The organism is Phyllobacterium sp. YR531 (genome assembly GCF_000282595.1).
Taxonomy (GTDB): domain Bacteria; phylum Pseudomonadota; class Alphaproteobacteria; order Rhizobiales; family Rhizobiaceae; genus Phyllobacterium.
In genome coordinates this window covers 1-57,671 of sequence record NZ_AKIZ01000023.1, presented here as the reverse complement: position 1 = coordinate 57,671, position 57,671 = coordinate 1, and the positions used below count along the sequence as shown (strand labels likewise).

The following is a 57,671-nucleotide window of genomic DNA, read 5'->3' as shown; positions in this document are numbered from 1 at the left end:
ACGTAAGCGTTACCAAGGAAAGTGCAACTGCGAAGCTAATGGAACTGGTCAATGCCAACCATCCGATCTTTACACGTTGGATCACGGAAGAGGAGCTTGCCGCAAATCCCGGTCTAATCAAGTCGAAGAATGTCCGTCCGCCTACGGGAACGGGACGTATCAGGCTGGTTTGTATCGGCGAAAATGCCGCGATAGATTCCCAACCTTGCGGTGGCACACACGTCGCCACGACTGGTGAAATCGGACAAATCCACATTGGAAAAATAGAAAAGAAAGGCAAGGAAAACAGGCGATTCCGTATTCGCTTCGGTGCCTTGCCTGAAGGAGAGTAATATGGCCGATAAAAGCGCTTTTGTGGTGTCAGCGGATTGGCTGCAGGAAAGGCTGGGAAAGCCTGGCTTGAGCATAGTGGATGGGTCTTGGTATCTACCGCTCCAGAATCGCGATCCCAAGGCCGAATATGATGCCAGTCACATTCCGGGTGCTGTCTTTTTTGACCATGACAAGCTGTCGGACCCCAATTCCGATTTGCCCCATACCTTCCCGAAGCCGGAAGCCTTTGCTGCCGCCATCAGCAGTATGGGCATCACAAATGACGATACGATCGTTGTTTATGATGGTCCCGGGATGTTTACGTCACCTCGGGTCTGGTGGATGTTCCGCACGATGGGAGCGAAAAATGTACTGCTTCTTGATGGAGGTTTCGACAATTGGAAGCAGGGTGGCAGACCGGTTACCAACGACGTAACGAAAATTGCTCCATCTGCTTTTGTGGCTAATTTCAATGCCGCGAAGATCGCGAGTTTCGACGATATGCACAGAATCGTGCAAGACGGTACAAGACAGGTTGCCGATGCGCGCGCAGCCGGGCGCTTCAAGGGCATTGATCCAGAACCGCGTGCGGGCTTGCGATCGGGTCATATGCCCGGGGCAAAAAATGTTCCTTCGTCAACGTTGGCGGATAAGGGTTATCTGAAAGATATCAATGGATTGAAGCAGGTGCTTGACGATGCAGGTGTTGACCTGTCACGCCCGATTGTGACGAGCTGCGGCTCAGGGATCACCGCTGCAGTCATTACGCTTGCGCTGGAGTCGCTCGGACACAAAGACAATGTGCTGTATGATGGTTCATGGACCGAATGGGGCGGGGCAAAGGACACGCCTGTAGCCACGGGCGACGCTTAAGATGGCCACCCTCAAAACACGTGTGACGCATCTGGAAATGACGGATCGGCCCGTAACGGCGATTCCGACACCGGCGAGCTACAAGCTGGCCATAATGCGCGCGACGAAAATCTCCTTGCCATTCTATCGTTTTTTATATGAGCAGGTAGGCAAGCCGCACCATTGGTCCGTTCATCGCAAGCTCGATGATGAAGCGCTTTCAGCGATAATTCACCGGGACAATGTAGAAATTCATGTTCTTTATGTTGATGGGTCGCCGGCCGGGTTCTACGAGGTGGTGATTGATCAGAAACCTGGGGTCGCCGAAATTCTCTATTTTGGCCTTGTGCAAGAATTTCAGGGGCGTGGGTTGGCGAAATTTTTTCTGAATGAAGCAATTTTAACAGCTTGGATGAGCAGCCCTCAAAAGCTAATTATCGAGACAAACACGCTTGATAGTCCGCGGGCACTGCAAATGTACCAAAGAATGGGGTTCAAACCTGTCAGTTTTGCTGAGGCTGAAATCGAGACTTGGGACTAGCTGTTAGATAGAAAATAAATTTTGATGTTCTGGTAACATTTCAAATATCAGTATATCAGGGCATTCCGTCTTGCATCTCGGGGGAGATAAAAAATAGTGAAAACAATATTTTACGGTATTGCCTTGGTATCCGCATGCCTGTTCGTTTCAGGCTGTGAAACGTCTGACCTTTCCAAGACATATACCGGCTCAACAACGCTGGTTGTGCCTGCAAAGTCCGGGCAGAAAACACCTCTTTCCAATATGTTTACACCAAACGATGATTGTTCGAGTGGGCGTCCACCATCCATAAAGGTGGTTTCCGGACCTGCTCACGGTTCTGTAAATATCGTGCGATCTACGGTCTCACCTACATTTGAGCCGGGAAATGCCTTGCATAAGTGCAATTCGCGTAAACTATCGGCGGTTTCCGCAGTGTATGTATCGGCACCGGGTTACGTGGGTAAGGACAGCGTTCGGGTATCTAGCCAGGTGGCCGGAAATCCGACTGGATATTACGATTATTATGAATTCCGCATCGACGTAACAAAATAGCATAGCTGCCGCATGAATCGGGTGGTTTAGCCGTTGTTTAAGGTGTTTTCTTTGGTGAAACAAAGGAGATACCGATGGCAAAAGTTCGATTTATCGCAATGACAACAACCATGGCTCGGCATTACCAATCAGGCGGTGCCGATGCCAACGGGCAAGATCCGGAAATACAAGTATCTGATGGCGATGGCGTGCCGTGCAGGCACTGCCTTCAAAATGTTGGAGCGGGCGAAAAATACCTGATCCTGTCACACCGGCCATTTCCTGCACCGCAGCCTTACGCGGAAACTGGGCCTATATTTCTGCACGCTGACGAATGTGAGCGACATCCAGAAGTCGCAGAGTTACCGGAAATGTTCAATGAAAGCAAAGACTTCATTGTTCGCGGATACTCCTGCCAAGACCGCATCGTTTATGGCACGGGTGGTGTGGTTGAAACTGCTCAAGTAACCGACCGAGCAAGCGTGCTACTTGCCCGTGATGATGTGGCCTACGTCCACATGCGGTCGGCAAGGAACAACTGCTTTCAATGCCGCATTGAGGCCGCGTGAAAAAAGCCCGGACATGATCCGGGCTTTCTATTTTTCAGTTAAATCAAGCAGCTAGGACTGCTTTAGCCTCGTAAACTTCAAGACCAAGTGCTTCGGCGACGGCACTGTTAGTGATGCGTCCCTTGTGAACATTAAGTCCATTACGCAGATGCGGATTGTCGATCAGGGCTTTAACGCCGCGATCTGCCAATTGCAGACCATACTGCAAGGTAGCGTTGTTGAGTGCATGAGCCGAAGTTACAGGAACAGCACCGGGCATATTGGCAACGCAATAGTGAATAACGCCATCAACTTCGTAGGTTGGCTCGGAATGCGTCGTTGCATGAGACGTCTCGAAGCAGCCGCCCTGATCAATAGCGACGTCGACGATTACAGCGCCCTTTTTCATGCCGGATAGCATTTCACGTGTCACCAATTTGGGTGCAGCAGCGCCTGGAATGAGAACGGCACCGACGACGATATCGGCAGAAAACACTTCTTCATCAAGGGCTTCGATGGTTGAGTAACGCGTATGGATACGGCCACGGAACAAATCATCGAGCTGACGCAGGCGCGGGATCGAGCGATCAAGAATGGTAACATCTGCACCAAGTCCGGCAGCCATTTGAGCGGCATTGATGCCGACAACACCGCCGCCAATGATGGTAACTTTGCCCGGAAGAACACCCGGAACGCCACCCAGAAGAACGCCACGACCACCATTTGCTTTCTGCAAAGCAGTAGCGCCAGCTTGAATTGCGAGGCGGCCAGCTACTTCGGACATGGGAGCAAGCAATGGCAGGCCGCCACGCTCGTCGGTCACAGTCTCATAAGCAATAGCAGTCACACCGGAATTCAAAAGACCTTTGGTCTGCTCGGGGTCTGGAGCAAGGTGAAGATAAGTGTAGAGGAGTTGACCTTCGCGAAGCTGAGCCCACTCGGATGGCTGTGGCTCTTTAACCTTCACAATCATATCAGATTGCTGGAATACTTCTTCAGCAGTCTTTACTACTTTAGCGCCAGCGGCCTGATAGGCACCATCGTCTGCGCCAACTCCTGCACCAGCTCCGGACTGGATTATGACCTGATGGCCGTGGGCAACATATTCGCGTACGGCGCCCGGAGTGAGGCCGACGCGATATTCATGGTTTTTGATTTCCTTAGGGCAGCCAACGCGCATAACGCCTCCTCATATTGTTCTGCTTTGCCTATTGGGAGCGATATAACACCACATCTCCAGTCGCATGTCCTTGCCAAATACCCTCGACGCAGATGAGATATTCGCGTATTCTTGCGTAATGTGTGTTCTTTTTGATGGATTGTTCGAACAATGTCGCTGGACAGGATTGATATCGCCATATTGGACAATTTGCAGAAAGATGGCCGCATGTCGAATGCCACGCTTGCCGAGAAGGTGGGACTTTCGCAGTCCGCATGCTCCCGGCGTCTGGATATGCTGGAAAAATCGGGCGTTATTCGTGGATATCACGCACGTTTATCCAACAAGATGCTTGGCCATCCGGTAACTGTTATCGTCAATATCTCTCTGTCAGGGCAGGCAGACAAGCAATTGCGCGAGTTTGAAACAGCAGTTCGGCGCTGTCCGAACGTTCTGGTTTGCTATCTTATGTCTGGCGAATACGATTATCTGCTTCGAATTGCTGCAAAAGATCTTGAAGATTATGAGCGTATTCATAAGTTCTGGCTGTCGGCCATGCCGCATGTCACCAAGATCAATTCATCCTTTGCGCTTCGGGAAGTGGCCGACAGGACAGGATTGGGTGTCGAAACGGCTTTGATCGAGATCGCAGCAAACCCCTAACTCGCCTCGCTACAACTAGATTGCACCCTGTAGGTGCAAAAACGCTAGCAAATTTTGCCTTTTTGCTCCCTAACTTCTTTAATTTGAACGAAAGCTTGCTTCTTTTCTCCGAAGGGTCGAGTTGATCAACACTTTTTTCGAGCAAGGTCGCATTATGGAAATATCAGGCGGTAGAATTGGCCTTTTTTAGCTTGGCTGGAGCCTTGGCATGCCAGGCCAATTTGATCCGGTGACTAAGTTCCTCGTCCGAAACAGCTTCAAGATGAATCAGGATATAGGGCCAACCTTTGTAATGGTCTGTCTCGAAATAAACGTGAGGCGCGCTTTCCATAAGAAGAGGTTTCTCCTCCAGCGGACAATGGATCGCAAAACTTGTTTCATCTTTCAGACGACCGATGAATGACGTCTTGACCTTCAACGAGGGGGTACCGTGAGTTGTGCTTTTCACAAGCTCCGGCAAATGAAGCGCTTCTGCCAAATGCGTTCAAAGGCCCGATCAAGGTCAGCGGCACTCACGATTTATAGAACACCTGCCGCACATCGATATATTCGGAACGGAAGCCAGCTTCACAATAGAACAGATAGAACTCCCAGAGTTTTTTAAAGCGGACGTCAAAACCGAGATAACGCAGGCGGTCCCACGATCCCCAAAAACGTTCACGCCATTCTGCCAGTGTTCGGGCATAGTCCTGCGGGAAGATATTTTCTCGATACATATCGAGGCCGAAATCCTTGCCGAGGCTTTTCAGCTTGGTGGGGGTAGGCAGCATGCCGCCCGGGAAGACATAACGCTGGATAAAATCCGGGCGCTTGCGATAGCGTTCAAACGACTTATCGTTGATGGTGATAATCTGCATACCCGCGCTGCCGCCAGGTTTCAGGCACTCTCTCACCTTGGAAAAGAAGACCGGCCAATATTTTTCGCCGACCGCCTCAAACATTTCAATTGATGCGACGTGATCATACTTTCCGGTCTCGTCGCGATAGTCCTGAAATTTGATTTCGACCTTGTCAGAGAGATTCGCTTTCTGCATGCGTTGGGTTGCATAATCAAACTGCTCCCGACTGATCGTCAGGCCCGTAACCTTGGCTCCGATCTCGCGGGCTGCAAATTCTGCAAAGCCGCCCCAGCCGCACCCGATCTCCAGCACGCTTGATCCTGAAGTGATTCCGATATTCCGGGCGAGGGCGCGATATTTTGCTGTTTGAGCGCTCTCAAGATCGTTGGCACCTTCAGCATACAAGGCAGACGAATAGGTCATCGTCGGGTCCAGCCATTCGCGGTAGAAGGCGTTGCCGAGATCGTAGTGCGCGGAGATGTTTTTGCGCGAACGGGTGCGGGTGTTTTCGTTCAGCCAATGGCGCAGACGTTGCACGGTATTGATGAACCAGTTAGACCCGCCGGCAATATCTTCGCCAACTTGCTCATTGATGACAAAAAGCTCCAGAAAAGTTGTCACGTCCGGGCTGTCCCAATCGCCATCCATATAGGATTCGGCCACGCCGATGGTTCCGCCAGAAAATGCGCGGTGCGGCAGATTCCAGTTATGGAGAATCAGCGAAGCGTCCGGGCCGGTCTGTTTGCCGCCAACCTTGAAGATTTGTTTGTCAGGGGTCGTTATCGTCAACGTCCCACGTGGAAGATGGGTTGCCGCCCGCAGCGCGGCCTGAACTTTCAGTGGAAAGCCCTTCAATGCTGCACCGACATTCTCTGGTGTCAGCCACTTCAATTGGGTCAGGCTATCTGTCGAAATGGTCTTTTTCATATCGGTCATCTGTCCAGACTTTCAGTTAGAGGACTAATATTTCCCCCAAAGAAAAATTGTTCAAGAGATTTTTAACAAGCCGCAAATTCCGATTATTAGCGGAGATCAGTCCCATCATTCCTGAATACGGAATCGGCACGAGCTTGGATCGAATGACAACCAAACAATGTGACAAGCCCTGCCGGAGCCATGCAGTCGACAACGATTGTCGATTTGCAAAACTCTGCTGGCAAAAGACAAAAAACGTCAAAAGTATATGTTTGTTATACAAATTACGACAATGTATTAATCCAATTAATTACAGCAACGTGCATCTTTGATTGCATAATTATAAAGTTTGCTATTCATTTATCGTGATAATTATCAGTAGATACATCAATTTTATCGGCAATTTTCGGAAAAAATGAGAGAATTATAAAAAAGTCATTTACCAACAAACGTTTGAAAAACAACATAAATAATCAATATTATGATTTTTGGCTATTCGCTAAGTAAAATTAAAGGTATAAGAATTTAGACTGATACCAACGGTCCAGTGAAACATCTCGTTGAAACTACAGGTTGTATGTCTGTCTGATGCAATCTTGAGGAGGATGAATGAGTTCTGGCAATAGAGTAAGCCAAGCAGTTGCGGCATCGCTTTTTGCTGCCCTTGGATTAAGCGGTCCGGCCGTCGCTGCCGTGGCTACCGGCAATTTGGGTGTTCAAATTCAGATCACTGCGGAATGCCGAGTCGTAACCGCCGATCTTCTGAATTTTGGACCGCACGGTCTTCTGGTCGCCAATATTGATGCGAACAGTGCCATAACCATCCAGTGCACGAATGGAACGCCTTTTACTGTCGGTCTTGGACCCGGCGCGGGAGCGGGAGCTACGATTGCCGTTCGGAAAATGACCGGGCCTGGCGGCGCTACGGTGAATTACACGCTCTACAAGGAAGCAACCTATACCCAGATATGGGGCAATACCGTTCCCGCTGAATTATTGGCCGGAACCGGCACGGGTGCGAATCAGTCCATACCGGTCTATGGGCGTGTAACTGCTCAAACCACACCGGCTGTTGGCCAGTACAATGATACGGTTGCGATCGAAGTAACCTACTGACCCTTTTGAAAAAGGAGAAGAAAGTGCGATCCATGCTTAAATGCATCGGCGCCATGAGCTTCTGTTTGCTTTTTTCTGCGATGGCTCATGCCGCTTCGTTACGTGTTTCACCGACAAATCTTGATATGGTTGCGCCTGGAAGTGCAGGCGTCCTGACATTGACCAATGAGGCCAAGCGCCCGATCAATGTTCAGATACGCGTTTTCCGATGGACACAGACCAATGGCGTTGAGCGGCTTGAGCCAACAAATGATGTCGTGGTCAGTCCTCCCTCCACCAAACTTTCCGGCGGCAAAGACTATGCCATCCGGGTTGTCCGAGTTACGAAAAAGCCTGTAGCGACGGAAGAGAGCTATCGTGTGGTGGTTGATGAACTGCCTGATCCGACGCGCAAGCAAGCCGGAACCGTGACTTTGGTCGTACGCTACTCCATTCCGGTTTTCTTCCGTGGCGAGGATGCTTCGCCGCCCAATGTTGCTTGGGGCATAGCTCGCTCGAAAGGTGCATTGGTGCTGACAGCACGCAACACCGGCGACAGGCGACTCAGGCTGGCCGAAGTACAGTTGTCTCAAGGCGGGCAGGTACTGGGTACTCGCGAGGGACTGGTAGGCTATGTTCTTGGCGGCGCCAGCATGCAATGGCCGATTGGTACACGTAAATCAGTTTCATCCGGTCGAGTCGGACTTAAGGCTCTAAGTGATGCCGGACCACTCAATGCCGATGTTGCGATCAGCGGCCGCTAAACTCGGTGGAGCTATTTGCATAAGTCTATGCATGCTATCAACGGGATGGTCTCAACAACCTGACGTTGATGCTGGTGATAGTGTTGATCTGGCTGCACCTCAGGATGGTCAGGCGCAAGATCTTTACCTGGAAGTCTATATTAATGATGAACCGACCGGGCTGATCGGCGGGTTCAGGCAATTGCCGGATGGTGAACTTTCGGCAAAACCTGATGAACTGCGGGAGGTCGGCTTGAAGCCGATGGATAGTGCAAGGGACGGCGATGGCTCGATTCGGCTCAACCGTCTCGACAATGTCAGTTATCGTGTGGAGATTGAATCCCAACGCCTTTATATCACGACTGACAACGCTGCGCGGTCTGCCCGGATGATCGATGTCAATCCAAAACCGGACAAGGAGCGCCCCGAGGCAAAGTCCGGATACGGGGCCGTGTTGAATTACTCGCTCTTTGCCAGCACCGACAATCTGTTGTCAGGCAGTGCAAAGGCCTTTCAGGGTGTCTCTGGTGGATTTGATGCGCGCATCTTCAGTCCCTACGGAACGCTCAATCAGTCATTCACGGCCAATGTATCCGATGGAGAGTTGGAGGGGGTGAAGCGGCTCAACACGACATGGAGCCTGTCTGATCCCGAGCGCCTGATTACCTATCGTGCTGGAGACTTCATTTCGGGCGGACTGCCCTGGACTCGCCCTGTTTATCTCGGCGGCATGCAAATACAGCGGAATTTCACTTTGCGGCCTGATCTGGTCACACTGCCGGTTCCGGTTCTGTCCGGCACAGCGGCAGTGCCTTCGACACTCGAGGTCTATACCCAGAATGTTCGAACCTACAGCGGCGATGTTCCTTCAGGTCCGTTTGAAGTTACCAATTTCCCGGTCTTCTCCGGTCAGGGTGAAGCGCAGATTGTTTTGAGGGACACGCTCGGGCGCGAGACGCGCACCACAGTTCCTTTTTATTCGTCGAGCCGATTGTTGCGCAAGGGATTGTGGGACTTCTCTGCGGAGGTCGGTGTGGCACGCCGCAATTTCGGTACGGAATCAAATGATTACGATGATGATGTCATGGGAGCTGTTACCACGCGCTACGGCCTGTCCAACTGGTTGACCGTTGAAGGGCATTTTGAGGGTGGTGCCGAGCTGCTCAATGGTGGCCTTGGCCTTTCATTTCCCCTTGGCGCCTATGGTGTAACGTCGCTTGCCGCTGCAGGTAGCAGTCATGATGGCGATACCGGCATGCTTTTGAACGGTTCGGTCGAACTGACCTACAAAAACAACTACACATTCTATGGGCGGGTCCAGCAAACGTTCGGAGACTATCAGGATATTGCTTCCGTCACCGCCGATGATCAGCTCAGCTACGTTTATGGCGTCGCAGGCCTTCCTGCCGTCAGTACCCGTGTACCAAAGTCGCTGGTGCAGGCGACACTTTCAGTTCCGGGGCCGTTTGATCGCAGCAACATGAACTTTTCCTACACACAGCAAGAACTGGGCTCCGGAGAGAAAAGCACGATTATCAGCGCCTCCTATAGTCAGTCTGTATTCAAGAACAGCTCATTCTTCGCCACCGCCTTTACCGATCTGGAAGACAGTGACAGCTTTGGTATCTTCGCCGGGCTGACCATACCATTCGACAATAATATTTCGGTCTCTACCGGCTATGAACAGACGCAGGATGGACCCTCCGGGTTTGCAGAAATTGCAAAATCCGAGCAGCGTGAAGAGGGTAGCTACGGCTGGCGGCTGCGCACCAGAGAGGGTGAGACTCCTGATCGCTATGCCTCGGCGAGTTATCGCGGGCGGCATGCGCGGGTGGAAGGCAGTGTGCAGCAGTATGACGACAATGTTCGGGCCACTGCGCAAATGGAAGGAGCCATTGCAGTTGCCGGTGGCGGTGTCTTTGCGACAAACAGGATTGATGATGCCTTTGCAATCGTCGATGCCGGTGCGCCGGATGTTGATGTTTCCTATGAGAATCGCCCCATCGGGCGCACGAACAGGAGCGGGCGCATACTCGTCCCTGATCTGCGATCCTACGAACCAAACACGCTTGCCATTGACCCCGCCAATCTTCCCGTTGATGCCAGCATAGGTTCCACCCGCGATATTGTGGTGCCGGCAGACCGCAGCGGCGTTGTTGTGGACTTCAATGTTGCCCAGACAACCTCTTCAGCGCTGGTCAGCATTGTTGATGCAAGTGGCAAGCCACTGGATGCCGGGTTGAGTGGCACAGTGGATGGCGGCGGCGGGGAATTCATCGTTGGTTATGACGGTGAGGCCTATATTTCTTCTCTCGCAGCACAGAACAGCGTGACGATAGGGCTGGCTGATGGCACCGCATGCACGGCGCGCTTCGCATATCAGCCTGCTCGCGGAACACAGGTCAAAATAAAGAATGTGGTGTGCCAATGAAGTGCTTTCTGATCAGGGTGTTTGTCATTTTGAGTTTCGGTCTGGTGCCCGCCGCGGCATTGGCGCAATCATGCACATTCACCACAACCGGGATGACCTTCTCCGGCTCGCCTTTATCTGGCGCAGCGATCAACACTACAGCCACACTTACGTCCACTTGTACCGCGCTTCTTGGATTGTTCCGGCAGGTTCTCGTATGTCCTAACCTGAATGCCGGGACGGGCGGTACGGCGGCTTCCGGTGCCCGTACCATGGCAGGGCCTGCCCCATTGCAGTTCCAGCTTTATCAGGACTCGGCGCGGCAGGTCGTATGGGGGTCATATGACTGGACTTTTTCCGCGCGGCCTCCGGCAATTCTCGTCGACATTCCGGCATTGCTGGGAACAGGGACAACCGTTACTACCATCTATGGCCAGATCTTGCCCGGCCAGACAACTGCCCCTCTTGGCGCATATAATTCCGTTTTCTCCGGAGCGCAGACGACTTTCCGTTACCGCTATAATGACAGCAACGGGTGTGTCAGCACGGCGGGGACAAGTGCAGCGACGAGCTTTACTGCCAGTCTCAATGTGGCGAAGGACTGCCTGGTATCGGCGACAAATGTGAACTTCGGTTCCCATGGCATATTGAGTTCAAATGTCGATACGACGGGCGGAGTATCGGTCACATGCTCGCCGACGACCCCATATTCCGTATCGCTCGGCAATGGCCAGAACGGCACAGGGCCGGTAGCGCGACGTATGCGAAAGGGCGTGGGAACAGAATATATCACCTATGGACTTTATCAGGATGAGAACCGGCTTTTGCCATGGGGCGATACGGTGCCGACCAATACGGTTGCTGGAACCGGCAATGGCCTTGCACGTAATATTGCGGTTTATGCCAGAGTCCCCCCGCAAAATACGCCATCGCCCGGCCTCTACACCGATACAGTCGTCATCACCGTGACTTACTAAAAATTTGCTGTGGCTTTAAAAAGCAAAAGGCCGGGAGCTACCCGACCTTCCTAAACTTACCTCAACATCAGTGCCAGTACATCCGTGGTCAAAAATGGAAATAAGCTATTCGCTACGTGTGGTTATTACCCTCTCATTGCGACAGAATAATGACATCCACCAAGAAACTTGAGCGCGTACGCAGTACAATTCGCGCTTGAGACAAAGGTGGACGATCAAGGTAAAGACGGGGTTAATGGAAATCAGAAAGTGGGTTTATTTGCGAGCAGTTGGCCAATAATCTTGCCGGCAGCAGCAGGCAGGTCTTCTGCAATAAGCCCAAAGCCAAGCGCATGTGCCGCAGCACCGTGGACGAAGACGGCGGCACAGGCGGCCTCGAAGGTTGGCATGCCTTGCGCCAGCAGTCCTGCGGTCAAACCTGCAAGCACATCACCTGAGCCCGCTGTCGCCAATAGCGGAGTGCCGTTGCTGTTGATCGCAGCCCGGCCGTCCGGTGATGCAATGACGGTATCCGCGCCCTTGTAAATGATGATCGCGCCAGCAAGTTTTGCCGCGGCACGGGCGCGCTCAACCTTTGATGGCATGGCGGTCTGATTTATCTCGGGAAACAGACGTTTGAACTCACCCTCATGGGGTGTGAGTACGAGCCTGATATCATCTAACCGTGCGGTCGCATCGAAAAGCGCATCGCGCTCGTCCTTGAACGAGGTGATTACGTCCGCATCGAAAACCAGTCCGGCATCGGTTTCACTCAGGAGCGCCAAGGCGAATTCTCGGGCTTTGACACCAATGCCAAATGCAGGCCCGAGCACGAAGGCCGCCACTTTGCGGGTTTCAGTGAACAAAGCGAGGTCATGCCGGTTCTCGCATTTATGCAGCATGATTGAGGTGAGGTGCGCAGCGTTTGCGGCAAGCGCTTCTTCTGGCGAGAGCAATGTAACTGCACCCGCGCCGCTGCGGGCGGCTGTCAAGGCCGACATTCGTGCCGCGCCGGTGGATGTCGATCCACCAGAAAACACAGCCACATGCCCGCGGGCGTATTTGTGGGTGTTTTCTTCGGTCCGCGGCAGTTGGGATTGCCAAAGAGCAGGGGTGTTTTCAAAGCATCGGGGTTCAATGGCATTCAGTACGTCGTCGGCGATACCGATATCGGCAACAATAACTTCCCCGCATAGTGTGCGACCGGGATAAAGCAGATGGGCAGGTTTCTTGCGAAAGAATGTGATCGTCGCATCGGCGTTGAGAGCTGTGCCGAGCACGTGGCCAGTCAGGCCATCCAGTCCTGACGGCACATCAATCGCTACACGGTGGCAGCCGGGCTCATTAGCCGATTTGATCGCGGCAGCAGCTTTGCCGCTGAGTTCACGATTGAGCCCGGCACCGAACAGCGCATCGACAATGACGCTTCCGGGTGACGGCGTGAAATCAGAAATATCTTTTGCATCGACCGGACAAGCCTTTGCAGCCAAGGCTGCGTCTGTCCCTGGTTTTGGCTGGCATGTTGCCCAAAGCCGCACCGAAGCGCCGCTGCATTCAAGAATTTCGGCTACGACATAGCCGTCACCGCCATTATTGCCCGGGCCACAAAGGACGTGAAATTCGCTGGCATCGCCGTAATAACGAAGCAGATGACGCGCTATGGCGTTTCCCGCGTTCCGCATGAGCCGATAGCCATCGTGAATGCCTGCCTTGATCGTTGCCGCATCGGCCTCGCTCATTTCGGCGGGAGTCAAAATCTCGTGTGTCATGTGGCGGCTGTTTCCTGCAATTTCTGACAGAACCTATTCGTTAAACCGCGATGGCGAAAGCCTTTGCCGGGACAATGCATCCAAAGCCGGTTTCGCGCGTTTAACAAATGTCACCTCAGGAGATAAATTATGACAACCGGTATCAAAGAACATATGGAAGTTATCGGCGCCGATGGCGTTCACGTTGGCACTGTCGACCGTGTTGAAGGCGGTCGTATCAAGTTGACCAAAAAGGATAGCGGTGAGGGCGCTCATAAAGGGCATCACCATTATATTTCAACCGCACTAGTTGCAGAAGTCGAAGGCGACAAAGTGCGTCTTTCAGCTAATTCTGATGTTGCGGTGATGTTCGAAGAAGAAGCTTCGGACGAAAGATAGAAGCTAAAACGGCTGCAATTTCGAAAAGGAGATTTGCCTTGGGAGATCCACCACAAATTCCCGATCCGGGACCGGATACCAACAGGCCGGTCGATCCTGCGCCCGTTCCCCGGCCCGATGAAACGCCGCCGCTCCCCAACCCCATGCCGGGGGAAATCCCGGTAGAGGAGCCTCCATCGCCGGACGAACTGCCCGACGAAGTGCCTCTGCCCAACCCGGATGAAGTTCGTGAACCGCCGCAGCACGTATGACAGCAAAACGGCCGTCCAATCGAACGGCCGTTTTTTAATTGGCTAATGATCAGGTCTTTGATGGCATTTTGTCGCCGCGATCATGCTTTGGGCCATGATGTTTGTTGTGGCCATGATGACCTTTGCGGCCTTGGCGCATTTCGCTTTTGTCAATTTTCCCATCATCGTTGCGATCCATAAGAGCGAAGCGCTTTGCCTTCTGCTTTTCGACTTCTGCAATGGTAACGACACCATCGCCATCGACATCAAGGCGCTTGGTCATACGCTGCGCCTGACGCTCAACGACACGTTTCATCGCCATTGCTTCTATTTCCTGCTTGGAAAGCGTGCCATCCTTATCGGTATCAGCTTCCTTCAGGCGGTCAATATTGGTGAATTCCGCCTGATCCAGCACGCCATCATCATTGGTATCAATCCGGGCACCTCTTTTATGCTCATGGCCAGAAGCTTTCGTGGCCTCCTTGACTGCCGGAGCCTGTTCAGGCGTCTGCGTCTGGGCAAACGCACCGCCAAGAGCAAAAACCGTCAGGAAGGTCCCGGACAGAGCGAGAGCGAGAATTCGTTTCATGTTTTTTCTCCTGTAGCGTGAGCGGATCATCCGCCCCGTGACCAGAAGGTAGCGTTGCCAAAATGAACGGGAGATGATCGCCGCATTAATGTTTTGTAATGCTGGATCAAACAGTTGGGCGGGGAAGCTACAGGATACTAAAGGTGGCCACGTTGCTTCGCGGCGGCAGGAGAGACGTCAATCAGCCCGCCCGACCCTATCCTGAATTTGATAGCAGTCGCACCTCGCCCTTGCGGGCAAATGGCTTTTGGCAGATTTCGCGGGCAATTGATATCGCAATTTCATGCCGTTTCAGTGACCGCAACTGCTCAATTTGGAGATTGCAGGCGATATGGTGATCCGTGACACGCGCAGTTCCATGTCGGCGTAGTCACCAAATCCGCGGCCGCCCACCCCACGAGAAATGATAATTAATTTGCATCACAGTAATCGAGTGCCGCTCAGTCTCAGCCATGCTGTGGGACCTCTTGCAGAGACTGAATTTATTTACTTTTGCTATATGATCGCTTGCCAAAGGGATCTTCTTTGGCCGCATTTACAGCAGATGAAAATCCATTCATCGAGAGAACCATAGTGTTAATATTACCAATTCTCGTTTGGAAGCTTACAACAACTTTTTCAGCATTCACCAATTTGGAAAAGAAAGTATTATTTAACAAGACAATGGCGATGCATGATGTATTGCACACCCATTCATTATAATTTATTCGTGCTGTATAACTGCCTATATGAATAGATAGGCCTAAATTTTGATCAAAATCCAATGGGAGCGACATGACAACAACTGGAACATTGTCGGTAGAAGTTGCTATACGCCAATATAAAGCACTGTGATCGCTTTTAACCGTTTGTTCTACTTGGCATAATCGTTTGTTCTTGGATATACTAAGATCACATATGAGCGTCCAGTCGCCGAAAGGGCGAGATACGCGCATCAAATCCCCTAATGGAAGTTTCTCGCTGGGTTTGGCGATAGTAGCCAGGCGTAAAGGTTCTGCAGCATTTCCCGGAGAAGGCGCAGTGAAAGCAGCCACCTCTACGCAAATATGGATAAGAATAAAGAGCCACGATCTTTTGTAGAAATGGGCCATTTTAGTGGAAGGAGTAGCTCGCCCCGACACCCCATGAAATATCACCAGCATCAAGGGATACACCTAAAGACCCGTTGATCCTCAAATTCTGCTGTTCCGATGTCCAACCGAGTCCGGCAGCAAATGCTGTTGCGTCCTTAAAACCGCCCAATCCTCCCGCAATTGAAAATACACCGGGTCGGTCGTCATATCGCAATTGAGAAGAAGCCATGGCCGAAGCTATTCCGCCACGCGCTTCTTGGCGGACTTCACGGATATTGCCTGATAATGAAGCTAGCCGGTTATCCGTAGATTCGCGCAAGGTATTAATCCGGTTATCAGTATAGTTATTTGCATTTTTTTCGGCCTTGTTGAGTTGCCTAAGATTTACCGCTTCCATATCATGCATGCCATCGCTCATATTGCGAATGGTCACACTCGTTCCGCCTTTTCCAGAAAGCGATACGGTGTTGCTTCTGCTGCCGGCGCCATCAATATCGTAACCAAGTGTGTTGCGAATTTGTTTGAAGTTGACAGCATCTGTATCCTCTACGCCAACAGCCACATTTGATATAACTACTGTTGATCCTGTGGCATCTCCAGTTAACTGAACATGATTGGTTGGATTGCCATTTGAATCTTTCAGGTATTTAACAGAGAAAGCATCTGCCCCGGATAGATTATCCACCGCACTCTTCAGTTGGCCAACGTTCACTGCGTCCGTAATCGCAACCCCAGTAGCAACATTGGCAATGGTAACCGCTTCACCATGCTGCACGCCCAAGAGAGATACGGAGTTTTTTCTTTGTCCGGTTTGGGGATCAACATTATATTGCAGAGAATTGACGGTGGTATTGAACAGCTGACTACCGTTAATCGCATCTGTTGAGCTGAAAGAAATAACACCCGCTCCGACGTTCTGTATTTGGCGTTCTGCACCAAGTGCACCAATTGATACGACCCCACTGTTTGGAGAGGGAATACCAGCTATTATGCTGCCCTGCTGCAGAAGATATGCACCTTTATGGACAGATTCCGTTTTTGATCCAGAACCCAAGGCAACGTCATTTTTTTGAACTGCGGTCGAATTGGCCCCTAAAGCAATCCCATTATCTTTTTCAGCTGATGATAGCGCGCCGATAGCTACAGTGTCGTTAATTACGGCAGGGGCATTAAACGACTTTCCAGATCCAGCATTGCTTCCAATAGAAATATTGCGGTTGCCTAAAATGTTACTACCAGACAGTGTGCCCGTTGCAGTATTTTCGTTGCCAGAGACATTCTGACCGGTACTCGCCCCCAATGCCGTATTTTGATCTCCTTGGACTGTCCTGCCTGCATTTTGCCCAAGCGCGGCGTTGAGTTTTCCGCTAATGTCTTGTCCTGAAAATGAACCGGTTGCAGTGTTTCCACTGCCAGAGACCCTCTGACCGGCGCTAGCCCCTAAAGCCGTATTCTGATCTCCATTGGCTGCACTGCCTGCCGCATCACCCAATGCAGAATTATGATTACCGCTTACCGTCGTGCCCGCTGCACGGCCTACGGAAGAGTTACTATTCCCAAACGAATTCTGACCGGCAAATGCACCGACCGCTGTTGAGAACGAGGTTGGGGAAGGATTGGAATGGTTGGTACTGCCTGCGAAAGAGCCAATGAATGTGTTTACTCCTTGATTTTTTCCATCAGTAGAACTTGGTACGCGCCCATAACCGGTTGCATAACCATTAGTAGTATCAGCTGGCGATAGAGCTTTAGAGAAGGCACCACTGGCAGTGGTGCTTACAGAACCGGCCACCGAGTCATCAGCTCCAGTAGGATTTATAATCACTTGAGCAATAGAGTTGAAGCTAAATAAACTAAAAAAAACAAATAATGCGATGAATCCAATACTATTTTTACTAGAATGATAAAAATCAATATTATTTATTTCTATAATATAGAGTTCCATTTAAAATAGTCCAACTATGAATGATATTATATTAATAAATTGAAGATATATTTAATATATAAGAAATTTAACGTGCAGTAGGATTTCCTAAGAATCAACTACGGCAGTGATAAGCTTTGATAGCTGCTAAATTTCCAATGTCAATTTTTTATACAGATCGAGTGTCATTTTTCATTTAGCATTAGCGCAAAGTCAAACGCCATATCAGGTGTGCAAGAGTCTGTGATTGTGACAACTGGTGAAAGTCGTCTCTTGCCAAGGCAAGTTGCACACTGAGATACAAGTTTAAGTTTTATTGCGAAGGTGGCACGGAAGGCGAGAGTGTTTCAGTTTGCGGCTGGATGCCGGAAAGATCTTCTTTTGAAAAAAGAGCCACAGCTCCAAGAAGGCAAAACAAACCGATAAGAACGGCAGTTACAATACACTGATGTTTCATTAAACAGTCCCGTATGCGAAAAAACCAAGTTTACAAAGTTTTTTGACGATAATCGGGCCAGTTGAAAAAAGCGACCGCTGAAAGTGTTCATCAGGCATATTTCATCGTTGCTGAAAGCATAGCGATTATTTCAAATTTAATTGTAAATATTTCTTTATGTGCTGTTTATAGTCTTGGGTTGCTAGTTGTTTAACTGAAAAAACACACCCCAAAGAGATGGGATAACGGGCACGTGGCCCGCTATCCCTGATCTGCATCAGTCCATTTGAACGTTGGCGTCTTTGACGACCGGTGTCCATTTGGCGATCTCTGCCTTTACGTGGGCAGCAAGCTCTTCAGGCGTAGAACCAACAATGGTTGCACTGAATTCCTTCATCTTGTTGGCGACAACAGGATCCTTCATCGCTTCATTGGCAGCCTTGTTAAGAACGGCAATCACTTCCGGAGGTGTTCCGGCAGGGGCAAACAAAGCATTCCACGTATAGGTTTCATAGCCGGGAATGGTTTCTGCAATTGTTGGTACGTCCGGGAATGAGGGGGCGCGCTCCTTGGTTGTAACGCCCAGCGCCCGCAGTGTACCGCCCTTCATGTGAGACGATGAGGAGGGAAGGTTGTCGAACATGATCGGTACCTGATTGCCGACAACATCATTAAGCGCGGGTCCAGCGCCTTTGTAAGGGATGTGCTGCAGCGATACACCGGCCATTTTCTTGAACAATTCGCCGGAAAGATGCAGTGGAGTTCCGTTCCCTGACGAAGCATAGCTGTATTTGTCGGGATTGGCCTTCAGGAGGTCAACCAGTTCCTTGACGTTTTTGGCTGGCAGTTCAGGGTTCACCACCAGAACATTCGGAACAATGACGAGCAGCGAAATTGGCGCGAAGTCCTTTTCCGCATCATATGGCTTGGTCTTCAGGATAAGCGGATTGAGCGCGTGCGTTGCAACCGTTCCCATGAGAATCGTATAGCCATCCGGATCGGCACGGACGACATTGCCTGTACCGAGGCTGCCGCCGGCACCGCCAACGTTCTGCACAACGATTTGCTGGCCCAGAATATCCGACATTTTGTTGGCGATAACGCGTCCTACCACGTCAGTCGAACCACCGGCAGCAAAAGGAATTACCAATGTCACGGGGCGTTCAGGGAAAGTCTGTGCCAATGCCGACCCGCCAAAGGCGGTAGCCGCCAGAAGTGAAATGCCAAGGGCAAGGCTTGCGCGCCGGGTGATCGCAGATAGTGACATTCGTTTTCCTCCATGATGTCGCTTAGGTGCTCAAGTAATAAAGCATGCCACGCCGCCCGACGGAAGCGCGTTTAAGTTGCAAATATCCATCGATGCGTTGTGAGATATGTGCGACAGATATTACGGCTTTGAATTGGTGCCGACATTTGAAAGCAGGTCGTTAGCGGCATTGGTGTCCAGGATCGCAGATTGAAAATCGCCGAGACGCACGGATAGCGAAGCCCGCTGGTTATAATAACGGGCCATATCCTTGATGGGTAGCTGCCCGGATTGGACAAGTTCCGTGCAGGCTGCAAAACCGCGTTGTGTTGCTGCATGATCCATCGCTGTCGTCATGCAATCACTGTGAAGCTTTCTGACGGTGGTTTGATCAAGCGCCTGCGGTTTGGGCTCAAATAGGGGCGGGAAAGTATTGACGGTTGTTTGGGCAAAGGAGCAGCAGACAGACATGCCAAAAACGTAAGATGCCAATGCCCAACATTTCGTCAGATTGCCCATGGGTTTTTACGCCTTGCCGGGTTTTACTGCCGCCGTTCTCGATCTTGCAGGCTTTGAACTGACCGGATCACTGGTTTCATTTTCGACCGTGGCACTCAGGCGTTGATATATGCCAAGGCCGATCACCAACGTAACGCCAGTAAACAACAGAAGGGTAGGGTAGATCATCATGCGGACGTCTTCTTTGCCTGCCTCGAAGACCGCGACAAGCCCTTCAAGAAAAACGGCAATGGCGATTGTTGAAATGAACTTTGTCAGGCTTCTGCGGGCTTCTGCGGCCTGCCGCATTTCCCGGGCACGGATTGCTTCTTCTTCCAGAAGATACTTGCCCACGTCGAACACCGCTATCGCAATGACTGTGTAACCCACGGCTTCAAGCAGTGTCGTCCCGATATTGGTACTGTAGGCCAGTAATTCCCGCACGACTTCATAGGCGGCAAATGCAATCAGCCCAAATGCAAGAAGCATGAGAAAGACACTTGCAATACCGAATGCTGCTCTCGTAAGCCGTTCGAAAATCATGAATATTCCCTTGCTCTCCGCCTGCCTGCGTCGAAATATTGGCTTTGTGAAATCACGCCTCGATTATTCAAAGTCGGAATTCCCGATCCGACTGTATGGTCTCGAAACGGTACCGCCCACAGTCAATTCGTTTCCAAGTTCGCGATCGGCGGCAAGAGCGGCAATTTCGTCAGGGTCCCGCAAGCCTTGCGCAAAAAGAGTCATGACAATTCTGGCCAGTCTGCTGGCATCGGGGTGAAGCCGACGGTCCCTGCCAAGAATATTGGATGCCGTCTCGTGCGCACGGTCCATCATGTCCCATTCGTGTGGCGTGAACTGTGTTTCTATGCGTGATCCGAACGGCATGGCGTCCCTCAAAGGAGCGTACTGTGAGGGCCACTTTATAGTGGTTTCCATCGATGTCCATGACGATTGTGCCAGCTATCGTAGTTCCGACAGATGCGCTGAGACTTAGTCAGCGTGGCGCTAAATATCTCCGCATGTAAGCCATCAATCAAACGACCAGAAAATCCGCACTGGTCATGGCAAGTCCCTTGGTGAGGCTGGCAAACTGAGTGGCCGATGCTTGCCCCGATCCGTCGGCGTCATAATACAGAAAACCCGTAACGGCGTTGTAAATGATACGATCGCTGGTGTCAGTCGCACCTGCGCCAATATGAAAGGCCGCTGCTGCCAGAGCGCCGGTTATCCCCAGTGCTGTGAATACAGCGTTTTCCATCCAGATCGAATCTGCAGCAACGTTAAAATCGGTGATGGTGTCGCGATTGGCGATGCCGTTCGGCGCGGTGTTAAAAACAAAAGCGTCACGTCCTTCACCCCCTGTCAGCATATCATTACCGGCACCGCCGCTGATATTATTGGCCCCGCTATTACCGACCAGATAGTTGTTCAACACATTGCCGGTAGCATTAATGCTGGCTGACCCTGTGAGGAGGATATTCTCGATGTGTTGTCCTCCGGCGGCAAAGGAGATCGAACTGGAGACAACATCCATTCCGGCATTGCTGGCTTCGATGACACGATCTCCAGCACTATCGACATAATATTTGTCATTTCCGGCGCCGCCGTCGAGCGTGTCGTTGCCTCTTCCGCCATCAAGAATATCATTGCCAGCCCAGCCGTAGAGTGTGTCGCTACCGTCCAGCCCGTAAAGACCATTGTTAGCGACGTTGCCGTGAATCAGATTGTTGAGTGAACTCCCTGTACCATTGATATTGGCCGAGCCGGACAGTGAGAGATATTCAACCGAGCCACCGATGCGCGAAGTGTCGGCAAGGCTGAGCGAGATGGAGGATATTACCCTGTCGGTGCCGGTTGTTCCTGCTTCGGTGACACGGTCGCCTGCATTATCGATATAATAAGTGTCATTACCATCGCCGCCAGCCATCCAATCCGCGCCGGCACCGCCGTTCAATATATCATTGCCCAAACCGCTGCTGAGCGTGTTGATTCCGGCATTCCCTGTCAGAGTATTTACCAGGGCATTGCCTGTAGCGTTGATGCTGGCCGATCCTGTCAGCGTGATGTTCTCAATGAACTGCGAACCAGTTGCAAAAGACACCGAGCTATAGACCGTATCGACCCCGGCCACATTGTCTTCAATAACGCGGTCACGAACATTATCGACGTAATATTTGTCTGATCCCGTGCCGCCCATCATCAGATCCGCGCCTTGCCCACCTGTGAGCGAGTCTGCGCCTGCACCACCGTTCAACACATTGGCCAATGCATTGCCATACAAACTATCCGCGCCTGCACCGCCTGTGGCGTTTTCGATTTTTGCGCCATAGGCAATGGAGATATTGTATTTCAACCCGCCAACACTGGAAAAAGTGCCTTCATTCAGATTGATTATCTGATTTTGCTGAAAGCCGGATGCGTTGATCGTATCAATTCCGCCGGCATCCCAGATGGATAATGCGGGCGTTTTATTGATAGCAAAATTATATGTCGCTCCGGCATTGGAGCCAAAACCATAGATGGTGTTGCTGGCCCGGGTCGACATGTTGGCACCATAGAGCTGCTGGACGGCATAAATGTCATAGAGCATCAGCGTATCAGGATAGCTGTTGAACGAAGCTCCCGTATAGGCTTCATCAAAGTAGCTCATGACCGTGTATTGATGATTGTCCTGAGTGAAAGCACCATCTGTCCAATATGTAAGTGGCCCGCCATTACCTGAATTATAATCGCCCGGATGCGCCAATCCAACGGCATGGCCGATCTCGTGCAATATCGTATAGGCGCTATAGCTTCCTTCCGGCAGCGATGATGTCGAAACATCAATATTGTTCAGTCTGATATCGCCGCCTTCGGAAGTGGTGTCAGGATAATATGCATAAGCTCCCGACGGGTCTTGAATGTCTGAGTAGGCAGAAACCAGAATTTCAGCGTTGTCCGTTGTGCCGCCGGGATTCACCTGCTGGAAGGTAATATTGGCAACATCGGAATATTTTGCGAGATTTACCTTTACCGATTCAACTTGTGCAGCCGAAAGCTGAATGAATGGCGTGAAATAACCTTGGCTGTTAATGCTGTTGTCAAAGGTTTTGCGGACACCCCAGGTAACGGTTGCTGGCTCGGTAGCGGTAGAGGGAACCCAGGAAGTGTTCTCCCAAGTGAGTGCGCCAGTGGCCATCTTCTCATCATAGAAAGCCTTGTTTCCCACAGCCGCCGAAATTCCGTACTGACCCGTGTTAAAATCGCGGATGAAACCTGCATCGAGAAAGTAAGCACCTGAGGTTTTTGCCGTAAAAGTTATCGTTGAATTGTATCCCGGCCCACTATCATCATCGGCAGCGAGTTGTTTGCCACTACCATCACGCAATCTTAAGTAAGTATTGGCGGCATCAGTGTAGGTGTTGTGCGGATCCGACGTGCGCGTACCCCCCATGGCAAACGTGTAGGTTTTCCCGGCCTGAAGATCGACCCGGAACCAATCATGGTCGCCCACATAGGCAAGTTCGCCTTGCGCCGCCTGACCCATGCCGATCGAGTATGTCGTCGAAGTATTTGCGGCTGCATCGGATGCTTCAATGTAACTGGGCATTTATATCTCTCTGACACACCAACTTAAAGTAGTTGTGCCATAGCTATATTGCTCTTTTTGTTTCAGCAATTGAATAAACGGATGCAGCGTAAAAAGATATTTGGAATCTAGTCGGATTGGCCCGCGCCAGGCGAGAATTTATGCCTCAGGCTTATGGCAAACCATTTCAATGTTGTGACCATCCGGATCAATGACGAAAGCTGCATAGTAATGCGCGTGATAGCGCGGGCGCAGACCAGGTGCGCCATTATCCTTGCCGCCTGCCGCCAATGCCGCGTGATAGAATGCATCAACCTGCTGGCGACTTTTCGCCTTGAATGCCAGGTGAAGGTGAGCGGGCTTCTCCTCCGTCTCGTACAAGCACAGTGAAGCTTCATCCTGTGAGCTAAGCTCAACACCGTATGTGGGCGATCCTTCCGAGATAACAGTTGCGCCAATTGGCTCGAGTGCCTTCAGGTAAAACGCTTTGCTGGCTGCATAATCGCTTACACCGAATTTGACGTGATCAAACATAGGAGCATTCCTGTTGTGGGTAGTGCTCGATCTACACCGCCCCGCCTTTTCGGGCAGGGCGGTGTATTCTTGGTGGCTTTAGATCACCAGGAAATCGGCGTTCGTCAAGGCAAGACCTTTGCCTATGCTTGCAAATTGCACTGCCGCACCTGAACCCGATCCATCGGCGTCATAATATAGCGCGCCGGTGGTTGAGTTGTAGATGATACGGTCTGCTGCATCGGTTGCGCCGGCTCCGATGTGGAAGGCACCGGCTGCAAGAGTTCCATTGGCACCGAGTGCCGTGAACACGGCATTTTCCATCCAGATCGTATCGGACGGAACATTGAAATCCGTGATCGTATCGCGGTTGGTACTGCCGTTTGCCGCCGTGTTGAACACAAAGGCATCATTGCCTGCGCCGCCGGTCAACGTATCATTACCGGCACCGCCGCTGAGGATATTGGCAGCGGAATTGCCGACAAGGTAGTTGTTCAGGGCGTTACCTGTCGCATTGATGCTGGCCGAGCCGGTGAGCAGAATATTCTCGATATGCTGTCCGCCAGCTGCAAAGGAGATGGAACTGGAAACAATATCGATGCCAGCCGTATTGCCTTCGATCACCCGGTCGCCAACATTATCGACATAGTACCTGTCGCCACCGGCACCGCCAGCCATGATATCCGCACCCGCTCCGCCGTCGAGAGCATTGTTGCCCGCGTTTCCGGTCAAAGTGTTGGCGAGCGCATTACCGCTGGCATTGATGTTGCCTGATCCTGTCAAAGTGACATTTTCAATGAACTGACCGAAGGTTGCAAAATTGATTGAGCTGTAGACGGTATCAATACCAGCGACGTTTCCTTCAAGCACGCGATCACTCGCATGGTCGACGTAATATGTGTCTGATCCGGCCCCGCCAATCATCGTATCCGCGCCAGCACCACCATTGATGATGTTGTTGCCAGTGTTGCCGGTCAGCGTGTTGTTGAGAGCGTTGCCCGAGACATTCACATTGCCTGTTCCAAGCAATTGGGCATTTTCGATATTGCCCTGAAATTGAGCCTGATTGGAAAGGTAGAAGCTGTAGTACGATTTTACAGTATCTATTCCGTCGGCAGACGAGCTTTCAACAATAACATCGCCGGCATTGTCGAAGATGTAGGTATCGTTGCCCTTTCCGCCATACATCTTGTCTGCACCAGTGCCGCCATCGAGGTAATCGTTACCAAAGCCACCATCAAGCACGTCTTGACCTGTGCCACCAAGAAGCGTGTCGTTGCCATCCCAGCCGTCGATAAAGTCATCTCCAGCATCGCCGCTCAACGTGTCGTTGTAATCGTCGCCATCAATATTGTCGTTGCCGTCACCGCCATAGGCAATATTGTCAGAGTCGTCGCTGATGAAAATATCACCGCTGCCAACATAGATATAATCATCGCCAGCGCCGCCATAGATGGTATCTTTGCCATCGCCGCCGTAGAGCCAGTCGTTACCGATACCGCCGTTGAGGATGTCATTGCCGCTGCCGCCATAAAGGTAATCATTGCCGGCATCACCATTCAACGTGTCGTTTCCGTCATCGCCGTGGAGTTCGTCATTTCCACCGCCGCCGCTGATCTTGTCGTTGCCTCCCATCCCGTAAACTTCGTTTTCAAGATTGTTGCCATTATACGTGTCGTCGGCATCGGTTAGATTTATGATGTCCAATGCAAGTGCTGCTCCAGTCACCGCAAAGTTATCGCCATTGTCTATGCCAGCAGCATCTGAAAGGTTTATCAGGTTGTTTGTAAGTGTTGTTCTAGCCACTTTTCTACCTTGTATTGCTCGTGTTTCGTGAACCTGCCCAGCCGTACGGCTGATCAGGCAAATTAGACCACACCAGCATTATGCAACCGCGAACGAAATTGCCACTAGCTCACATGAGTGCATTGAATTGAGAATTTGGGGTTTTTAGAGCGCAGTTTGCGCGTCGAAATTATCGTCGTATTCAAGAATAACCCCGGTATTCGGAGGAATACCGGGGTTAGGGGGCCTGAAATTCTGATTGAGGATTAAATCACCACGAAATCAGCATTCGTCAGAGCGAGACCCTTTGTCAGTGTTGCGAATTGCAAGGCACTGCCTGCAGCCGTACCATCAGCATCGTAGAACAAGCCACCGGTTGATGAATTGTAGAAAATCCGGTCGCTCGCATCTGCTGCAGATGCCCCGATATGGAACGCAGCTGCCGTCAATGTGCCCAATGCACCGAATGCACTGAAGACAGAATCGTCTAACCAGATTGTATCTGTCGGAGCATCAAAGTCGGTGATCGTATCGCGGTTGGTGCTGCCGAGAGCTGTGTTGAAGACAAAGGCATCTTTTCCGGCACCACCGGTGAGTGTATCACTGCCAGCGCCGCCGCTGATGATATTTGCCCCTGAATTGCCGACAAGATAGTTGTTCAACGCGTTGCCGGTTGCATTGATGCTGGCCGAGCCGGTGAGAAGAATACTCTCAATATGCTGACCGCCAGCGGCAAAAGACACAGAGCTTGAGACAACATCGATACCGGCAACATTACCCTCGACCACACGGTCTCCAGCATTGTCGATATAGTACTTATCGGACCCGGCACCACCTGATAGCAGGTCGGCACCAGCTCCACCGTCGAGCGTGTTATTTCCGCTGTTACCGACAAGCGTATTGGCAAGTGCGTTACCCGTCGCGTTGATATTTGCGGAGCCAGTCAAGGTGACATTCTCGACGTATTGGGCACCGGTTGCAAAAGTGACAGAGCTGAGAACCGTATCGACGCCCGCAACATTGCCTTCAATGACACGATCGCCAGCATTATCCACATGATATGTGTCGTTGCCCGCAAATCCCGTCATTGTATCGGCGCCGGTGCCGCCATCCAGTATGTCATCACCCGCTACACCAATATTGGGCTGGCCGGGAGCTGGTGCTACAGAAACATTCAGCTTGTAGCCATCACCCGATGTGAGAGCAGTGCCCCTGCTGTCATAGTCTCCAACGCGGATATAATAGTCGCCATCCTGCGTGACCGTGTATTTCAGGCCCGAATCCGTTGTGTTGTTTGATCCGGAATCGCCGCCAGCATCGTCATTGCTCAGAAGAACGAGCCCTGCAGCGCCATTATCCTGCAAAATACTGATGTAACTGTCGAAGCCTGTCGTATGGTCAATGTCGAGTGTAATGGTCGATCCGGCTTTTACAGTCACCTTATAGAAGCCAGCACCACCATTACTTGTGGCAGTAATCGTGGTGTGGGCAACCGTGGTGGCGTTTGAGATGTCGGCATCTGCTGCCAGAGAAAAATTATCGGTAACGACAAAAGCGGCAGCTATCGAGTTATTCACGGAATTGCCGGGGAGGGTAGTGTAGCCAGTACCCATTCCGACGCCGGAAACAGGAGCGGGCACGTAATCGCCTTCCAATATGTCATCGCCGCCGCCACCCAGCAATGTATCATTGCCGCCCTGGCCGGTAAGCTTGTTTGCTCCGGCATCGCCGGTCAGCTGATCGTTGAATCCCGAGCCAGCAAGGTTTTCGATTGATACAAACGTATCTTCGCTCAAATTTGCAGCCAGATTGATCGTAACGCCCTGGGTGCTTTGATAGTAAGTTGCGGTATCGCTACCTTCACCACCATCGAGGTAGTCCTTGCCCGCACCGCCACTCAGCGTGTCGTTGCCTGCACCGCCAACGAGCCTGTTTGCAGCAGCATCTCCTGTAAGACTGTCGTCAAAGGAAGAACCTGTCAGGTTTTCAATCGAAACCAGAACGTCGCCACGGACACCGGTTACCGTATTGCCTTCGGCGTCACCACCGCTGGCTGTGCCTAGTCCAAGATCAATGGAAACGCCCTTCGTGCTTCCGGAATAAACAGCCGTGTCAACACCGGTTCCGCCGTCAAGATAGTCAAACCCGGCGCCACCAATGAGTGTGTCATTGCCAGCTTCGCCGTAAAGAACGTCACCGTCGCGAGCACCATCGAGGATATCATTGCCGCCGCCGCCATTGAAAAAGTCGCCGCCGCCAAGTCCCTGGAAATGATTGTCATCATCGGTGCCGATAAACCGATCGATACGATCATCCGAGCCGATAAGGTTTTCAATGCTGTAGAACTTGTCGCCCGTTGCCGTGCCACCATTTGCTTCGTTGGTTGCAAGATTGACGAGAAGCTGGAAGGGGCTTTCATGGCTGAAATCAACGGTATCAGAACCATTGCCACCGCGGAAAATATCAGCGCCTGCCTGACCTCTGAGGATGTCATCGCCATCGCCGCCGTCGAGCAGATCGTTTCCGGCACCGCCTTCAATTATATCGTTGCCGCCTTCACCGTATAGAAGGTCATCTCCATCCAGGCTTTCAACACCTGGCTGGTTTGGCAGCACATTGTTTTTATCCCGGCTGGCAAGCAGGTCCAAACCGCCGGCAATAATGTCATTGCCATCACCACCATGAAGCTCATTGGAGCCATCGCTACCCAACAGATTGTCGTTGAACGCAGAGCCCAATACTCGTTCTACGGAAACAAAGGTCCCGTTGGTTGTGGTGCTGTAGTCAACAGTAACCCCGGCTGTGGCACCGGAATAATCAGCCGTATCAAGGCCGTCCCCACCGTCAAAATAGTCTGCGCCGCCGCCGCCAACCAGAGTATCATTGCCCCCACCACCAAACAGGCGGTTGACTGCGGTATCGCCGGTCAATCGATCAGCGAAAGCAGATCCGATAAGATTTTCGATGGATTTTAATGTGTCTCCTTGAGCATCGCCGCCCAAGGTAACACCGGTCTTCAGGTCAATTGTTACCGCACTGGCGCTCGTGGAATAATCGGCGGTATCATTGCCTGTGCCACCGTCAATATAGTCGGCGGCAGCGCCGCCGGTCAGCTTGTTATTACCTGTATTGCCGATGATAATATCTTCGAAAGCGCTACCGACACCATTTTCAATGATGTATTGCGAGCCATCCGCATTGTGCCCTTCGTAAATGAAGACGTTGAACTTATGGCCGTTTACATCGGACCAGCGACCAGCACGCAGATCAAGAATAGTGCCGGAAATTGAGCCCGAGAAGTCGATAGTGTCGTTGCCCCCGGTATCATGGATAGCAAAACCGATATCGCGTGTCAGGCCATCCTTGGTGATCTGGTATCCATTTTTGGTTGACCCGAAACCATAAACATCATCGCCGGTGTTGAGTTGGATATCCTGATAGGTTCTGACGCCATCAGTTTCGGTCGAGAAGAATCGGCGAATCACGGCTTCAATATCTGCAGCCAACGGCGTCGTGGCTGACCAACGCGTTGTATTACCAACGTCAATGCCATTGAAATAAGACATGACACTATAGCGCTGCTGATCGAAAACCCAGGTCGCATCATCGACATAATCGATCTGATCACCGCCCGGGCCGCTATAATTGTAATAGCCCGGATGATTCAGGCCGAACTCATGCCCGAACTCATGGATAAACGTGTTGAATATGTAGCCGCCAGGGGTGGTGATATTTTCCGTGTCGTGGAATCGCTGCCCTACACTGACCAGCCGTCCTTGAGAAAATGCGCTGCCATCATTGGTTTCACCGACTTCCGGGCTGATCACCTTGATCCATTCGCCGGTTGTCACGAACTCGAATTTAAGTGGTGTGACTGCTGACCACTGTTCCAGCGCCTGCTGTGCGGAGAGCTTATATTCAGGGTGATCGTTCAGTTCCTCCAGATTGATCTTGATGGGATTGGCAGCCATCTCGGGGGTGAGCTGACGCGACAATGTACCGAGTCGGTCGAGAAATGCCTCATAGTCAGTGCTTTTGCCGAAGGGATTGTCCGGCGTTTGATCAATATTCGATGGATCGGGATAAGTGACTGCTCCTAACGGAACAGCTGTTGCAGCGGGCGCTCCACCATTGGAGGCAATGTTTTCGGCGCGGAAAGCTGGTTCTTCAACGGCTAGGCAAGCGATGCACATGCAATTCCCCATTCTTTGTTTACAACTTTAAGTTTCTTCAACGTGTGAAAAAAGAAAAGCCCTGTCAACGAACAAAGGTTGGTTTTACATATATTTAGAAATTAGGCGTTGTGGATGACGTGTGAGAGGTGGCCGCTATAACAGAAAGCGGGCGTACTACGAACGCAATCGGAGATGGTCTGGAGATCGCAATCCACTGGCTAAAATGTAAAGGCCCCGGCGTCTCGCGACGCCGGGGCTTTGTTTGTTCAAGCTTGCTCAGACTATCAGGAAATCTGCGTTTGTGAGTGCAAGCCCCTTGGTCAGGCTTGCAAACTGTATCGCTGAACCCGATCCCGAACCATCGGCATCATAATAGAGACCGCCAGTTGTCGAGTTGTAGATGATGCGATCGGCTGCGTCGGTCGCACCTGCTCCGATGTGGAAGGCGGCTGCAGCCAAAGCCCCCGGCGCACCTAGCGCCGTGAACACTGCGTTTTCCATCCAGACCGTGTCAGCTGGTACATTGAAATCAGTGATGGTGTCACGGTTGGTGCTGCCGTTTGGCGCGGTATTGAAGAAAAACGCATCCCGGCCTTCGCCCCCGGTCAGTGTGTCGTTTCCGAGTCCACCACTAAGGATATTGGCGGCGGTATTGCCTACAAGATAGTTGTTCAAGGCATTACCGGTGGCATTGATGCTGGCCGAGCCTGTCAGAACGATGTTCTCGATAAACTGAGCACCAGCGGAAAAGGAAACTGAACTCGAAACAACATCAATGCCAGCAACATTTCCCTCAATGATTCTGTCACCAGCATTATCGACGTAGTATTTGTCGTTGCCAGCGCCACCAGCCATAATATCGGCTCCAGCTCCGCCATCCAGAGCATTGTTTCCGCTGTTGCCTGTCAGCGAATTGGCCAGTGCATTGCCGCTCGCATTGATATTGCCAGAGCCGGTGAGCACAATATTTTCGATATGCTGCCCACCCGCAGCGAAAGATACAGAGCTTTGGACCGTATCAATGCCTGCGACATTACCCTCGATGACCCGATCACCAATATTGTCGACAACGTAACGGTCGCTACCCACACCGCCGGACAGTATGTCAGCGCCAGCACCACCATTCAGCAGATCGTCACCACCATTGCCTGTCAAAATGTTTGCTGCGGCATTTCCAACAAGAACATTGGCGAGGTTATTGCCAGTTGCGTTGATTGAAGCAGTGCCGATAAGTGTTAGATTTTCCACATTCCCGGAGAGTTGCGAGCCGGTAAGCAGGCTGAAGGAGATACTCGAGTTCACGGTATCTACGCCGGAAGCATTATCGGTAACTTCATTGACAATATCGCCGGCATTATCGACAAAATAGGTGTCGTTGCCCGCTCCGCCATACATGCGGTCAGCGCCGGTGCCACCATCGAGCACGTCGTTACCGCTAAGGCCTATAAGGTCGTCATTGCCATCGCGGCCGGACAGCGAATTATTCTCGACTGTGCCGAAAATCGTATCGCTGAACTTCGTACCGATGGCATTTTCGATGCCGACAAGTTTTTCACGCCTGTTTTCGCCTGTGTCGGCAAATTCCCTATCCAGATCAATAGTGACGCCTTTTGTATCGACACTGTCACGAAGCGCATAGCTGATAGTGTCTATTCCCGACCCTCCATCGAAAATGTTCTCCCAACCTTCCGAATTGAAGGTGTCATTGCCGCCCTCGCCATAATACTCACTGTGGCGGGTAGAGATGTCGAACCTGTCATTTCCATCACCGGCCTTGACAACGTCAAAAGGGTCGCCACTGAACGCGAAACCCTCGCCGATATAAACATCGTCGCCGCTGCCAAGATCAACGTCGTTGCCGCCTTCGTAGCGGTTTTCTACCCGATCATTTCCTGATCCGGCATAGACGGTGTTGAATCCTCCGTTATCATCGGAAAGATCGAGAATGATTTCGTCATTGCCGCCCAATGCCTCGACCGTTACTTCCGATTCAGAACCCTGAACAAACCTGTCATCACCATTTGTACCGACATATGTTTCGCCCATGTTTTCTCTCCTGTGAGGATTTTCAAGCTCTGTGTTGTTTCAACAAAAACAACGCGTGTGGTTGGTCAGGGTCATGGAACTGCATGGCAACTTTGTGACCTAATGCAACTTATTAGCGAGTGTATTTGCGGACGGTGGCACTTCTGGAGCGTATCCAAAGCGCTCAAGACCAATGAAATGCCTCGTTTTGAGTTGAAAACGTCTCTTGATGGAGAACGCAAAAAAATGTCGGTCGAATGTGCCTGGCGTCGACACATCAAGAGAACAGGGCGATTTGCTACGCTCACTGAGGGTTTTTCCGGACAGGAAATGTCAAGGCAGCAAGAAAGGCCTTTAAGGCTTAACCTGCTCGAGAACTTCTGTCGCGTTGAGATCGTCCTGATCCGAACCAAGCCAGGTGCCCACGGAGAAATACATCAGCCCGCAGATCAGAATCAAACTGCCATAGGCCAAGGATTTCTTTAGTGAGTATTCCAACAGGGCTCGCGGTCGCGGGAATATTGCCCAAGCTGTCTTTGGCGCAGTTTGCACCTGATAAACGCCCAATTGCCTGTGAAGCCGTATCGCAATTCGGTCGAGCTTCCGCTCATTGAGGCGCTTGCTCCATCGATGGATGGGCACGAAAGATTTTTCGCCAAAGCCGTCAATACAAACACATTCAGGCCGACCTGTGCGGGTCTCCGTATAGACGATATTCTTTATGTGGATGTCGGAAAATACGATCCCCAATGAATAACAATGATCGAGAAAATCCTCGAGAGCATAAAGATGCTCGGGTCTCAGTTTTCCGCTACGCTTGAGCTCATGATACGTCGGAGCAAGTTCGCCCTGACCTGTGCTGATCTTTTCCGTGACCAGACCAATGCCTTCATTGGTGTGAATGACCCCGAACAAATGGACGATAGGCAATCCGGGATGCTTGTACCTGCTGGCGTATTGTTTACGGCACTGTATGAGGTATTCGGTAATTTCGCGGACAAATATCTTGTAGCATCCCTCCGGACGCATATTTTTCAACTGACTGTCAGTCGTGCGAAAACCTAGCCTGTTAACGATCTCTGGGCGAATGGTTTTGACCAGTTTGTCCGGCAACTCGGGATGCTCATAAACGTTTCTCATATTGCCACGCGCAATCGGCTCTTGACGGGAAACATCAAGGCAATCATCACGCAGTTTAGGAGAAACATTGATCAACGTATTGTTCCAGCACTTGCAAAGCCAAATACAAAGCGTTTGCAATTTCGATTTCTTATTTCGAGCACCATATCTGAATCGGGCTCATTTTGCCATCGTATTGCTGGAGTCCGAGGGCTAAGACGTCCGAACTGTAGCAAATTTATTACGCTACATCTTGAGCTTAGACGTTAGCAGGCTAGTCGTGCAGCCTCGCAGGGGCTGACGTGGATTGTTGCGTTTCATAAACTGACGGGGCAGAATTTCGTTGAACCCTGCTGGAAATATTTAGCAACAGGCGCGACGACCGACACTTGGGAGGAATGGGCTCATTTTCACCAAGGTATAGAGAGACTGTCTCGTCATCTTGATGTCCATAACAATAGTAAATGAAGGGATGAGCGGTTTCAGAAAAGCAAAAGGCTCAGCGATTTCTCGCTAAGCCTTTGAAGTGACTGGCTCCCCGGGCCGGATTCGAACCAGCGACCAACCGGTTAACAGCCGGTTGCTCTACCACTGAGCTACCGGGGAATAGCTTTTCAGTCATCAGCGAGGTGGCCTATAGCAAAAGGGTTTCGCTTTTGCAAAGGACCATTTCACTTTTTTTCACTTAATGTGCACAACAAAACGCTGGCAGAGGCGAAAACACTTCCTACATCAGGGCTATCCCGTTCAATCAACGTAGAAAGAATTTGAGTGTCTGGCGGACCAAAACAGACTGACAACCCTGGTGAGCAAGAGGAAATACCTTTGAGGCGGCGGCATATCCGCATTCTGGGGCGGCACATACCTGTTCCTCAATCGGTGGCAATGCGTCGCACGCTTGGTGGCGGACTGGTTGCTGGCGGAATACTTGGTTTTCTGCCGGTATTGGGCTTCTGGATGGTGCCGCTGGGCCTTGTTGTGCTGTCACAGGATTCGGCGATTGTGCGTCGCAAGCGCCGCCAGCTGGAGGTCAAGATTCTCCGTCGCTGGAAAGCCAGCCGGTTTGGAACAGACAAGGGTAAAGGCTAACCCGCTTTCACCTATTGTTGCGGGCAAATTTGCGACAAGTGATCGAGACCCTCAGCCATATGTTCGAATTGTGCCGGATTCTTCGGATTTTGCTGATCGATTCGTATGACATAAAGGCTGTCAAAATCACTGCCGCGCCATTTGGGAACGGTATCAGGATCACCGCCATGGCTTCGAACGAGGTTTTTGGCCAGCTTGCGCGCCTGCTTATGCTCCCATGCGACGACAATGGTTGCACTCCTGTTTTCCGGTCGCTCCAGAGCTGCCTGCAGGCCGGTGATATCTTTCAACCCAAATGAAGTATCAACAGGAAGCCCGAAGCGGATGGCGGTTGGCTCGATCGTGGCGAGAGGGCGTATATAATTATAGAACGCGCCTTCGTCTTCTTTCTGCTCGGCAGGATCTGGTGCAAATATCCTGTCGGGTTTCCCAAACTTGCTGGCAATAATAGCGGGCAGGGCGAGGGACCTGTTCAATCCCTGACAATCGAGCTGGCCAAGGCCGCCTTCAGGCTTTTCGCCATGACGTAGAATCACAATCGTCTCCACCGGCGGTTTGAGACCTTGAGCCATGGCTTGAGCGGGCAACATTAAAACTGCAATTGCGGTGGCCACTGCATATTTTCTTGAGATAGATTGCATTGCGTTGTCCTTTGTTGAAACGCTATCGTTCCAACCATAAGAACTCCAGTTAATTGCCTGTAATGAACGAATGCTGGCAACGAAGCGTCGTCCGGTGCGTGATGATTTCAATTTGTTAAGCAGAATATCGCGCAGCTGTGTAAGCTTCATTTTAGCTGTTGCGGCACAAATCAAAAACGGTTATTCGGAATGCCGCAAGTGACCGCAATATCGATATTCGGTGCGGAACTTGGACAAGTAGTTAATTTCATTAGCTATTTTGCAGTTGAGGCCTCGTGGCGGAGTGGTTACGCAGAGGACTGCAAATCCTTGCACCCCGGTTCGATTCCGGGCGAGGCCTCCAGCACATAATCATCCAGTTACAATTATCTGTTTTTGTTGGCATTTAATTCAGGCGTGGCAGTCTGCGCCTCTACATCACCTTCAGGGTGTAGCAATTCGTTTCCGATTCCTCTCCAATCAAACTTGGAAACCGTCAGCATCATGATGCTGCGCGTGCACGAAAGAGGCGATCGCATTCATCTTGCCAATCTGGCGGTTATGATAGTTACTGCTATGAACGGTAAATCTTCCATGAGTCGGTTAACTACTTTTGTCGCATGCCAATTCCGAAGTGTTGTCAGGAACGTCTGCGATAATGATCCCAATGATCGGATGTATTACCGATAACTTCGCAATCACAAAAGCCGCCATTAGCTTTGCACCATTCAAGCAGCGCGTCCGCCTTTGCTAATGGCAGCTCCATATTGGCTATTACGCTTTCCGAGTTGCGTAAATCATGCGAACAGCCAGCTTCGAATAGCAGTTTGTCCAATTCAGAGAAAAACCTTTCCAGTTGCGCATCTTCAAGTGGAAACTCCTTGACTGCCTTCTCTGCTTCTTGGGCCTTCCAATTTTTAAGAAGAGCCTTTTTTGCAGCTTTGTCCATTATAGCCCCTCCGGTACGTCCATCCCTGTTATACTTGCCGCAGCACTCGTTCTGTCAGGGTCGCATTTCCCCTTCTCGACCAACCTAAATCAAGCAGAAATATCGATTTTGCAATTTTGCGCTTTGAGATTGCAAAGAACCATCTTTATCCAGAACGGTCTGGGCCAACTTTATCGTCAAGAAAGTAAGCTGACTTCCAGCCATGGGTTCCGTGCGTTTCCCCCGCACGGTGGGCAATCTGCAAATCCCGAAAATATTGAGTGTTTCCGGTGTTGAGCTAGTACATTGCTCGCCATTGCCAGATGCGCTGGCCATTGCGCAAATTCTCTGCCTCGTATCTGGAGAGAGGTAATGAACTATCCCGACCCGCAATTTATCATTGATGCACTCGATGAAACACACATAAGCTCACGTGGCGCGCATCTGTTTGAGGTGTTCAATTTAAAAGAGAAAGACCTGCGTCCAGACCCGATGTCCCAACAGGGGCGGCGAATCTATGAAGACAAAACTCGTGGATTTCAGCTGGAATACGAGGATGAGGGGCGACGCAAAAAGATCGTTGATCATGAGATAGGCAAAGGACCGTGGGTGCTCGATCAGTTCTTTCTACGGTCAGGAATAAGTGGCGGAAATCCTTATCCCGGTGTGCTGCCCTACGGGATAAAGTTTGAGATGAACAGAACTGAGCTTGGGGCTTTGCTGGGCCCACCTGTTTCAAGTAATCAACGCGTAGAGATTTGGTCGAGAGCGCCGATCAGGCTACTCTTAAATTATGAGCCGAAGAGTGGCGCAATCAAATCAGTGGGAATGCAATTGCTTGAGAGCAAAATCTGAGTACTGCCACTGACCAACACTTAATGAGGTGAGCTTGCAAGCAGGAGTTGCGTCAGTTCCGCTTGCAGTTGTTCAGCCGTATTCTTGTTGACCGCTAAAACTATATCTCCATCGACGGTTTGCATCACTATGACACCAAGCAAAGGATCGTCGTTGAACTTCATAATTTCCGAGCACAATAATCGGTTTAGTCCGCTGTCTTTCTTCTTCGGCATTCAATCCTCCCATGGGGGAGGTCATACACGCTCTTGGTTCGTTGGATAACGACCTGAAATGCAACTCTGCTATGCACTTATAGCGTGTGGCCAGTTAGGCGATTGAATTGCCGGGAGGTTTAGCTGCGTAAATGAACAGGGTTTCAACTCTACAACCGTAGGCTGTATTCACATCTAACGCGGAAAGAAGGGAATGCAGGAAAGCTCGCTTCCCACACTAGATATATAGAGCACAAGGGACTTGCTTCAAGACCTGGCACTCCCCTTATAAACGCAGCCCTAAAACCAGAATCGCGGCAAAGGGAGTAGCGAAATGCGTGTGTTGTTATCAACTTATGGTTCTCGAGGGGATGTTGAACCTATGGCTGGGCTTGCCGTAGCGTTACAGGCGCTTGGTGCAGAAGCGCGCGTGTGCGCGCCGGCGGATGTCGAGTTTGAAAATCTGCTTGCACGCGCCGGCGTATCGCTCGCGCCTGCCTTTTCGCCGGTACGCGAGTGGGCAATGAAGGCCATGGCTAACCGAGAGAAAATGGACTTTCCCAAGCGCGCAGCTGAGATAATCTCTGCGCAATATGAAGCGATTTCCTCTGCAGCCATAGGGTGCGATCTGATAGTGGCGACAGGATTGTTTCCGTCTACTGCTGCGGCCAAGTGCGTTTCGGAAAAACTCGGTATACCCTACATATATGCTGCCTATTGCCCCTATTTTGTACCATCGACACATCACCGGCCGCACGAATATCCCGGCAAGCTGCACCCGCAGGGCGTTACTGACAATCGGGTGCTTTGGGAACTGGATATTCAGAACATGAATGCGTTGTTCGGTGGAGCATTCAATAATCATCGCGCCATGATCGGATTGCCGGCTGTCGAGAATGTTCGGGATTACATTTTTACAGATCATCCCTTGCTGGCGTCTGATCCGGTTCTTGGTCCGTGGAAACCGACAGACCTTCGCGACGTTACGCAAACGGGTGCGTGGATACTTCCCGATTCGCGGCTGCTTCCTGACGATTTGACAGCATTTCTTCAGGCTGGTCCAAAGCCCATATATGTCGGCTTTGGCAGCATGCCGATGCATGCCTCGAAAGATGCTGCGAACGTGGCCATTGATGCCGTCCGCTCTATGGGGCGACGTATGCTCCTGTCCCGAGGCTGGGCCGATCTGGCACTGACAGATGACGGAGATGACTTTTTTATTATAGGCGATATCAATCAGCAGGCATTGTTTGGTCGGGTTGCCGCAGTGGTTCACCATGGCGGAGCCGGCACCACAACAACTGCCGCGCGATCGGGTACGCCTCAGGTGGTTGTACCTCAAATAGCAGACCAGCCCTATTGGGCAGCGCGTGTAGCTGACTTGGGCATTGGTGTTGCTCATGACGGCCCCATACCCAGCGTCGCGTCGCTTGCTGGAGCTTTGGAGATCGCTTTGACAACTGAAACGCGCGAGCGGGCAATGGCCGTTGCTCAAAAGATACGAGGTGATGGCGCAATGGTAGCGGCGAAACTACTGCTGGAATCAGTGAGCACAGAAAACCGGGGTCTGCGTGATCATGCCTGAATCACCTGAACATGATGCGCATATACCGCCTGATTGGCGAGGCCGATTGGCACATTATGGATGGACGGCGCAAACCATTGGTGAATCCGGCGCGCTGGTGTTTCGTCTTGAGGCATCAGGATTGCCGACGCTGTTCGTAAAAAGCGAGATTGCCGGGGAGTTCGGAGAACTGCCGGATGAGATATCGCGGTTGAGATGGCTTGCGGGGCAGGGAATAGCTGCCCCGAAAGTTTTGGATCAGACTGAAGATAATGGGCGTATCTGGTTGCTGATGAGTGCGTTGCCGGGTCGCGATCTGGCATCTGACAAGGAAATTCCTGCCGAGAATATCGTAAGGATTGCCGCGCAATCCCTCAAAGACCTGCACAGTCTTGATATAGCCCATTGTCCTTTCAACCACACTCTGAGCAATCGGATACCCGTTGCGCATGCACGAATGATCGCCAATCAGGTGGACGAATCCGATTTTGATGAGGTTGGGCCCACAGCAGCTGAACTGTTCGAGCGGCTTTTGAAACTACGGTCGGATGGCGAGGATCTCGTAGTTACGCATGGCGATGCGTGTCTGCCAAATATTCTGAGCGATGGATCGGTTTTTACCGGTTTTGTGGATTGCGCACGTCTTGGCATTGCTGATCGATATCAGGATCTGGCTTTGGCAAGCAGGAGCATCGAGCACAATCTGGGTGTCGAATGGGTCGAGCCGTTCTTCAGATCATATGGAGTCGATATGGACTCTTCCCGTGTGGAATACTACCGGCTACTTGATGAATTCTTCTAACTTGAGCGTCGCTCTGAATATCGCCGATAGATGCCTTTGCCGGCCTTTTTAGCAATATAAAGTGCTGCATCACCGCACCAAAGCAGGCTTTCGGGTGTATCGCCATCGCGCGGCGCAAGGGCCGCTCCAATAGTTACCGTGATGGCAGCTGAATCCGCATTGGCCAGATCATAGGGTTGGGAAACGCTACCGATAATACGGTCTGCCACGTTTGCAACTTCATTGGCTGTAACCTGTAGCAGGACAACTGCAAATTCATCACCGTCGATGCGGTAAACAACATCGTTCTTGCGCATGCAGGTTTGAAGCCGATCAGCTACGAGTTTGAGTACAAGATCACCCTCGGCGCGACCATATTTTTCATTAAACTGCCTGAAACCGTCCAGATCAATGCAAAGAATCGCAAATTGCAGCCGGTCATCAAAGTCACTATCGGCATAAGAGCCGAACAGACTATCCAGATGTTCTTCCAGTGCAGCGCGGTCGGCGAGGCCCGTAAGCTCGTCCTGGCTGACAGGAAATTCACCAAATCCCTTGCTTTCAATCATTCGCCTAAAGTTCCCATCGTTCACTTGAACGACTCCATTTTTGCTGTGTCTAGAATGACAGGTGCTGACATTGGATACAATACAGGAAAATTCATAGGGTTAAGAGGTTTTTATCACAAGCCCAAAGTATTCGATATCAGAAAGTCAGTAATAGAGTCCGGATTCATTAATATGGTCGCAATGAGATGCCGAAAATGGCAAGAAGATGCGCGCAAAGGTGCCTGACCAAAGGAAAACCTCATACCATCGTGCCGGATTAAAGAACCCGGACCCTGTTGTTTTTGCCGCGCAGCGATGAATTGACGTCCAGCACATTTTTTGACACATCCCCCTTGCGGGTTGGCTTGCCGGGTCCAATATGCTTTCGAGTTCACCGGGTCCGTGTCCAACCTGCATAAACATGTTATGCACGTGCGAAGTGTTCTGCGTTGCCTCGATACTGGAATCGCTTTCCGGAAAAGGGTATACGGAGTTTCATAATGCCTTTGTGTACTGCGCCTTCAACGGACGCATAACACGATTGCGCTGCTAGTGCTGTTAGGAAAGCTCGGAAATATGGTGCTGAATTTCGAAGACCTGCGGACCAAGATGGTCGATAACCAGTTGCGGACAACTGATGTGACTGACAAGCCGCTGCTGCAGGCATTTCTGGATGTCCCGCGGGAGAAATTCGTACCGAGCGTCCGTGCACCGCTTGCCTATATTGATGATGACGTCTTGGTTTCAACCGCGACTGCGGAAGCCGGTTCACGTTATATCATGCAGCCTTCGCCCTTTGCCAAACTGGTTCAGCTTGCCAATATTCAGCCGGAAGATGTGGTGCTCGATATTGGGTGCGCCACAGGATATTCGGCTGCAATTCTCTCACGAATCTCCAGCTCAGTTATTGCCGTCGAGAGTGATGCGAATCTTGCCGGGCAGGCGACTGCAATCCTCTCATCGCTTGGTTATGACAATGTCGTGGTTTTGACTGGCCCGCTGGAAAAGGGCTATGCGTCCGAAGCGCCGTTTGATGTAATCATAATTGAGGGTAGCGTTGATCACGTTCCTGCGACATTATTTGATCAGTTGAAAGACGGAGGGCGACTCGTTGCTGTTGAAGGCAGCGGAAACTCTGGAAAATCAATGATTTACGTGAAGAACGAGGGAATCGTATCAGGACGACGCGCTTTTAACTCAGCGGTGAAGCCACTCCCGGGCTTCGAGAAAGTACCTGAATTCGAATTTTGAGCGTGTCGCACGTGAGACATAAGTGCAACGGTTGATCACTTTGTTTGCGAATTGGGGTTTGCAGCTGTGGTCAATTCGATAATTGGCTTGTATTGAAATTACAACGTCGAACCGATTGGTTCGGTCAGAATGTTGAGACATGAAGGGGTTTATAGTGTTCATAGCGGGTAAGCGATTACTGACCGCAGCGCTGATGTCAGCCACGGTACTAGCCTCTACGCCATCCATGGCTGAGACGATCTTTGGCGCAATGGCCAAAGCCTACAATAATAACTCCACTCTTAATGCAAGCCGCGCCGGTGTCCGTGTAACGGATGAGGGTGTAGCAATTGCCAAGTCGGGCTACCGGCCAGTTGTTTCTGCAACGGCAAACCTGACATCGACATATACAAAGATCGATGGACGTGGTGTTGGTAATGCGCTGACGGGGTTCGTTGATCATGGAACTTCAAACACTGGTGTGTTTGGCGTTTCCGTCGATCAAATGCTGTTTGATGGGTTTACCACAAAGAACAATGTTTCGTCTGCCAAAACGCAAGTTCTGGCGCAGCGTGAAAACCTTCGTAATACGGAGCAAAACCAGCTATTTGCTGCCGCGCAGGCCTATATGGATGTTTATCTGACACGGCAGATTGTTGTACTGCGTCAGCGAAATATCGAAGCGCTTGACGAACAGCTGCGTGCTGCCCGGGCCCGGTTCGATGTTGGTGAAGGCACACGCACAGACGTTGCACAGGCGGATGCGCAAAAGGCAACGGCAATTGCTCAGCTGAATGTAGCCAAATCAAACCAGAAAACAGCGGAAGCCACCTATGTTCAGGTGATTGGTGAGGCTCCTGGCCGTCTGGAGCGTGCACCGGCTGCCAAGAAATCCTTGCCCCGTTCAATGGACGAGGCATATTCAGTTGCAGAAAATACACATCCTGCAATTCTAGCTACCCGTTATGCCGTCGATGCGGCTGGATATAATGTAAAGGCGACCGAGGGTACATTACTGCCGCAGGTAAGCTTGAGAGGCGAAATTTCGCGTGACGAAATATTCGGCGATCCAAGCGATCTTTCGACAAACAGCAACAACACAACCAGCGCTTCTGCGGGAATTCGCGTAACGGTGCCAATCTATAGTGGTGGCCGTACATCGGCACAGGTTCGTCAGGGTAAGGAAACAGTCGCGCAACGCCGCATCGAAGTTGATGTGGCACGCGATGACGTTCGTCAGGCGATTGCAAGTGCTTATGCCGAGATGGAAGCTGCCAATGCTTCGATCATTGCGCAAAGGACAGCTGTCGCTGCTGCACAACTGGCCTTGAACGGCGTTATTGAAGAGCGCAAGGTTGGCCAGCGTACAACTCTCGACGTGTTGAACGAACAGACCAATGTTTTGACCGCGCAGATTAATCTTGTTCAGTCGGAACGTGATGCTGTTGTCACCAGCTATGCTGCACTGTCGGGCTCAGGCCGGTTGACTGCTTCGCAGATTGGTTTGCAGGTGGCAGAACATCGCCCTGAAGAGCATTATGAAGCAGTGAAGGACAAATGGATCGGCCTTCGCACTCCTGATAGCCGCTAATCGCGCTCGTCATGCTTGTTTGATACTGGCCGCTGGATATATCCGGCGGCCTTTTCCGTTTCTGATACCCGAATCAAAAGTCTGTGGGTTAGCTCGAAACATTGCTCTCAGGGATTCTCAAACACATAACCAGCCTCTACACTGCATGCAGATTCGTTGCACCGCACCGAAACAAGATGTAGTAGGCAAGTTGATCATGGCACAATCACCGATCGGGGCATCCTCTGGGCTAGGCAGCACAGCGCGAGAGCCCTCAATGGAAGAAATTCTCGCTTCTATTCGCCGAATCATTGAGGAGAGCGACACAGCCCGGCCAGACGAAGCGCCGCCGCTGGCTGTAAACTCCGATGTGCCAGCTCAGACAGTATCAAACGTGCAGTTTGAAGAAAGCCATTACAACGAAGAGGCGGAACTTGCACCTCGGCAGGGAATTGCCGTTACGCCTCCTGTACAGAAAATCCCCGAGCAAACATTTGCCCGGCCTTTGCCACCAGTGGAATCCAAGCCGGTTGAGACAGAAGCGAAGGCTGAGCCTGCGGTTGAAGCAGTTTTGCCCACCCCGGAAGCGCACATAGCGGAGCAGCATCTTGAAGAAGTCGTAAAGCAGCTTGATGAACAGCCGAAACCGGCATTGGAACAACCGGAAGCAGTAGGTTATGCGGACTTTGAAACAGTGCAAGCAAAGCCGGAGCCGCAGGCGGCAGTTTCGCCCGAGCCCGTAACCATAGAAGAGTTCGAGACAAGCATGGAAGAAGAGGTCTCGCTTGATCTTGTGCAGGCCTTGGAGCCGATCCTGTCGGAAAGCACCGAGCGTCAGGTGAGTGCCGCGTTTGAAGATTTGTCCTTTGCGGTTCGCAGCGAACAACGGCGTTCATTTGATGAGATTGCACAGGAAATCATGCGGCCTTTGCTGCAGGATTGGCTGGACAACAACTTGCCGACCCTTGTCGAGCGCCTTGTTCGCGAGGAAATCGAGCGCGTAGCACGGGGCGGCAAGCGTTAATCTTAGCGGCCTTGAATCACTTTCAAGACCATCGGCGTAAGATTGCCTTTACTGCTCTCGTTGACATCTTCGCGTGTTAGCTTTCCGCTCGCCAAAGCTTGGCTAATGCGTTTGCAGAATGTCGTTGGCATGTTCTCGATGCTCGTACCTGTTACCACAGCAAGGTTCTGGCGATATTTTAGAGGCTTGTCGCCCATACGATTTGAGCAATAGCCAACCATTTGCTTATGTTGTGCAGGTTTCGCGAGCGTTTTTTGCATTTGGGCATAGCTGGACTCTGAAACCTGTTGGCAGCCAGCAAGTGCAGTGATAGCGAAACTCAGTGTGATAAGATGTGATAACTTCATAGTGCCCCCAAGTGCCAATAATGTAGAGCGCATTGGCGCAATGATGCATTATTTGTCAAGCTGGCAGCGAGTGCATTTGACAAGTCCTCATTGACTTGAGGCCCGGCATTGGGTTTACACCCTAACAATCCTTTTTTCCGCAAAATGACGGACAGTTTTATGCTTGAGAAGACCTATGACGCCGCGGCTGTAGAGCCAGAGATCGCAAAACGCTGGGAAGAAGCTGGCGCATTTAAGGCTGGTGCCGGTTCCAAGCCGGGCGCAGACCCGTTTTCAATCGTCATTCCGCCACCGAATGTGACGGGTTCTCTGCATATGGGTCACGCGCTCAATAATACGATTCAGGACATTATGGTCCGGTTTGAACGTATGCGCGGCAAGAATGTCCTCTGGCAGCCGGGCATGGATCATGCCGGTATCGCAACGCAGATGGTTGTGGAACGTCAGCTGATGGAGCGTCAGCAGCCGGGCCGACGTGATATGGGCCGCGAAAAATTCGTTGAGCGCGTCTGGGAGTGGAAATCGGAGTCCGGTGGCATCATTGCCGGTCAGCTGAAACGGCTAGGTGCTTCCTGTGACTGGTCGCGCGAACGGTTCACCATGGATGAAGGCTTGTCCAAGGCGGTACTTGAGGTGTTCGTTACGCTCTACAAGCAGGGGCTGATTTATAAGGACAAGCGTCTCGTCAATTGGGATCCAAAGCTTTTGACGGCGATCTCCGATATTGAAGTCGAATCGCGCGAGATCAAAGGCCATCTGTGGCATTTCCGGTATCCGCTTGAGAATGTCGCATTCGATCCGGAAAATCCGCATACATTCATCGTCGTGGCGACCACCCGTCCCGAAACAATGCTGGGCGACACTGGTGTTGCCGTTAATCCTGACGATGCCAGATATCACGCGCTGGTTGGTAATGATGTTGTTCTGCCGCTTGTTGGCCGTCACATTCCGATTGTCGCCGATGATTACGCCGATCCTGAAGCCGGATCGGGTGCAGTAAAAATCACGCCTGCCCATGATTTCAACGACTTTGAGGTTGGCAAACGGAATGATCTGCGCCAGATCAATATTCTCAACACAGATGCTTCCATATTCCTGAAGGAAAACAATGACTTCCTCGAAGGTCTGGAGAAATCGAGTCACCTTGACCAGTTGATCCATGCTTTGGATGGCAAGGATCGTTTTCATGCCCGCAAGCTCATTGTAAGCATGATGGATGAGGGCGGATATCTGGAGAAAATTGACGACCACACGCATGCCGTACCGCATGGCGATCGCGGTGATGTGCCAATTGAACCCTATCTGACCGACCAGTGGTATGTGAATGCGGGCGAACTTGCCAAGCCAGCCATTGCAAGTGTTCGCGAAGGCCGAACCAACTTCGTGCCCAAGAATTGGGAAAAAACCTACTACGACTGGATGGAAAATATCCAGCCATGGGCAATCTCGCGCCAATTATGGTGGGGTCACCAGATTCCGGCCTGGTATGGGCCGGATGGTCAGGTTTTTGTCGAACGTACGGAAGAAGAAGCTCTTAGCGCTGCCATACAGCATTATCTGGCGCATGAAGGGCCAATGAAGGCCTATGTTCAGAACCTTCTAGAAGATATGAAGCCCGGCGAAATCCTGACGCGTGATGAGGATGTGCTCGACACCTGGTTCTCCTCAGCGCTTTGGCCATTCTCAACGCTTGGCTGGCCGGACAAGACACCCGAGCTTTCAACTTACTATCCGACCAGCGTTCTGGTCAGCGGCTTTGATATTATCTTCTTCTGGGTTGCCCGGATGATGATGATGGGTCTGCACTTCATGGATACAGAACCCTTCCACACGGTCTATATGCACGCGCTTGTTCGCGACAAGAACGGTGCGAAGATGTCCAAGTCTAAGGGCAATGTCATCGATCCGCTGGAATTGATGGACGAATATGGCGCAGACGCGCTGCGTTTCACACTCGCCATCATGGCGGCGCAGGGCCGCGACGTGAAGCTCGATACAAGCCGTATCGCGGGGTATCGCAATTTCGGCACCAAGCTATGGAACTCGACCCGCTTTGCCGAAATGAACGGCGTTGCGCGCAATCCATCCTTCAAGCCTGACGATGCCAAGCTGACAGTCAATCGCTGGATTTTGACCGAGCTTACCAATGCGGTGCGTGATGTTACGGACGGGATTGCCAATTACCGTTTCAATGAGGCGGCAAGCGCCGCATATCGCTTTGTCTGGAACCAGTTCTGTGACTGGTACATCGAACTCCTGAAGCCGGTATTCAACGGCGATGATGTCGACGCCAAGGCGGAAGCGCAGGCTTGTGCGGCTTATGTACTCGACGAAATTTACAAGCTTTTGCACCCATTTATGCCATTCATGACAGAAGAACTCTGGTCGCATACGGCGGGTGAGGGTGTAAAGCGCGAAACCCTGCTGTGTCATGCCGAATGGCCGGTCTCAACATTCTTCGATGCAGAAGCAGCAGCTGAGATCAACTGGCTTATCGATCTGGTAACGGGTATTCGTTCTGTTCGTGCTGAAATGAACGTTCCTGCGTCTGCAGTTGCCCCGTTGGTGGTTATTGGTGCCAATGATGCTTCCAAGGCCAGATTGGAACGCCATGAAGCTTCGATTAAATGGCGCGCTCGCGTAGACACCATAACCTTGGCAAACGAAGCCCCGAAGGGATCGGCGCAGTTTGTCATCGGTGAAGCAACGGCCTGCCTGCCACTTGGCAGCCTTATCGATGTCGGGGCGGAAATTGCGCGCCTGACAAAAGAGGCTGGCAAGATCGCCGAAGAGAGCGACAAGATCGGCAAGAAGCTCGGCAATGAGAAATTCGTTGCCAATGCGAAGCCCGAAATTGTGCAGGCCGAGCGTGAGCGTCTGGCAGAACTGCAGGAGGCGTCCGTTAAGATCGAAGTGGCGATACGTCGGGTTCGCGAAGCAGGCTGATTCCTTATTTTCCTGCGAATAATGGAAATAGCGGGTGGCCCACCCTTGAAAAAGACCTCGGACCACCCCATTTCAGACTATCAAAAGCCCCAATTTTGTCATTTTTGATCCACGTTGCATTTGCGCAACAATGACGTTTTTTGGCTGAAAAACAGTGTTTTTTGGCATAATACTTTAGGACTAGGGCTTAAGTTTCAAATTTTTTGGCCTCATTTCTGCGAAATCTCGCATTTTGTAGAATCCCCCGCCACTCTGTTCCCAATTGGCGATAAGCAAAGGCGTTGCAAGCGATGCGTGTGCTTTGTTACCTATTACGTATTGGTAATATTTTCCCGAATTACGCTGACATTCGGGACACATGGAAAGCTTTTGGGGAGGACTTATGTCTAAAGCTATTTCGACAATTTTGGGCGGGGCACTATTGTTGACAGGTGTGGCCTCCGCTGCACAGGCCGGGGGGCTGGAGCGCGGAGGCTACAACTACGATCTACTGTTCAGCGAAGACCGTTTTGCATCAGAAGCTGGCGTCATTTACGTCATGCCTGATCGTAAGATCAAAAATGCAAGGGATACCGACCCGACGGATGGCCTTGGCTCGGATGGTCGTGGCGGCGGCAAGACCTCTGTCAACGAAACTGAAAATTACACAATCCCACGTGTTGGCGTGAAGGTTGGTATCACTCAGGATTTCGACTGCCTTGCACAGTATAGCCAGCCTTGGGGTGTGCATACAAAGCCCGGTTCCGATTGGGTTGGTGCAAATGAAAACATCGAAACCAAGATTGAAAGCCACGACTATGGCCTGACCTGCTCGTACAAATTCGACGTGGGTAAAGGTCAGTTGCGCGCTATTGGTGGTGTATCCTATCAGGAAGTCGAAGGCTTCAAGGAACGTCTGGTCAATCCAGCTGGCAAGCCTCTTGGTTTTGACGGCAATGGCAAGCTCGAACTTGAAGGCGACGGTGTAGGCTGGCGCATTGGTGCTGCTTACGAAATTCCGGAAATCGCATTCCGCGCAAGCCTCATCTATAATGCTGAAGTTGATCTTGGCGATGTAGAAGGCACGCTCGACCTTACCGGCCTGCCACCTGTTGGTAGCCCGCTGGCAGGTCGCGTTACCAATGTTTACGGCACAGCGACCATGCCACAGTCCGTCGAATTCAAGCTCCAGAGCGGCATTGCACCCGGTTGGCTGGCTTTCGGTTCGGTCAAATGGGTTGACTGGAGCGTGCTTGATGTCGTGACATTCTGCCCGTCCTCCACAAGGGACATTGCAGCTTGTAGCGTCAATTCACCTGTCCGTGCGACATCCATCGACCTGATGTTCCGGGATGGCTGGACTGTTACCGGCGGTATCGGCCACAAGTTCAACGATCAGTGGAGCGGACAGGTACAGGTCAGCTGGGACCGTGGCACATCGACTGGTCTAACAACCCAGACCGACACATGGTTGCTCTCGACCGGTGTTTCCTGGTCGCCTAACCAGAACTTCGAAATCCGTGCAGGTGGTGCAGTTGGCCTGCTCACATCCGGTTCGTTCGGCAAGACCGATTGCCCACGCAATGGCGGATGCGGTAACTCTGTAGAATATGACTTCGGCGATGACTTTGTGTCGGCACTATCGATATCGGGCAAGTTGAAGTTCTGATCGGACATAATTGAATGATTAAAAACCCGGCAGAGATGCCGGGTTTTTTGTTGCCCGAGTTTTACGTTTTGGTTTTCACACCTGCCTTGGAATTCTTGTCGGGCGGCCTTGCGAATGAGAAGACATTCGCTAATGTCGGTCACCAATATTGCTGTTTTATTTTTGCAAAATTTTTGAATTCATATTTGGGAGATTTTCATGACGAGAACAATTTCGCGGATTCTTGGCAGTGCATTCATCTTATCGGGTTTGACAGGCACGGCACTGGCGGGCGGGCTTGAGCGCGGCGGTTACAACTATGATCTTCTGTTCAGTGAAGATCGTTTTGCATCAGAAGCTGGCGTGATTTACGTCATGCCAAACCGCAAGATCAAAAATGCGCGTGATACGGACCAAAGTGATGGCTTGGGAGCAAATGGAATACCGCAGCTTGGTCTTGGAAAAACGTTGCTGAGTGAGACAGAGAATTATTCGATACCCCGCGCGAGTATTAAGATCGGTATCACGTCAGATTTTGATTGCCTTGCGCAATACAGCCAGCCTTGGGGTGTTCACACAAAACCCGGCAATGAGTGGGTGGGTGTAAACGAGAATATCGAAACAAAGATTTCCAGTGACGAATACGGCCTGACCTGTTCCTACAAATTCAATGTGGGTGGCGGCCAACTGCGCGCAATCGGTGGTATCTCCTATCAGGAGATTGAAGGCTTCAAGGAGCGTTTGGTTTTATCACCCAACGTCTTCAGGGCCTTGGATTCGCGTCTTGTCGGATTTCCAGGCGATGGCACAGGCCGTCTTCAACTTGAAGGTGATGGCATAGGCTGGCGCATTGGTGCTGCCTATGAAATTCCGGAAATCGCATTTCGGGCAAGCCTGATTTACAATGGCGAAGTTGATCTGGGTGATGTTGCCGGTAAGCTTGATCTGTCAGAATTGCCACCACTTCCCATCAACCCATTGGCAGGGCGGGTTACCAATGTTTTCGGAACAGCAGCACTGCCTCAATCCATAGAATTCAAGCTGCAATCGGGTATCGCTCCAGATTGGCTGGCTTTTGGCTCCGTCAAATGGGTGGACTGGAGCATACTGAACATTGTTGGCTTCTGTGCAGAAGGTACACCCGCATGCACGCCTGACAAATACGCCACTTCGCTTGATCTGATGTTTCGTGATGGCTGGACGGTAACGGGTGGCGTAGGTCATAAATTCAATGACCAATGGAGCGGACAGGTACAGGTGAGCTGGGATCGCGGCACTTCTACGGGCTTGACCACACAAACGGACACTTGGTTGCTTTCTTCGGGCGTATCCTGGTCGCCCAACAAGAATTTTGAGATACGCGCTGGTGGTGCCGTTGGCCTGCTTACATCAGGTTCATTTGGCGGTGTTCGCGATTGCGACAACAGACCGGGCAAGTGCGGAACATCGGTAGAATATGATTTCGGTGATGATTTCGTCAGCGCGCTTTCAATCTCCGGCAAGCTGAAGTTCTAATTTTCATATTGATCCTAAAACCGGCAGCGATGCCGGTTTTCATCATTGGAGTGTTGCTGCCAATCGCGCGGCCATTTGAATCATCACTTGGCCATCACTTTTTGTGACGATTCGGCAACAGTGTGGCCAGGATGATTCACACAGGGTGTCTGGCCGTCAAATTTGCCCATTTTGCGCCACAAACCCGGAGCACCTCGATAAGGCGGTAACCTTTTGGAGGTATAAACGTCAGGCAATATTGCTGGCGTACCGTTTGGGGTAATGATGGACGCGACACTACTTTCGCACAAAGCTTTCGGCAGCCAACAGGTGCAGGCAAACGGCAAATCCATTTTGGATTTGCGTTTCGCGGCCGTTGTTCCAGAACTCGAATACTGGAACAGTTCTGTGAAAGGCAGCCGTGCTATTGCCGAAAATCTGCCCAATCATAGCTCAAATGCCATGAAATATTCCGAAATACCGTTGCGAGCCGCCATATCGGTGTTGGCTGGCGGGGTTGATGTCCGCTTTTACGGTCTGGCGCGCTCGAATGCTGCGACACCGGTAGGCCGGAGCGAAGGAATTAAGCTACCATGCTGATCGCCGATCGTTTGCTCGCACCCATTGTGGGAATTGGTCTTTTCCTGAGCGCCATGACTCTGCCCTGCATGGCTTTTGACACCAAGAACGAAATGAACGAGGACTCCAGCCCGTTTGCTCTCTTCAAGTTCGGCTTTTCCGCCTACAAAAATGGCCATAAGGATGAAGCTGTAAAAGCCCTTCGCTTTGCTGCAGAAAAGGGCCATCAGGGCGCGAACTGGAAGCTTGGCCGCATGTATGCCGAGGGTGACGGCGTCAAGGAAGATGACTACGAAGCCTACAAGATGTTCGAACAGGTCATTCAGGAAGGCGCCGATCAGGGCACCCAGAATGAGAGTTATGTAGCGGATGCCCTTGTCGCTCTGGCGGGATATGTAAAACGCGGCATTCCGAATTCACCGATCAACTCGAATCCTGGCGCTGCTCGCGACCTTTATCTGCAGGCGGCCTCGAACTTTGGCGATCCGGATGCGCAATTCGAGCTCGGCAAAATGCTGATGCGCGGCGAGGGCGGCGATGCCAGCCCCAATCAGGCAGCACGCTGGTTCCGCCTGTCCGCACAAAAGGGTCATGCCGGTGCGCAGGCAATGCTTGGGAACCTGTTGTTTCAGGCGGGCAAGACCGTACGCGGCCTGGCCATGATGACGGCAGCGCTTGAACACGCTACCGGCAAGGATCGCATCTGGATCGGCGATATTCAGGAACAGGCGTTTTCGATTTCCGATGAAGCCGACCGACGTACCGCAATGGTTTTGGCTGAGGATATCGTCAAAACCGGCGATTTTTGAAATCAAGCAATAACAATCGCGACGGGGACGTGATCCGAGGGTTTTTCCCAGGCACGGACATGTTTCTCAATGCTGGCGGACTCCAAGCGGTTGGCTGCTTCCGGCGAAAGCATCAAATGATCGATGCGGATACCATTGTTTTTTTGCCAGGCGCCAGCTTGATAATCCCAGAATGTGTAGGTGCCGGATGCTCCCGTGACACTGCGGATAGCATCGGTGAAGCCCAGATTTTCAAGACGGCGGAAAGCTTGGCGCGTTTCGGGCTGGAACAGGGCGTCATTTACCCACGCTTCGGGATTGCGAGCGTCAATAGGCTCGGCGATGACATTGTAATCACCTGCCAGAATAAGCGGCTCTTCAAGAGTCAGACGTTCCTCAGCCCATTTTTCCAACCGCGCCATCCAGCGCAGCTTGTAGGGAAATTTTTCCGTATCGATTGGATTACCATTGGGCAGATAGAGCGATACGATGCGCAGCATGCCTTTCTCGGTTGAGAAAACGGCTTCGATGAAGCGAGCGTGATCATCTTCGTCATCACCCGGGAGTCCGCGATTTACTTCTTCAGGCGAGGTCTTTGACAAGATGGCCACGCCATTGAAGCCTTTTTGGCCGTTCGTCTCCACGTGGTAGCCAAGCGCCTCGATCTCTTCTCGGGGAAAACCTTCATCGACAGACTTGATTTCCTGCAGGCAAACAATGTCCGGATCGGATTCGCGCAACCAAGCTTTGAGCACTTCAATGCGAGCTTTGACGCCGTTGATGTTCCAGGTGACAATTTTCATGGGAAACGCTCGGCTTTTTTCATTGAAAATACTGGGCTTTGCTGAGTTTTTGATTGCGTGGCGACCAATATAGGTCATTCTCGATCATGGGGAAAACGATACTCGCCGGTTCGATAGCCGGTCAAGCCATTGGGGGTATTTATGAGCAGTCCTTCACACATTCATGATGTCGATGCGGGCTTGCCTGCGCCCCGCCTTGCAGCCTTGGGAATACAACATGTTCTTGTCATGTATGCCGGGGCGATTGCGGTGCCGTTGATCGTGGGGCGTGCTTTGCAGCTGGCGCCGGCGGATGTTGCGTTTCTGATTTCGGCGGACCTGTTTGTCTGCGGGATCGTGACGATCATTCAGTCGCTCGGCGCTACCCAATGGTTCGGTATCAGACTGCCTGTGATGATGGGGGTAACCTTTGCTGCTGTTGGACCCATGGTCGCCATGGCGAACGCAAACACCGGTCCTGATGGCGCACGGTTGATTTTCGGCGCAATCATCGGCGCTGGGTTTGTGGCAATGCTGCTGGCACCGCTCATGAGCCGCCTGCTGCGTTTCTTTCCGGCAGTGGTAACAGGCACGATCATTCTTGTTATCGGTGTTTCATTGATGCGGGTTGGTATCAACTGGATATTCGGCAATCCGTTTGGACCGACAGCGCCCAAGATCGTTTCTCCTGAGCATGCGGCGTGGCTGAAGGCTATTACAGAGCTTGTTGCAGTTCCCGGTTCAACCTTACCTGCATTGCCGGAGAAGCTCGCGCTAGCACCTTCAACGTCTAACGCTGCCTATGCGCCGCTTTCAAATATTGCGATATCGGCAGTTGTCCTTGTTTCGATTTTACTTATTGCCCGTTTCGGCAAGGGATTCATCTCCAATATTGCCGTGCTTCTCGGAATTATTATCGGTGCGGTTGTTGCAACGGGCTTTGGCATGATGGGCTTTGAAAAAGTAGCCTCTGCGGGATGGTTCGCGATTATCACTCCGTTCCATTTCGGGCTGCCGTTGTTTGATCCTGTGCTCATCATCACCATGAGTCTTGTCATGATCGTGGTGATGATCGAATCCACAGGCATGTTTCTCGCACTCGGCGATCTTACCGGGCGAAAGATAACGCGGCCAATGCTGTCGGCGGGGCTGCGAACAGATGGTATGGGAACTGTCATAGGTGGTGTGTTCAATACCTTTCCCTACACCAGCTTTTCGCAGAATGTGGGGCTTGTTGGCGTGACCGGGGTCAAGAGCCGTTTCGTTTGCGTTGCCGCCGGTTTTATATTGCTCATACTTGGTTTAGTGCCGAAAATGGGCGCTCTGGTAGAGTCCTTGCCGCAGTTTGTACTGGGTGGTGCAGGGCTGGTCATGTTCGGCATGGTCGCAGCAACCGGCATACGCATATTGTCGAAGGTGGATTTCCAGTCGAGCCGCAATAATCTTTTCATAATCGCGGTATCGCTAGGCTTGGGCATGATTCCCCTGATAGCGCCCGATTTCAAAGTTTGGATGCCTCACGCCATTCATCCGCTCATCGAGTCCGGCATTCTTTTAGCATCGGTGTCAGCGGTTTTGCTGAACTGGTTTTTCAATGGAGCATCGGGCAGCGCTGAGGATCTGCGGGAAGCAGCCAAGGGTGCAGAAACCTGAACCGAAAAAAGGGCTGTCATGAGACAGCCCTTTGAACATTTGGATCGTTAAGCGGCTTAAACGGAAAAGCTTGTTCCGCAACCGCAAGAAGATGTGGCGTTGGGGTTGCGGATTTGGAACGATTGTCCCATCAGATCGTCAACGAAATCAATTTCCGAACCTCCAATATATGGCAGGGAAATCGAATCAATCAGGACCTTTGCGCCGAGTTTCTCAATCACAATGTCATCTGCATCCTGCTCATCGACCAGATCGTATTTATAAGAGAAGCCTGAGCAACCACCACCTTCGACGGAAATGCGCAGAGCTGTTTTGTCCGGATCGGATTTCAAAATTGCTGAAATGCGCTTGGCAGCGGCATCAGAGACAGAAACATTTACAACTTCGGTCATCATCAGTTCCTTTGCGGAAATAACCGCCCGGCTTTTCAGGCAAGACATAATCGTGTCACGCCTTGCCATTCATCATACACCATAGCTAAGAATTGGCGACTGCGAAGTCAATGATCTTGATATATGCCGCGTGAGGCAGAAAATTGGAAATACAGTAATGTCGATGCAGGGTTTGGGGTTTGGTTACAGGGAGAGGGCGTCTTACGCCTGCGATCCACAGCATAGCCGCGGACGGCTGGTGCCGGAGGGCGAGAGTCCCACGCGCACAGTGTTTCAGCGTGATCGTGACAGGATTATCCATTCGACGGCTTTTCGTCGCCTGAAACACAAAACGCAGGTTTTTATTGCGCATGAAGGCGACCACTACCGCACGCGGCTGACTCATACGATTGAGGTGGCACAAATTGCGCGGGCACTGGCGCGTTCCATGCGGCTTGACGAAGATCTGGCAGAAGCAATTGCATTGGTGCATGACTTCGGCCACACGCCCTTTGGTCACACAGGCGAAGATGCGCTTGACGAAAAGATGCACAATTTTGGCGGTTTCGACCACAACGCACAATCATTGCGCATCGTTACCAGCCTTGAGAAGCGCTATGCAGAGTTCGACGGACTCAACCTTACGTGGGAGACCCTTGAGGGGCTGGTAAAACATAATGGCCCGTTGATGGATGCCGAAGGGCAGGGAATTGGCCATCCGGTGCCGGTCGCAATCCTTGAATATAATGTGCAGCATGATCTTGAAGTGGCGCGATATGCTTCACTGGAAGCGCAATGCGCCGCCATTGCCGATGATATCGCCTATAATGCCCATGATATTGATGACGGGCTTCGTTCAGGTCTCCTATCCTTGGCTGCCTTGGAAGATGTAGCCATCACAGGGGATATCCTGCGGGCTGTGAGGCAGAAATATCCTGCTCTCGACGAGGTACGCACGGCGCATGAGATTGTCAGGCGCCAGATAACCATCATGGTCGAAGATGTCATACGTCAATCGCAGGCAAATCTGGATCGCCTCAAGCCCGAAACGACAGATGATATACGCCACGCCAGGCAGAGCATCGTCGCGTTCAGTGAACCCATGCGGCTGCAGGAGAAGGCACTGAAGTCATTTCTTTACAAGAACCTTTATTTTCACGAAAGCGTTGTCAGAATTCGCAAATCGGCTGACAAGATTGTGAGAGACCTTTTTGATGCTTATTTGAATGATGCTCAAGCGATGCCAGAAGGTTGGAGAGAGGAGCAGAATAAGGCCCAATTGCCTGCAAGGGCGCGCCTCGTAGCCGATTTTCTGAGTGGCATGACAGACACCTATGCTGTGCGCGAACACCGAAGGTTGTTTGACCACACGCCCGAATTGTCTTAGAGCAGGCTCGACTTTGGCCATGGGGCCACCCTGTTTTCTACAAACTTCGAATGAGAATTACGTCATGAACATCTTCGCGGACTTCGATGCGCGGATTAAGAACGCCCTACAAGCGCTTGATTTAAAAACAACTGATGGTGTAGCGGTCGATCTCTCACGTGTTGGCGTCGAGCCGCCTCGCGATGCCAGCCATGGTGATATCGCGACCAATGCGGCGATGGTTCTGTCGAAAGCTGTCGGACAAAATCCGCGTGAACTCGCGGTTAAAATCGGTGATGCGCTGAAGAATGATCCTGATGTTGGTTCAATTGATGTTGCAGGTCCGGGCTTCATCAACCTCCGGCTGAAGGATAGTTATTGGCAGCAGCAACTGGCCACAATGCTTGATGCCGGGCTCAATTATGGCCGGTCCAAGCTCGGTTATGGTCACAGGGTCAATGTGGAATATGTTTCCGCCAATCCTACAGGCCCAATGCATGTGGGCCACTGCCGTGGCGCGGTGGTGGGCGATGCTTTGGCCAATCTTTTGTCATTCGCAGGCTACGAAGTAGGCAAAGAATATTATATCAACGATGCCGGCGCGCAGATCGATGTGCTGGCTAGTTCAGTAATGCTCCGGTATCGCGAAGCCTTGGGGGAACAGATCGGTGAGATTCCGGCTGGTTTATATCCAGGTGATTATCTGGTTCCTGTCGGCAAGGCACTCGCTACCGATTTTGGCACGAAGCTGCTCGAAATGCCGGAAGAAGAAAGCCTTGCGATCGTCAAGGACCGGACTATTGATGCCATGATGGCGATGATCCGGGATGATCTGGCTTCGCTCAATGTTCACCATGATATCTTTTTCTCCGAACGGACGTTGCACGCCAACAATGCGAAGCTGATCCGCTCGGCTATCAATGACCTGACGCTGAAGGGACATGTCTATAAGGGCAAGCTTCCTCCACCCAAGGGTCAGTTGCCTGAAGATTGGGAAGATCGTGAGCAAACACTGTTCCGGTCAACTGATGTCGGTGATGATATTGACCGGCCACTGGTGAAGTCTGACGGGCAGTTCACCTATTTCGCTGCTGATGTTGCCTATTTCAAAGACAAATATGATCGGCACTTCGATGAGATGATCTATGTTCTCGGCGCGGATCATGGCGGCTATGTCAAACGGCTCGAATCACTTGCGCGCGCTGTTTCCGGTGGAACGGCGAAGCTGACGGTGCTGATTTGTCAGCTTGTGAAACTTTACCGCAATGGTGAGCCGGTGCGGATGTCGAAGCGGTCTGGCGAATTCGTGACGCTGCGGGATGTGGTCGAGGAAGTCGGCCGGGATCCTGTGCGGTTCATGATGCTTTACCGGAAGAACGATGCGCCGCTCGATTTCGACTTTGCCAAGGTTACCGAGCATTCGAAGGATAACCCGGTATTCTACGTCCAGTACGCATCTGCACGGTGCCATTCAGTGTTCCGGCAGGCGATTGAGCAAATGGGGATTGGTGAAATCGATCTGGCTGCCAGCGCAAAGCATTTCAATTTGCTGACTGACGAGAGTGAAATTGCGCTTATCAGAAAGCTCGCGGAGTATCCGCGGTTGATCGAAACTGCGGCGCTTCATCAGGAGCCGCATAGGGTCGCTTTTTACCTTTATGACCTCGCAAGTTCACTGCACGGACAGTGGAATAAAGGAACCGAAAACCCGGACTTACGTTTTATTAAGGTTAACGATCCAAACTTGTCCCAAGCCAGGCTAGGGCTGGTTCAGGTTGTTTCGAAGGTTTTGGCGTCCGGTCTATCCATTATTGGTGCGGACGCTCCGACTGAAATGCGCTAATAAGCGTAGAAATCCTGTCAACTTTTGCCCACATTGCGCTGGTATGGCCAATGCGTGACGTTTTCGGACGTCCCACAGTTGAGAGTACAGGATTAACGCCATGGCGGAAAACTATCTTCAGCGTTCTCACCGGCAGGATGATTCGCGATTCGGCAATGATGACCCACTGATGGAGCTGTCCCGTATTATGGGAACGCCCGAGCAGGATGAGTCACTTTCCGGATCCAATGATGATTTTGCTTTGGATCTTGAACGCGAGCTGATGGGAGGCTTCGATGACGAGGTCGCCTCGCAGACCGCTTCGGCTGAAACAGATCGCAGTGAGCAGCACGAAGATGACGATGCTGCTGCACGCGACTTTCAAGAGTCGATTGAACGTGAGCTGTCTGCAAGCCAGCCGGAACAGCCATATGATGTTCCCACAGCTCCCGTCGCTGCCTACGAAGAGCCTGATTATGCTGATTATGAGCCAGAGGCGACTTATGCTGACAGCGAAGCGGGTGAGGGTGTAGATGCCTATGCTCAAGCTCCAGTCGCTGCCGAGCCAGCTGCGCCCGTGGCTGGGCAAGCCGCGCCAGCTATAAGCCTTGAGGAT

At 51.5% G+C, this 57,671-nt stretch carries 51 protein-coding genes, 2 tRNA genes and 1 pseudogene (1 of these 54 running past the window's edge); 29 read left to right on the top strand and 25 right to left on the bottom strand.

Annotated features, from left to right (window positions below; translation table 11 throughout):
- The 5 genes from PMI41_RS16405 to PMI41_RS16385 all read left to right on the top strand — a co-directional run.
- A protein-coding gene (locus PMI41_RS16405; RefSeq protein ID WP_008126670.1) for an alanyl-tRNA editing protein crosses the window boundary here: on the top strand, positions 1–332 show its final stretch. The gene continues 415 nt to the left of window position 1, outside the view; 332 of the gene's 747 nt are visible here — the last part of the coding sequence; the start codon falls outside the window, past its left edge; its stop codon occupies positions 330–332.
- A 1-nt stretch (position 333) separates the two neighbouring features.
- Positions 334–1,185, top strand: a complete 852-nt coding sequence (sseA, locus tag PMI41_RS16400) for a 3-mercaptopyruvate sulfurtransferase (protein ID WP_008126668.1) — start codon at positions 334–336, stop codon at positions 1,183–1,185.
- 1 nt (position 1,186) lies between these two features.
- A complete protein-coding gene (locus PMI41_RS16395) occupies positions 1,187–1,705 on the top strand; it encodes a GNAT family N-acetyltransferase (protein ID WP_008126667.1) in 519 nt (172 codons plus the stop codon).
- 96 nt (positions 1,706–1,801) lie between these two features.
- Positions 1,802–2,239, top strand: a complete 438-nt coding sequence (locus tag PMI41_RS25090) for a hypothetical protein (RefSeq protein ID WP_008126665.1) — start codon at positions 1,802–1,804, stop codon at positions 2,237–2,239.
- A gap of 74 nt (positions 2,240–2,313) precedes the next feature.
- Entirely contained in the window at positions 2,314–2,787 is a 474-nt protein-coding gene (locus PMI41_RS16385) for a DUF1203 domain-containing protein (protein WP_008126664.1), read from the top strand.
- A gap of 43 nt (positions 2,788–2,830) precedes the next feature.
- Here the strand turns inward: PMI41_RS16385 and ald are convergent, their stop codons facing one another.
- Entirely contained in the window at positions 2,831–3,946 is a 1,116-nt protein-coding gene (gene ald, locus PMI41_RS16380; protein WP_008126661.1) for an alanine dehydrogenase, read from the bottom strand.
- Positions 3,947–4,096: 150 nt separating this feature from the next.
- Here ald and PMI41_RS16375 point away from each other — a divergent pair, with 150 nt between their 5' ends.
- Positions 4,097–4,588 carry an Lrp/AsnC family transcriptional regulator gene (locus tag PMI41_RS16375; protein ID WP_008126659.1) on the top strand — a complete coding sequence of 164 codons (492 nt, stop codon included), beginning with the start codon at positions 4,097–4,099 and terminating at the stop codon, positions 4,586–4,588.
- Between the two features lie 163 nt (positions 4,589–4,751).
- Here PMI41_RS16375 and PMI41_RS16370 read toward each other — a convergent pair whose 3' ends face one another.
- Complete coding sequence (locus PMI41_RS16370; RefSeq protein ID WP_244423961.1) at positions 4,752–5,036, bottom strand: MmcQ/YjbR family DNA-binding protein; 285 nt, start codon at positions 5,034–5,036, stop codon at positions 4,752–4,754.
- A 64-nt stretch (positions 5,037–5,100) separates the two neighbouring features.
- Entirely contained in the window at positions 5,101–6,354 is a 1,254-nt protein-coding gene (locus tag PMI41_RS16365; RefSeq protein WP_008126656.1) for a cyclopropane-fatty-acyl-phospholipid synthase family protein, read from the bottom strand.
- A 597-nt stretch (positions 6,355–6,951) separates the two neighbouring features.
- Here PMI41_RS16365 and PMI41_RS16360 point away from each other — a divergent pair.
- From PMI41_RS16360 to PMI41_RS16345, 4 genes are read left to right on the top strand one after another with little or no spacing between them, the layout of a single operon-like run.
- Complete coding sequence (locus PMI41_RS16360; RefSeq protein ID WP_008126655.1) at positions 6,952–7,458, top strand: spore coat U domain-containing protein; 507 nt, start codon at positions 6,952–6,954, stop codon at positions 7,456–7,458.
- A 32-nt stretch (positions 7,459–7,490) separates the two neighbouring features.
- A complete protein-coding gene (locus PMI41_RS16355) occupies positions 7,491–8,201 on the top strand; it encodes a molecular chaperone (protein WP_162130126.1) in 711 nt (236 codons plus the stop codon).
- Positions 8,202–8,232: 31 nt separating this feature from the next.
- Positions 8,233–10,611, top strand: a complete 2,379-nt coding sequence (locus PMI41_RS16350) for a fimbria/pilus outer membrane usher protein (protein WP_244423960.1) — start codon at positions 8,233–8,235, stop codon at positions 10,609–10,611.
- Entirely contained in the window at positions 10,608–11,567 is a 960-nt protein-coding gene (locus tag PMI41_RS16345) for a spore coat U domain-containing protein (protein ID WP_008126649.1), read from the top strand. The genes PMI41_RS16350 and PMI41_RS16345 overlap by 4 nt, the downstream gene beginning before the upstream one ends.
- 242 nt (positions 11,568–11,809) lie before the next feature.
- On the opposite strand, the gene PMI41_RS16340 is transcribed toward PMI41_RS16345, so the two are convergent.
- Positions 11,810–13,315 carry a bifunctional ADP-dependent NAD(P)H-hydrate dehydratase/NAD(P)H-hydrate epimerase gene (locus PMI41_RS16340; RefSeq protein WP_008126647.1) on the bottom strand — a complete coding sequence of 502 codons (1,506 nt, stop codon included), beginning with the start codon at positions 13,313–13,315 and terminating at the stop codon, positions 11,810–11,812.
- Positions 13,316–13,444: 129 nt separating this feature from the next.
- Between PMI41_RS16340 and PMI41_RS16335 the strand changes: the two genes are divergently transcribed.
- Positions 13,445–13,693 carry a DUF2171 domain-containing protein gene (locus tag PMI41_RS16335; RefSeq protein ID WP_008126645.1) on the top strand — a complete coding sequence of 83 codons (249 nt, stop codon included), beginning with the start codon at positions 13,445–13,447 and terminating at the stop codon, positions 13,691–13,693.
- A gap of 38 nt (positions 13,694–13,731) precedes the next feature.
- On the top strand, positions 13,732–13,944 hold the full coding sequence (locus PMI41_RS16330) for a hypothetical protein (RefSeq protein ID WP_008126643.1): 213 nt from the start codon (positions 13,732–13,734) through the stop codon (positions 13,942–13,944).
- A 49-nt stretch (positions 13,945–13,993) separates the two neighbouring features.
- On the opposite strand, the gene PMI41_RS16325 is transcribed toward PMI41_RS16330, so the two are convergent.
- The 14 genes from PMI41_RS16325 to PMI41_RS16260 form a co-directional block, all read right to left on the bottom strand.
- Positions 13,994–14,512, bottom strand: a complete 519-nt coding sequence (locus PMI41_RS16325; protein ID WP_008126641.1) for a hypothetical protein — start codon at positions 14,510–14,512, stop codon at positions 13,994–13,996.
- A 482-nt stretch (positions 14,513–14,994) separates the two neighbouring features.
- A complete protein-coding gene (locus tag PMI41_RS16320) occupies positions 14,995–15,654 on the bottom strand; it encodes an invasion associated locus B family protein (RefSeq protein WP_008126640.1) in 660 nt (219 codons plus the stop codon).
- On the bottom strand, positions 15,605–17,530 hold the full coding sequence (locus tag PMI41_RS16315; RefSeq protein ID WP_008126639.1) for a YadA-like family protein: 1,926 nt from the start codon (positions 17,528–17,530) through the stop codon (positions 15,605–15,607). Before PMI41_RS16315 ends, PMI41_RS16320 begins: the two co-directional genes overlap by 50 nt.
- A gap of 692 nt (positions 17,531–18,222) precedes the next feature.
- Positions 18,223–19,212 carry a tripartite tricarboxylate transporter substrate binding protein gene (locus PMI41_RS16310; protein WP_008126636.1) on the bottom strand — a complete coding sequence of 330 codons (990 nt, stop codon included), beginning with the start codon at positions 19,210–19,212 and terminating at the stop codon, positions 18,223–18,225.
- Positions 19,213–19,332: 120 nt separating this feature from the next.
- Positions 19,333–19,710 (bottom strand): hypothetical protein, encoded by a 378-nt coding sequence (locus PMI41_RS16305; protein ID WP_008126633.1) that lies wholly within the window; start codon positions 19,708–19,710, stop codon positions 19,333–19,335.
- Positions 19,711–19,716: 6 nt separating this feature from the next.
- The gene (locus PMI41_RS16300; RefSeq protein WP_008126632.1) at positions 19,717–20,232 is read right to left on the bottom strand and encodes a hypothetical protein; all 516 of its coding nucleotides are present in this window, start codon (positions 20,230–20,232) and stop codon (positions 19,717–19,719) included.
- Positions 20,233–20,295: 63 nt separating this feature from the next.
- A complete protein-coding gene (locus PMI41_RS16295; protein ID WP_008126629.1) occupies positions 20,296–20,577 on the bottom strand; it encodes a hypothetical protein in 282 nt (93 codons plus the stop codon).
- 148 nt (positions 20,578–20,725) lie between these two features.
- Positions 20,726–23,281: a M10 family metallopeptidase C-terminal domain-containing protein gene (locus PMI41_RS24335; RefSeq protein WP_008126627.1), complete on the bottom strand. Its 2,556-nt coding sequence runs from the start codon at positions 23,279–23,281 to the stop codon at positions 20,726–20,728.
- A 138-nt stretch (positions 23,282–23,419) separates the two neighbouring features.
- Entirely contained in the window at positions 23,420–23,794 is a 375-nt protein-coding gene (locus tag PMI41_RS16285) for a VOC family protein (RefSeq protein ID WP_008126625.1), read from the bottom strand.
- 78 nt (positions 23,795–23,872) lie between these two features.
- Positions 23,873–25,579: a calcium-binding protein gene (locus tag PMI41_RS16280; RefSeq protein WP_008126624.1), complete on the bottom strand. Its 1,707-nt coding sequence runs from the start codon at positions 25,577–25,579 to the stop codon at positions 23,873–23,875.
- Positions 25,580–25,824: 245 nt separating this feature from the next.
- Complete coding sequence (locus tag PMI41_RS16275) at positions 25,825–29,751, bottom strand: M10 family metallopeptidase C-terminal domain-containing protein (protein ID WP_008126623.1); 3,927 nt, start codon at positions 29,749–29,751, stop codon at positions 25,825–25,827.
- A gap of 258 nt (positions 29,752–30,009) precedes the next feature.
- Positions 30,010–31,779, bottom strand: coding sequence for a calcium-binding protein (locus PMI41_RS16270; RefSeq protein ID WP_008126621.1), 1,770 nt, complete (start codon positions 31,777–31,779; stop codon positions 30,010–30,012).
- A gap of 333 nt (positions 31,780–32,112) precedes the next feature.
- Positions 32,113–32,973 carry a YrbL family protein gene (locus tag PMI41_RS16265; protein WP_008126619.1) on the bottom strand — a complete coding sequence of 287 codons (861 nt, stop codon included), beginning with the start codon at positions 32,971–32,973 and terminating at the stop codon, positions 32,113–32,115.
- A gap of 435 nt (positions 32,974–33,408) precedes the next feature.
- Positions 33,409–33,483 (bottom strand) — tRNA-Asn (locus tag PMI41_RS16260).
- Positions 33,484–33,702: 219 nt separating this feature from the next.
- Between PMI41_RS16260 and PMI41_RS16255 the strand changes: the two genes are divergently transcribed.
- Entirely contained in the window at positions 33,703–33,966 is a 264-nt protein-coding gene (locus PMI41_RS16255) for a hypothetical protein (protein ID WP_008126618.1), read from the top strand.
- A gap of 11 nt (positions 33,967–33,977) precedes the next feature.
- Here the strand turns inward: PMI41_RS16255 and PMI41_RS16250 are convergent, their stop codons facing one another.
- Positions 33,978–34,607, bottom strand: coding sequence for a hypothetical protein (locus PMI41_RS16250; protein ID WP_008126617.1), 630 nt, complete (start codon positions 34,605–34,607; stop codon positions 33,978–33,980).
- A gap of 269 nt (positions 34,608–34,876) precedes the next feature.
- Here PMI41_RS16250 and PMI41_RS16245 point away from each other — a divergent pair.
- Positions 34,877–34,950, top strand: a tRNA-Cys gene (locus PMI41_RS16245).
- Positions 34,951–35,226: 276 nt separating this feature from the next.
- Here PMI41_RS16245 and PMI41_RS16240 read toward each other — a convergent pair.
- Positions 35,227–35,535, bottom strand: coding sequence for a DUF2695 domain-containing protein (locus tag PMI41_RS16240; protein ID WP_008126616.1), 309 nt, complete (start codon positions 35,533–35,535; stop codon positions 35,227–35,229).
- 351 nt (positions 35,536–35,886) lie between these two features.
- On the opposite strand from PMI41_RS16240, the gene PMI41_RS16235 reads away from it, so the two are divergent.
- Entirely contained in the window at positions 35,887–36,369 is a 483-nt protein-coding gene (locus PMI41_RS16235; protein WP_008126615.1) for a hypothetical protein, read from the top strand.
- Positions 36,370–36,389: 20 nt separating this feature from the next.
- On the opposite strand, the gene PMI41_RS16230 is transcribed toward PMI41_RS16235, so the two are convergent.
- Positions 36,390–36,584 carry a hypothetical protein gene (locus PMI41_RS16230; protein WP_008126613.1) on the bottom strand — a complete coding sequence of 65 codons (195 nt, stop codon included), beginning with the start codon at positions 36,582–36,584 and terminating at the stop codon, positions 36,390–36,392.
- A gap of 313 nt (positions 36,585–36,897) precedes the next feature.
- On the opposite strand from PMI41_RS16230, the gene PMI41_RS16225 reads away from it, so the two are divergent.
- Both PMI41_RS16225 and PMI41_RS16220 read left to right on the top strand, forming a co-directional pair.
- On the top strand, positions 36,898–38,148 hold the full coding sequence (locus tag PMI41_RS16225) for a glycosyltransferase (protein ID WP_008126611.1): 1,251 nt from the start codon (positions 36,898–36,900) through the stop codon (positions 38,146–38,148).
- Positions 38,141–38,929, top strand: a complete 789-nt coding sequence (locus tag PMI41_RS16220; protein ID WP_008126610.1) for an APH(3') family aminoglycoside O-phosphotransferase — start codon at positions 38,141–38,143, stop codon at positions 38,927–38,929. Before PMI41_RS16225 ends, PMI41_RS16220 begins: the two co-directional genes overlap by 8 nt.
- On the opposite strand, the gene PMI41_RS16215 is transcribed toward PMI41_RS16220, so the two are convergent.
- The gene (locus PMI41_RS16215) at positions 38,926–39,477 is read right to left on the bottom strand and encodes a GGDEF domain-containing protein (RefSeq protein ID WP_052025920.1); all 552 of its coding nucleotides are present in this window, start codon (positions 39,475–39,477) and stop codon (positions 38,926–38,928) included. The genes PMI41_RS16220 and PMI41_RS16215 overlap by 4 nt on opposite strands.
- A 555-nt stretch (positions 39,478–40,032) precedes the next feature.
- Between PMI41_RS16215 and PMI41_RS16210 the strand changes: the two genes are divergently transcribed.
- The 3 genes from PMI41_RS16210 to PMI41_RS16200 all read left to right on the top strand — a co-directional run bounded on the left by PMI41_RS16210 (position 40,033) and on the right by PMI41_RS16200 (position 43,280).
- Positions 40,033–40,707, top strand: coding sequence for a protein-L-isoaspartate O-methyltransferase (locus PMI41_RS16210; RefSeq protein WP_008126608.1), 675 nt, complete (start codon positions 40,033–40,035; stop codon positions 40,705–40,707).
- A gap of 139 nt (positions 40,708–40,846) precedes the next feature.
- A complete protein-coding gene (locus PMI41_RS16205) occupies positions 40,847–42,277 on the top strand; it encodes a TolC family outer membrane protein (protein WP_008126607.1) in 1,431 nt (476 codons plus the stop codon).
- A 196-nt stretch (positions 42,278–42,473) separates the two neighbouring features.
- Complete coding sequence (locus PMI41_RS16200) at positions 42,474–43,280, top strand: DUF2497 domain-containing protein (protein WP_008126606.1); 807 nt, start codon at positions 42,474–42,476, stop codon at positions 43,278–43,280.
- A 2-nt stretch (positions 43,281–43,282) separates the two neighbouring features.
- Here the strand turns inward: PMI41_RS16200 and PMI41_RS16195 are convergent, their stop codons facing one another.
- The gene (locus PMI41_RS16195; protein WP_008126605.1) at positions 43,283–43,627 is read right to left on the bottom strand and encodes a hypothetical protein; all 345 of its coding nucleotides are present in this window, start codon (positions 43,625–43,627) and stop codon (positions 43,283–43,285) included.
- Positions 43,628–43,786: 159 nt separating this feature from the next.
- Here PMI41_RS16195 and PMI41_RS16190 point away from each other — a divergent pair, with 159 nt between their 5' ends.
- From PMI41_RS16190 to PMI41_RS16170, 5 genes are all read left to right on the top strand, one after another.
- Positions 43,787–46,573, top strand: a complete 2,787-nt coding sequence (locus PMI41_RS16190; protein WP_008126604.1) for a valine--tRNA ligase — start codon at positions 43,787–43,789, stop codon at positions 46,571–46,573.
- Positions 46,574–46,955: 382 nt separating this feature from the next.
- Positions 46,956–48,221: an OmpP1/FadL family transporter gene (locus PMI41_RS16185; RefSeq protein ID WP_008126603.1), complete on the top strand. Its 1,266-nt coding sequence runs from the start codon at positions 46,956–46,958 to the stop codon at positions 48,219–48,221.
- Positions 48,222–48,419: 198 nt separating this feature from the next.
- Positions 48,420–49,715, top strand: a complete 1,296-nt coding sequence (locus PMI41_RS16180) for an OmpP1/FadL family transporter (RefSeq protein WP_008126602.1) — start codon at positions 48,420–48,422, stop codon at positions 49,713–49,715.
- Positions 49,716–49,976: 261 nt separating this feature from the next.
- A complete protein-coding gene (locus PMI41_RS16175; protein ID WP_008126600.1) occupies positions 49,977–50,294 on the top strand; it encodes a hypothetical protein in 318 nt (105 codons plus the stop codon).
- Positions 50,295–50,347: 53 nt separating this feature from the next.
- Positions 50,348–51,082, top strand: a complete 735-nt coding sequence (locus PMI41_RS16170; RefSeq protein ID WP_244423963.1) for a tetratricopeptide repeat protein — start codon at positions 50,348–50,350, stop codon at positions 51,080–51,082.
- Positions 51,083–51,084: 2 nt separating this feature from the next.
- On the opposite strand, the gene xth is transcribed toward PMI41_RS16170, so the two are convergent.
- The gene (xth, locus tag PMI41_RS16165) at positions 51,085–51,864 is read right to left on the bottom strand and encodes an exodeoxyribonuclease III (RefSeq protein WP_008126596.1); all 780 of its coding nucleotides are present in this window, start codon (positions 51,862–51,864) and stop codon (positions 51,085–51,087) included.
- Positions 51,865–52,005: 141 nt separating this feature from the next.
- Here xth and PMI41_RS16160 point away from each other — a divergent pair, with 141 nt between their 5' ends.
- The gene (locus PMI41_RS16160) at positions 52,006–53,496 is read left to right on the top strand and encodes a nucleobase:cation symporter-2 family protein (protein WP_008126594.1); all 1,491 of its coding nucleotides are present in this window, start codon (positions 52,006–52,008) and stop codon (positions 53,494–53,496) included.
- 56 nt (positions 53,497–53,552) lie between these two features.
- Here the strand turns inward: PMI41_RS16160 and erpA are convergent, their stop codons facing one another.
- Positions 53,553–53,888: an iron-sulfur cluster insertion protein ErpA gene (erpA, locus tag PMI41_RS16155; protein WP_008126593.1), complete on the bottom strand. Its 336-nt coding sequence runs from the start codon at positions 53,886–53,888 to the stop codon at positions 53,553–53,555.
- 157 nt (positions 53,889–54,045) lie between these two features.
- Between erpA and PMI41_RS16150 the strand changes: the two genes are divergently transcribed.
- The 3 genes and pseudogenes from PMI41_RS16150 to PMI41_RS16140 form a co-directional block, all read left to right on the top strand.
- Complete coding sequence (locus PMI41_RS16150) at positions 54,046–55,254, top strand: deoxyguanosinetriphosphate triphosphohydrolase (protein WP_008126591.1); 1,209 nt, start codon at positions 54,046–54,048, stop codon at positions 55,252–55,254.
- Positions 55,255–55,318: 64 nt separating this feature from the next.
- Complete coding sequence (gene argS / locus PMI41_RS16145; RefSeq protein ID WP_008126589.1) at positions 55,319–57,076, top strand: arginine--tRNA ligase; 1,758 nt, start codon at positions 55,319–55,321, stop codon at positions 57,074–57,076.
- A gap of 100 nt (positions 57,077–57,176) precedes the next feature.
- Positions 57,177–57,671: pseudogene (locus PMI41_RS16140) on the top strand (hypothetical protein); the annotation flags it as partial.

What these genes read in the sequence shown, in the direction of transcription:
- sseA (WP_008126668.1), top strand. Translation starts at nt 334, where the DNA reads ATGGCCGATAAAAGCGCTTTTGTGGTGTCAGCGGATTGGCTGCAGGAA.
- PMI41_RS16395 (WP_008126667.1), top strand. Translation starts at nt 1,187, where the DNA reads ATGGCCACCCTCAAAACACGTGTGACGCATCTGGAAATGACGGATCGG.
- PMI41_RS16385 (WP_008126664.1), top strand. Translation starts at nt 2,314, where the DNA reads ATGGCAAAAGTTCGATTTATCGCAATGACAACAACCATGGCTCGGCAT.
- ald (WP_008126661.1), bottom strand. Translation starts at nt 3,946, where the DNA reads ATGCGCGTTGGCTGCCCTAAGGAAATCAAAAACCATGAATATCGCGTC.
- PMI41_RS16375 (WP_008126659.1), top strand. Translation starts at nt 4,097, where the DNA reads ATGTCGCTGGACAGGATTGATATCGCCATATTGGACAATTTGCAGAAA.
- PMI41_RS16365 (WP_008126656.1), bottom strand. Translation starts at nt 6,354, where the DNA reads ATGAAAAAGACCATTTCGACAGATAGCCTGACCCAATTGAAGTGGCTG.
- PMI41_RS16360 (WP_008126655.1), top strand. Translation starts at nt 6,952, where the DNA reads ATGAGTTCTGGCAATAGAGTAAGCCAAGCAGTTGCGGCATCGCTTTTT.
- PMI41_RS16355 (WP_162130126.1), top strand. Translation starts at nt 7,491, where the DNA reads ATGCTTAAATGCATCGGCGCCATGAGCTTCTGTTTGCTTTTTTCTGCG.
- PMI41_RS16350 (WP_244423960.1), top strand. Translation starts at nt 8,233, where the DNA reads ATGCTATCAACGGGATGGTCTCAACAACCTGACGTTGATGCTGGTGAT.
- PMI41_RS16345 (WP_008126649.1), top strand. Translation starts at nt 10,608, where the DNA reads ATGAAGTGCTTTCTGATCAGGGTGTTTGTCATTTTGAGTTTCGGTCTG.
- PMI41_RS16340 (WP_008126647.1), bottom strand. Translation starts at nt 13,315, where the DNA reads ATGACACACGAGATTTTGACTCCCGCCGAAATGAGCGAGGCCGATGCG.
- PMI41_RS16335 (WP_008126645.1), top strand. Translation starts at nt 13,445, where the DNA reads ATGACAACCGGTATCAAAGAACATATGGAAGTTATCGGCGCCGATGGC.
- PMI41_RS16325 (WP_008126641.1), bottom strand. Translation starts at nt 14,512, where the DNA reads ATGAAACGAATTCTCGCTCTCGCTCTGTCCGGGACCTTCCTGACGGTT.
- PMI41_RS16320 (WP_008126640.1), bottom strand. Translation starts at nt 15,654, where the DNA reads ATGCTGGTGATATTTCATGGGGTGTCGGGGCGAGCTACTCCTTCCACT.
- PMI41_RS16315 (WP_008126639.1), bottom strand. Translation starts at nt 17,530, where the DNA reads ATGGAACTCTATATTATAGAAATAAATAATATTGATTTTTATCATTCT.
- PMI41_RS16310 (WP_008126636.1), bottom strand. Translation starts at nt 19,212, where the DNA reads ATGTCACTATCTGCGATCACCCGGCGCGCAAGCCTTGCCCTTGGCATT.
- PMI41_RS16305 (WP_008126633.1), bottom strand. Translation starts at nt 19,710, where the DNA reads ATGGGCAATCTGACGAAATGTTGGGCATTGGCATCTTACGTTTTTGGC.
- PMI41_RS16300 (WP_008126632.1), bottom strand. Translation starts at nt 20,232, where the DNA reads ATGATTTTCGAACGGCTTACGAGAGCAGCATTCGGTATTGCAAGTGTC.
- PMI41_RS16295 (WP_008126629.1), bottom strand. Translation starts at nt 20,577, where the DNA reads ATGCCGTTCGGATCACGCATAGAAACACAGTTCACGCCACACGAATGG.
- PMI41_RS24335 (WP_008126627.1), bottom strand. Translation starts at nt 23,281, where the DNA reads ATGCCCAGTTACATTGAAGCATCCGATGCAGCCGCAAATACTTCGACG.
- PMI41_RS16285 (WP_008126625.1), bottom strand. Translation starts at nt 23,794, where the DNA reads ATGTTTGATCACGTCAAATTCGGTGTAAGCGATTATGCAGCCAGCAAA.
- PMI41_RS16275 (WP_008126623.1), bottom strand. Translation starts at nt 29,751, where the DNA reads ATGTGCATCGCTTGCCTAGCCGTTGAAGAACCAGCTTTCCGCGCCGAA.
- PMI41_RS16270 (WP_008126621.1), bottom strand. Translation starts at nt 31,779, where the DNA reads ATGGGCGAAACATATGTCGGTACAAATGGTGATGACAGGTTTGTTCAG.
- PMI41_RS16250 (WP_008126617.1), bottom strand. Translation starts at nt 34,607, where the DNA reads ATGCAATCTATCTCAAGAAAATATGCAGTGGCCACCGCAATTGCAGTT.
- PMI41_RS16240 (WP_008126616.1), bottom strand. Translation starts at nt 35,535, where the DNA reads ATGGACAAAGCTGCAAAAAAGGCTCTTCTTAAAAATTGGAAGGCCCAA.
- PMI41_RS16235 (WP_008126615.1), top strand. Translation starts at nt 35,887, where the DNA reads ATGAACTATCCCGACCCGCAATTTATCATTGATGCACTCGATGAAACA.
- PMI41_RS16230 (WP_008126613.1), bottom strand. Translation starts at nt 36,584, where the DNA reads ATGCCGAAGAAGAAAGACAGCGGACTAAACCGATTATTGTGCTCGGAA.
- PMI41_RS16225 (WP_008126611.1), top strand. Translation starts at nt 36,898, where the DNA reads ATGCGTGTGTTGTTATCAACTTATGGTTCTCGAGGGGATGTTGAACCT.
- PMI41_RS16220 (WP_008126610.1), top strand. Translation starts at nt 38,141, where the DNA reads ATGCCTGAATCACCTGAACATGATGCGCATATACCGCCTGATTGGCGA.
- PMI41_RS16215 (WP_052025920.1), bottom strand. Translation starts at nt 39,477, where the DNA reads ATGATTGAAAGCAAGGGATTTGGTGAATTTCCTGTCAGCCAGGACGAG.
- PMI41_RS16210 (WP_008126608.1), top strand. Translation starts at nt 40,033, where the DNA reads ATGGTGCTGAATTTCGAAGACCTGCGGACCAAGATGGTCGATAACCAG.
- PMI41_RS16205 (WP_008126607.1), top strand. Translation starts at nt 40,847, where the DNA reads ATGAAGGGGTTTATAGTGTTCATAGCGGGTAAGCGATTACTGACCGCA.
- PMI41_RS16200 (WP_008126606.1), top strand. Translation starts at nt 42,474, where the DNA reads ATGGCACAATCACCGATCGGGGCATCCTCTGGGCTAGGCAGCACAGCG.
- PMI41_RS16195 (WP_008126605.1), bottom strand. Translation starts at nt 43,627, where the DNA reads ATGAAGTTATCACATCTTATCACACTGAGTTTCGCTATCACTGCACTT.
- PMI41_RS16190 (WP_008126604.1), top strand. Translation starts at nt 43,787, where the DNA reads ATGCTTGAGAAGACCTATGACGCCGCGGCTGTAGAGCCAGAGATCGCA.
- PMI41_RS16185 (WP_008126603.1), top strand. Translation starts at nt 46,956, where the DNA reads ATGTCTAAAGCTATTTCGACAATTTTGGGCGGGGCACTATTGTTGACA.
- PMI41_RS16180 (WP_008126602.1), top strand. Translation starts at nt 48,420, where the DNA reads ATGACGAGAACAATTTCGCGGATTCTTGGCAGTGCATTCATCTTATCG.
- PMI41_RS16175 (WP_008126600.1), top strand. Translation starts at nt 49,977, where the DNA reads ATGATGGACGCGACACTACTTTCGCACAAAGCTTTCGGCAGCCAACAG.
- PMI41_RS16170 (WP_244423963.1), top strand. Translation starts at nt 50,348, where the DNA reads ATGACTCTGCCCTGCATGGCTTTTGACACCAAGAACGAAATGAACGAG.
- xth (WP_008126596.1), bottom strand. Translation starts at nt 51,864, where the DNA reads ATGAAAATTGTCACCTGGAACATCAACGGCGTCAAAGCTCGCATTGAA.
- PMI41_RS16160 (WP_008126594.1), top strand. Translation starts at nt 52,006, where the DNA reads ATGAGCAGTCCTTCACACATTCATGATGTCGATGCGGGCTTGCCTGCG.
- erpA (WP_008126593.1), bottom strand. Translation starts at nt 53,888, where the DNA reads ATGACCGAAGTTGTAAATGTTTCTGTCTCTGATGCCGCTGCCAAGCGC.
- PMI41_RS16150 (WP_008126591.1), top strand. Translation starts at nt 54,046, where the DNA reads ATGTCGATGCAGGGTTTGGGGTTTGGTTACAGGGAGAGGGCGTCTTAC.
- argS (WP_008126589.1), top strand. Translation starts at nt 55,319, where the DNA reads ATGAACATCTTCGCGGACTTCGATGCGCGGATTAAGAACGCCCTACAA.